This window comes from Xanthomonas sp. F14 (genome assembly GCF_014199865.1).
The window spans coordinates 704,064-761,058 of the sequence record NZ_JACHOM010000001.1; the positions used below are offsets into that span (position 1 = coordinate 704,064).

Annotated in this window: 50 protein-coding genes, 1 tRNA gene and 2 pseudogenes; 30 read left to right on the plus strand and 23 right to left on the minus strand. The window is 65.0% G+C overall.

Annotation, left to right across the window (positions count from 1 at the left end; genetic code table 11):
* The first annotated feature begins 292 nt into the window (after positions 1-292).
* From rpsF to GGR73_RS03145, 6 genes are all read left to right on the plus strand, one after another.
* Entirely contained in the window at positions 293-727 is a 435-nt protein-coding gene (gene rpsF / locus GGR73_RS03120; protein ID WP_006451585.1) for a 30S ribosomal protein S6, read from the plus strand.
* 11 nt (positions 728-738) lie between these two features.
* On the plus strand, positions 739-969 hold the full coding sequence (gene rpsR / locus GGR73_RS03125) for a 30S ribosomal protein S18 (protein ID WP_005991243.1): 231 nt from the start codon (positions 739-741) through the stop codon (positions 967-969).
* A 234-nt stretch (positions 970-1,203) separates the two neighbouring features.
* Positions 1,204-1,653, plus strand: coding sequence for a 50S ribosomal protein L9 (gene rplI, locus GGR73_RS03130; RefSeq protein ID WP_016904199.1), 450 nt, complete (start codon positions 1,204-1,206; stop codon positions 1,651-1,653).
* 208 nt (positions 1,654-1,861) lie between these two features.
* Positions 1,862-5,365, plus strand: a complete 3,504-nt coding sequence (gene smc, locus GGR73_RS03135; protein WP_054592266.1) for a chromosome segregation protein SMC — start codon at positions 1,862-1,864, stop codon at positions 5,363-5,365.
* A 56-nt stretch (positions 5,366-5,421) separates the two neighbouring features.
* Entirely contained in the window at positions 5,422-6,153 is a 732-nt protein-coding gene (gene zipA, locus GGR73_RS03140; protein WP_065032401.1) for a cell division protein ZipA, read from the plus strand.
* Between the two features lie 188 nt (positions 6,154-6,341).
* Entirely contained in the window at positions 6,342-6,746 is a 405-nt protein-coding gene (locus GGR73_RS03145) for a hypothetical protein (RefSeq protein ID WP_184455581.1), read from the plus strand.
* A gap of 207 nt (positions 6,747-6,953) precedes the next feature.
* On the opposite strand, the gene GGR73_RS03150 is transcribed toward GGR73_RS03145, so the two are convergent.
* Positions 6,954-8,078, minus strand: a complete 1,125-nt coding sequence (locus GGR73_RS03150; RefSeq protein ID WP_184455583.1) for a pyridoxal phosphate-dependent aminotransferase — start codon at positions 8,076-8,078, stop codon at positions 6,954-6,956.
* 176 nt (positions 8,079-8,254) lie between these two features.
* Between GGR73_RS03150 and ligA the strand changes: the two genes are divergently transcribed.
* From ligA to GGR73_RS03165, 3 genes are all read left to right on the plus strand, one after another.
* Positions 8,255-10,756, plus strand: coding sequence for an NAD-dependent DNA ligase LigA (ligA, locus tag GGR73_RS03155; protein ID WP_184455585.1), 2,502 nt, complete (start codon positions 8,255-8,257; stop codon positions 10,754-10,756).
* On the plus strand, positions 10,753-11,715 hold the full coding sequence (epmA, locus tag GGR73_RS03160) for an EF-P lysine aminoacylase EpmA (RefSeq protein WP_184455587.1): 963 nt from the start codon (positions 10,753-10,755) through the stop codon (positions 11,713-11,715). The genes ligA and epmA overlap by 4 nt, the downstream gene beginning before the upstream one ends.
* Positions 11,716-11,871: 156 nt before the next feature.
* Positions 11,872-12,558, plus strand: coding sequence for a DUF3011 domain-containing protein (locus GGR73_RS03165; protein ID WP_184455589.1), 687 nt, complete (start codon positions 11,872-11,874; stop codon positions 12,556-12,558).
* Between the two features lie 277 nt (positions 12,559-12,835).
* On the opposite strand, the gene GGR73_RS03170 is transcribed toward GGR73_RS03165, so the two are convergent.
* On the minus strand, positions 12,836-13,159 hold the full coding sequence (locus GGR73_RS03170; RefSeq protein WP_184456545.1) for a hypothetical protein: 324 nt from the start codon (positions 13,157-13,159) through the stop codon (positions 12,836-12,838).
* Positions 13,160-13,193: 34 nt separating this feature from the next.
* Between GGR73_RS03170 and mtnA the strand changes: the two genes are divergently transcribed.
* From mtnA to GGR73_RS03185, 3 genes are all read left to right on the plus strand, one after another.
* The gene (gene mtnA, locus GGR73_RS03175) at positions 13,194-14,258 is read left to right on the plus strand and encodes an S-methyl-5-thioribose-1-phosphate isomerase (protein ID WP_039812638.1); all 1,065 of its coding nucleotides are present in this window, start codon (positions 13,194-13,196) and stop codon (positions 14,256-14,258) included.
* 209 nt (positions 14,259-14,467) lie between these two features.
* Positions 14,468-17,179, plus strand: coding sequence for a DNA gyrase subunit A (gene gyrA, locus GGR73_RS03180; RefSeq protein ID WP_184434185.1), 2,712 nt, complete (start codon positions 14,468-14,470; stop codon positions 17,177-17,179).
* A gap of 194 nt (positions 17,180-17,373) precedes the next feature.
* Entirely contained in the window at positions 17,374-19,851 is a 2,478-nt protein-coding gene (locus GGR73_RS03185; RefSeq protein ID WP_184455591.1) for a membrane-bound PQQ-dependent dehydrogenase, glucose/quinate/shikimate family, read from the plus strand.
* Positions 19,852-20,087: 236 nt separating this feature from the next.
* Here GGR73_RS03185 and GGR73_RS03190 read toward each other — a convergent pair whose 3' ends face one another.
* Positions 20,088-20,816 carry a hypothetical protein gene (locus GGR73_RS03190; RefSeq protein WP_039514302.1) on the minus strand — a complete coding sequence of 243 codons (729 nt, stop codon included), beginning with the start codon at positions 20,814-20,816 and terminating at the stop codon, positions 20,088-20,090.
* 198 nt (positions 20,817-21,014) lie between these two features.
* Between GGR73_RS03190 and GGR73_RS03195 the strand changes: the two genes are divergently transcribed.
* Complete coding sequence (locus tag GGR73_RS03195; protein ID WP_184455593.1) at positions 21,015-22,103, plus strand: hypothetical protein; 1,089 nt, start codon at positions 21,015-21,017, stop codon at positions 22,101-22,103.
* Positions 22,104-22,254: 151 nt separating this feature from the next.
* Here GGR73_RS03195 and hutU read toward each other — a convergent pair whose 3' ends face one another.
* Positions 22,255-23,922, minus strand: a complete 1,668-nt coding sequence (gene hutU / locus GGR73_RS03200; protein WP_184455595.1) for a urocanate hydratase — start codon at positions 23,920-23,922, stop codon at positions 22,255-22,257.
* Between the two features lie 16 nt (positions 23,923-23,938).
* On the minus strand, positions 23,939-24,799 hold the full coding sequence (gene hutG / locus GGR73_RS03205; protein WP_054592817.1) for an N-formylglutamate deformylase: 861 nt from the start codon (positions 24,797-24,799) through the stop codon (positions 23,939-23,941).
* A 41-nt stretch (positions 24,800-24,840) separates the two neighbouring features.
* Here hutG and GGR73_RS20260 point away from each other — a divergent pair, with 41 nt between their 5' ends.
* A complete protein-coding gene (locus GGR73_RS20260) occupies positions 24,841-24,966 on the plus strand; it encodes a hypothetical protein (RefSeq protein ID WP_456362909.1) in 126 nt (41 codons plus the stop codon).
* 65 nt (positions 24,967-25,031) lie between these two features.
* Here the strand turns inward: GGR73_RS20260 and hutH are convergent, their stop codons facing one another.
* Complete coding sequence (hutH, locus tag GGR73_RS03210) at positions 25,032-26,573, minus strand: histidine ammonia-lyase (RefSeq protein WP_184455597.1); 1,542 nt, start codon at positions 26,571-26,573, stop codon at positions 25,032-25,034.
* 13 nt (positions 26,574-26,586) lie between these two features.
* Entirely contained in the window at positions 26,587-27,792 is a 1,206-nt protein-coding gene (gene hutI / locus GGR73_RS03215) for an imidazolonepropionase (RefSeq protein WP_184455598.1), read from the minus strand.
* Positions 27,793-27,852: 60 nt separating this feature from the next.
* Between hutI and GGR73_RS03220 the strand changes: the two genes are divergently transcribed.
* Positions 27,853-29,223: a formimidoylglutamate deiminase gene (locus GGR73_RS03220; protein ID WP_184455600.1), complete on the plus strand. Its 1,371-nt coding sequence runs from the start codon at positions 27,853-27,855 to the stop codon at positions 29,221-29,223.
* A gap of 4 nt (positions 29,224-29,227) precedes the next feature.
* Positions 29,228-30,001: a histidine utilization repressor gene (hutC, locus tag GGR73_RS03225; RefSeq protein ID WP_456362910.1), complete on the plus strand. Its 774-nt coding sequence runs from the start codon at positions 29,228-29,230 to the stop codon at positions 29,999-30,001.
* A gap of 41 nt (positions 30,002-30,042) precedes the next feature.
* On the opposite strand, the gene GGR73_RS03230 is transcribed toward hutC, so the two are convergent.
* From GGR73_RS03230 to GGR73_RS03240, 3 genes are all read right to left on the minus strand, one after another.
* Positions 30,043-31,041, minus strand: coding sequence for a restriction endonuclease (locus GGR73_RS03230; RefSeq protein WP_456362911.1), 999 nt, complete (start codon positions 31,039-31,041; stop codon positions 30,043-30,045).
* 238 nt (positions 31,042-31,279) lie between these two features.
* On the minus strand, positions 31,280-31,828 hold the full coding sequence (locus GGR73_RS03235) for a phasin family protein (protein ID WP_046342310.1): 549 nt from the start codon (positions 31,826-31,828) through the stop codon (positions 31,280-31,282).
* Between the two features lie 183 nt (positions 31,829-32,011).
* Positions 32,012-32,287 (minus strand): polyhydroxyalkanoic acid system family protein, encoded by a 276-nt coding sequence (locus GGR73_RS03240; RefSeq protein WP_024939833.1) that lies wholly within the window; start codon positions 32,285-32,287, stop codon positions 32,012-32,014.
* Between the two features lie 173 nt (positions 32,288-32,460).
* On the opposite strand from GGR73_RS03240, the gene GGR73_RS03245 reads away from it, so the two are divergent.
* Positions 32,461-33,270, plus strand: coding sequence for an FHA domain-containing protein (locus GGR73_RS03245; protein WP_065032371.1), 810 nt, complete (start codon positions 32,461-32,463; stop codon positions 33,268-33,270).
* On the opposite strand, the gene msrQ is transcribed toward GGR73_RS03245, so the two are convergent.
* Positions 33,212-33,868 carry a protein-methionine-sulfoxide reductase heme-binding subunit MsrQ gene (gene msrQ / locus GGR73_RS03250; RefSeq protein ID WP_065032370.1) on the minus strand — a complete coding sequence of 219 codons (657 nt, stop codon included), beginning with the start codon at positions 33,866-33,868 and terminating at the stop codon, positions 33,212-33,214. The genes GGR73_RS03245 and msrQ overlap by 59 nt on opposite strands.
* Before the next feature lie 130 nt (positions 33,869-33,998).
* Entirely contained in the window at positions 33,999-34,967 is a 969-nt protein-coding gene (gene msrP, locus GGR73_RS03255; RefSeq protein WP_024940184.1) for a protein-methionine-sulfoxide reductase catalytic subunit MsrP, read from the minus strand.
* Between the two features lie 178 nt (positions 34,968-35,145).
* On the opposite strand from msrP, the gene serC reads away from it, so the two are divergent.
* From serC to aroA, 3 genes are all read left to right on the plus strand, one after another.
* Positions 35,146-36,231 (plus strand): phosphoserine transaminase, encoded by a 1,086-nt coding sequence (gene serC / locus GGR73_RS03260; RefSeq protein WP_184455605.1) that lies wholly within the window; start codon positions 35,146-35,148, stop codon positions 36,229-36,231.
* Positions 36,232-36,298: 67 nt separating this feature from the next.
* The gene (gene pheA / locus GGR73_RS03265) at positions 36,299-37,501 is read left to right on the plus strand and encodes a prephenate dehydratase (RefSeq protein ID WP_039520680.1); all 1,203 of its coding nucleotides are present in this window, start codon (positions 36,299-36,301) and stop codon (positions 37,499-37,501) included.
* A gap of 127 nt (positions 37,502-37,628) precedes the next feature.
* Positions 37,629-38,942, plus strand: a complete 1,314-nt coding sequence (gene aroA, locus GGR73_RS03270) for a 3-phosphoshikimate 1-carboxyvinyltransferase (protein WP_167762743.1) — start codon at positions 37,629-37,631, stop codon at positions 38,940-38,942.
* Positions 38,943-39,114: 172 nt separating this feature from the next.
* Here the strand turns inward: aroA and GGR73_RS03275 are convergent, their stop codons facing one another.
* Complete coding sequence (locus GGR73_RS03275) at positions 39,115-39,582, minus strand: energy transducer TonB (protein WP_184456473.1); 468 nt, start codon at positions 39,580-39,582, stop codon at positions 39,115-39,117.
* 349 nt (positions 39,583-39,931) lie between these two features.
* Positions 39,932-40,594 (minus strand): energy transducer TonB, encoded by a 663-nt coding sequence (locus GGR73_RS03280; RefSeq protein WP_053054371.1) that lies wholly within the window; start codon positions 40,592-40,594, stop codon positions 39,932-39,934.
* A 111-nt stretch (positions 40,595-40,705) separates the two neighbouring features.
* Here GGR73_RS03280 and serS point away from each other — a divergent pair, with 111 nt between their 5' ends.
* The 5 genes from serS (at position 40,706) to GGR73_RS03305 (ending at position 46,355) form a co-directional block, all read left to right on the plus strand.
* Entirely contained in the window at positions 40,706-41,986 is a 1,281-nt protein-coding gene (serS, locus tag GGR73_RS03285; RefSeq protein WP_104608083.1) for a serine--tRNA ligase, read from the plus strand.
* Between the two features lie 473 nt (positions 41,987-42,459).
* On the plus strand, positions 42,460-43,476 hold the full coding sequence (locus tag GGR73_RS03290) for a LysR family transcriptional regulator (protein WP_016903391.1): 1,017 nt from the start codon (positions 42,460-42,462) through the stop codon (positions 43,474-43,476).
* A 337-nt stretch (positions 43,477-43,813) separates the two neighbouring features.
* Positions 43,814-43,903: transfer RNA gene (locus tag GGR73_RS03295), tRNA-Ser, on the plus strand.
* A gap of 83 nt (positions 43,904-43,986) precedes the next feature.
* Positions 43,987-45,462: a site-specific integrase gene (locus tag GGR73_RS03300; RefSeq protein ID WP_184455607.1), complete on the plus strand. Its 1,476-nt coding sequence runs from the start codon at positions 43,987-43,989 to the stop codon at positions 45,460-45,462.
* A 32-nt stretch (positions 45,463-45,494) separates the two neighbouring features.
* Positions 45,495-46,355, plus strand: coding sequence for a hypothetical protein (locus tag GGR73_RS03305; protein ID WP_184455608.1), 861 nt, complete (start codon positions 45,495-45,497; stop codon positions 46,353-46,355).
* Positions 46,356-46,835: 480 nt separating this feature from the next.
* Here the strand turns inward: GGR73_RS03305 and GGR73_RS03310 are convergent, their stop codons facing one another.
* The 4 genes and pseudogenes from GGR73_RS03310 to GGR73_RS03325 form a co-directional block, all read right to left on the minus strand.
* A complete protein-coding gene (locus GGR73_RS03310; RefSeq protein WP_184455611.1) occupies positions 46,836-47,177 on the minus strand; it encodes a hypothetical protein in 342 nt (113 codons plus the stop codon).
* Positions 47,174-47,353: pseudogene (locus tag GGR73_RS03315) on the minus strand (hypothetical protein); the annotation flags it as partial. The pseudogene GGR73_RS03315 and the gene GGR73_RS03310, both read right to left, overlap by 4 nt.
* Before the next feature lie 167 nt (positions 47,354-47,520).
* A pseudogene (locus GGR73_RS03320) lies at positions 47,521-48,047 on the minus strand (CPBP family intramembrane glutamic endopeptidase).
* Positions 48,048-48,380: 333 nt separating this feature from the next.
* Positions 48,381-48,749 (minus strand): response regulator, encoded by a 369-nt coding sequence (locus GGR73_RS03325; protein WP_104589025.1) that lies wholly within the window; start codon positions 48,747-48,749, stop codon positions 48,381-48,383.
* An 84-nt stretch (positions 48,750-48,833) separates the two neighbouring features.
* Here GGR73_RS03325 and GGR73_RS03330 point away from each other — a divergent pair, with 84 nt between their 5' ends.
* Entirely contained in the window at positions 48,834-50,099 is a 1,266-nt protein-coding gene (locus tag GGR73_RS03330; protein ID WP_184455613.1) for a PAS domain-containing sensor histidine kinase, read from the plus strand.
* Between the two features lie 68 nt (positions 50,100-50,167).
* Here the strand turns inward: GGR73_RS03330 and GGR73_RS03335 are convergent, their stop codons facing one another.
* Genes GGR73_RS03335 through GGR73_RS03345 form a run of 3 tightly spaced genes read right to left on the minus strand, consistent with a single transcriptional unit; the run spans position 50,168 to position 51,658 of the window.
* Complete coding sequence (locus tag GGR73_RS03335) at positions 50,168-50,548, minus strand: hypothetical protein (RefSeq protein WP_184455615.1); 381 nt, start codon at positions 50,546-50,548, stop codon at positions 50,168-50,170.
* The gene (locus GGR73_RS03340) at positions 50,545-50,859 is read right to left on the minus strand and encodes a hypothetical protein (RefSeq protein WP_184455617.1); all 315 of its coding nucleotides are present in this window, start codon (positions 50,857-50,859) and stop codon (positions 50,545-50,547) included. Before GGR73_RS03340 ends, GGR73_RS03335 begins: the two co-directional genes overlap by 4 nt.
* A gap of 46 nt (positions 50,860-50,905) precedes the next feature.
* Positions 50,906-51,658: a hypothetical protein gene (locus GGR73_RS03345; RefSeq protein ID WP_184455619.1), complete on the minus strand. Its 753-nt coding sequence runs from the start codon at positions 51,656-51,658 to the stop codon at positions 50,906-50,908.
* A 104-nt stretch (positions 51,659-51,762) separates the two neighbouring features.
* Here GGR73_RS03345 and GGR73_RS03350 point away from each other — a divergent pair, with 104 nt between their 5' ends.
* From GGR73_RS03350 to GGR73_RS03365, 4 genes are all read left to right on the plus strand, one after another.
* The gene (locus GGR73_RS03350) at positions 51,763-52,098 is read left to right on the plus strand and encodes a helix-turn-helix domain-containing protein (protein ID WP_184455621.1); all 336 of its coding nucleotides are present in this window, start codon (positions 51,763-51,765) and stop codon (positions 52,096-52,098) included.
* A gap of 180 nt (positions 52,099-52,278) precedes the next feature.
* Positions 52,279-53,199, plus strand: a complete 921-nt coding sequence (locus GGR73_RS03355) for an SIR2 family protein (RefSeq protein WP_221233957.1) — start codon at positions 52,279-52,281, stop codon at positions 53,197-53,199.
* A 53-nt stretch (positions 53,200-53,252) separates the two neighbouring features.
* Positions 53,253-54,185 (plus strand): hypothetical protein, encoded by a 933-nt coding sequence (locus GGR73_RS03360; RefSeq protein ID WP_184455625.1) that lies wholly within the window; start codon positions 53,253-53,255, stop codon positions 54,183-54,185.
* Positions 54,186-54,415: 230 nt separating this feature from the next.
* Positions 54,416-55,003: a DNA N-6-adenine-methyltransferase gene (locus GGR73_RS03365; protein ID WP_184455627.1), complete on the plus strand. Its 588-nt coding sequence runs from the start codon at positions 54,416-54,418 to the stop codon at positions 55,001-55,003.
* A 24-nt stretch (positions 55,004-55,027) separates the two neighbouring features.
* Here the strand turns inward: GGR73_RS03365 and GGR73_RS03370 are convergent, their stop codons facing one another.
* Positions 55,028-55,300 carry a hypothetical protein gene (locus GGR73_RS03370; protein WP_184455629.1) on the minus strand — a complete coding sequence of 91 codons (273 nt, stop codon included), beginning with the start codon at positions 55,298-55,300 and terminating at the stop codon, positions 55,028-55,030.
* Positions 55,301-55,411: 111 nt separating this feature from the next.
* Positions 55,412-56,812: a site-specific integrase gene (locus GGR73_RS03375; protein WP_184455631.1), complete on the minus strand. Its 1,401-nt coding sequence runs from the start codon at positions 56,810-56,812 to the stop codon at positions 55,412-55,414.
* Between the last annotated feature and the right edge of the window lie 183 nt (positions 56,813-56,995).

Here is a 56,995-nt window from a genome sequence, read left to right on the forward strand (position 1 = left end):
CCCGCGCCCCGGCCCGCGCTTGCGGCGCGGGCGTTCCAAGGCACGCGCGCCAGTAGCGCGCAAGCGGTGCCTTATCGCCCCGGCGGGAGAGGGGCTTAAGCAGTCACCACGTAGATGTTACGTTCTTAGGCTCAGCCGCTGGCTCGGCCCAGTTGCGGCTAAGCGCTTGAACTGCCATACTTTCCTGCTTCCTGCCCGGTTCCGGGTGGGAATCCTTGCTCCACCGGCCGCCTTGCGCGGGTCACCGGGGAGCTGTCCGGCCCACGTGGCCACATCCGAAAGGTAATACAACATGAGTCGTCATTACGAAGTCGTGTTCCTGGTCCACCCGGATCAGAGCGAGCAGGTCCCGGCCATGATCGAGCGCTACAAGTCGCTGATCGAGGGCGGTAACGGCACCATCCACCGTCTGGAAGACTGGGGCCGCCGTCAGCTGGCCTACCCGATCCAGAACCTGGTGAAGGCGCACTACGTGCTGCTCAACATTGAAGTCGACCAGGCCGTGCTGAGCGAGCTGGTGGAAAGCTTCCGCTTCAACGATGCGGTGCTGCGTCACCTGGTCGTCAAGCGCGATGGCCCGGACACCGAGCAGTCGCTGATCATGAAGAGCAAGGACGAGAAGGGCGACAAGCCCGAGCGTAGCGAGCGTCGTCGTCGTGATGACGATGAGGGCGATGCTGCACCTGCCGCCACCGATACCGACGGCGACAACGCCGAAGCCGCCTAAGGAGCGCTGTCATGTCCAAGTTCTTCCGTCGTCGCAAGTTCTGCAAGTTCACCGCCGAGGGCGTGAAAGAGATCGATTACAAGGATCTCAACACCCTGCGTCAGTACCTCACCGAGAACGGCAAGATCGTGCCGAGCCGCGTGACCGGTACCAAGTCCAAGTACCAGCGTCAGCTGGCCACGGCCGTCAAGCGCTCGCGTTTCCTGGCGCTGATCCCGTACACGGACAATCACGACGTTTAATCCGAGTCGTTGATGTGAGTTCCTCACAAGAGCCCGCACGGTTGTATGTGAGTCCCTCACAAGAGCCCGCACATCCATGTGCGGGTTATTAAAAATATAGAGGCCGGTCATTCGAGATGCGGTGTTGATCGTGCTCTTGCGATTCCCAAATCCCGATTCCCGAATCCCGTCTTTTCGGACAGCAAACGTTGCGTCGGCCAAAGTGCCGGCGCTAACGAATAACGGAGCACCACCATGGATCTGATTCTTCTGCAGAAAGTGACCAACCTCGGCGGCCTGGGCGACAAGGTCAGCGTCAAGCCGGGTTACGGCCGCAATTTCCTCGTGCCGCAGGGCAAGGCCGTTCCGGCCACCGCTGCCAACGTTGAAGCGTTTGAAGCCAAGCGTGCCGATTACGAAGCCAAGGCCAACACCATCCTGGCCGACGCACAGAGCCGCGCCGGCAAGTTCGAAGGCGCCAGCGTCACCATCGGCGCGCATGCGTCGACCGAAGGCAAGCTGTATGGCTCGGTCGGCCCGCGCGACATCGCCGAGGCGTTCACCGCCGCCGGCCTGCCGCTGGAAAAGAGCGAAGTGATCCTGGGCGAAGGCGCATTCCGCAATGTCGGCGAGTACGACGTTGTGCTGCACCTGCATGCTGATGTGGAAACCTCGGTCAAGGTCATCGTCGAATCCGACGCCTGATCCACGCTGCATGCTGTACCCGAAGGGCGCCTGGTTAGGCGCCCTTCGTCTTTCTGCGGCCACGCCAGCGATGCCAGGGCCGCTATACTCATGCTCCATTGCCGGTTCCACGGCCCATAGATCTTGTGGATCAAGGGCTTAGGGGGCGGCTTCACAGGAAAAAGCGCCTGCCGGCCTCGCCCGTGCGGTGCCCGGAACCTTCAGTCCCATGCGCCTGTCCACGATCAAACTGTCCGGTTTCAAGTCGTTCGTCGACCCGACCACGTTGCACCTGCCCACCAACATGACCGGCATCGTCGGTCCCAACGGCTGCGGCAAGTCCAACATCATCGACGCGGTGCGCTGGGTGATGGGCGAAAGTTCGGCCAGCCGCCTGCGTGGCGACTCGCTGACCGACGTGATCTTCTCCGGCTCCTCGGCGCGCAAGCCGGTGTCGCAGGCGACGGTGGAGCTGATCTTCGACAATTCCGATCACACCATCAGCGGCGAGTTCGCCTCGTTCAACGAGATCTCGGTCAAGCGCCTGGTCAGCCGCGACGGCAACAGCGCCTACTACCTCAACGGCACCAAGTGCCGGCGCCGCGACATCACCGACCTGTTCCTGGGCACCGGCCTGGGGCCGCGCAGCTACTCGATCATCGAGCAGGGCATGATCAGCCAGATCATCGAGGCGCGCCCGGAAGACCTGCGCGTGTACCTGGAAGAAGCCGCCGGCATTTCCAAGTACAAGGAGCGCCGCAAGGAAACCGAAACGCGCATCCGGCATACCCGCGAGAACCTCGATCGCCTGGGCGACCTGCGCGAAGAGATCACCAAGCAGCTGGCGCATCTGCAGCGCCAGGCGCGCCAGGCCGAGCAGTATCAGGCCCTGCAGGAAGAGCGCCGGATCAAGGACGCCGAGTGGAAGGCGCTGGAATACCGCGGCCTGGATGGCCGGTTACAGGGCCTGCGCGAAAAACTGAATCAAGAAGAGACCCGGCTGCAGCAATTGATCGCCGAACAGCGCGATGCCGAGGCGCGGATCGAAACCGGGCGCGCGCGTCGCGAGGAAGCCGCCGAAGCGGTGGCCAAGGCGCAGGCCGATGTCTATCAGGTCGGTGGCGCACTGGCGCGCATCGAGCAGCAGATCCAGCATCAGCGCGAACTCTCGCATCGCCTGCACAAGGCGCGTGACGAGGCGCAGAGCCAGTTGCAGGAGCTGACCCAGCACATCAGCGGCGATTCGGCCAGGCTGGCGGTATTGCGCGAGGCGGTGGACGCTGCCGAACCGCAACTGGAACAGCTGCGCGAAGACCACGAATTCCGCCAGGAGTCGCTACGCGAGGCCGAGGCGCGCCTGGCCGACTGGCAGCAGCGCTGGGAAACCCATAACCGCGACACCGGCGAAGCCTCGCGTGCCGGCGAAGTGGAGCGCACGCGCGTCGATTATCTCGATCGCCAGTCGCTGGAGGCCGAGCGCCGCCGCGAAGCGCTGGTCAACGAGCGCGCCGGGCTGGACCTGGATGCGCTGGCCGAGGCGTTCGAGCAGATCGAGCTGCGCCACGAAACCCAGAAGACCTCGCTGGACGGGCTAACCGAGCAGGTCGAAGCGCGCAAGCACGCGCTCGGCGGGCTGCAGGAACAACAGCGCGCCAGCCAGGGCGAACTGGCCGACGTGCGCAAGCAGGCGCAGGCCGCGCGTGGTCGGCTGTCGTCGCTGGAAACCCTGCAGCAGGCCGCACTCGGCCAGGAGCAGGGCGCCGCAGTGGCGTGGCTGAAGTCGCGCGGGCTGGATTCTGCCGCACGTGTCGGCGAGCGCATCACGGTCGAAAGCGGCTGGGAAAACGCGGTGGAAGGCGCGTTGGGGCAGTTGATCGAAGGCGTGCTGGTGGATGCGCCGGAACAACTGGTCGATGCGCTGGGCGAATTGGGCGAGGGCCGCATCGCGCTGGTGTCCGGTGCCAGCGACAACGCGAGCTTCGCGCCGACCTCGCTGGCGGCCAAGGTGCAGGGGCCGATCGCGATCCGTCGCCTGCTCGCGCGCCTGCACGCGGCCGAGGATCTGGAGGCCGCGCGCACGCTGCAGCGCAGCCTGCCCGAAGGCGATTCGGTCATCACCCGCAGCGGCGAGCGGCTGGGCGAGGGCTGGGTGCGGGTGTCGCGCTCCGGTGCCGCCAAGCAGGGCGCCTTGCTGCGCGAGCGCGAGATTCAGGAGCTGCGTGCGCAGATCGAAACGCTGCAGGAGCGCGAGGCCGAACTCGAGCAGCGCCTGGGCAGCTTCCGCGAGCAACTGCTGGCGGCCGAGCAGCAACGCGAAGATGCGCAGCGCCAGTTGTACATGGCGCACCGCAGCGTGTCCGAGCTGGCCGGCCAGCTGCAGAGTCAGCAGGGCAAGGTCGATGCCGCGCGCACGCGCATCGAACGCATCGAAAACGAATTGTCGCAGCTGCTGGAAACGCTGGACACCAGCCGCGAGCAGGCACGCGAGGCACGCGCCAAGCTCGAAGACGCGGTGACCCTGATGGGCGACCTGCAAGGCACTCGCGAGGCGCTGGAGAACGAACGCCGTCAGCTCACCGATGCGCGCGATCAGGCCCGCGATGCCGCACGTGGCGTGCGCGATGCGATGCATGCATTGGCACTGACGCTGGAATCGCAACGTACCCAGATCACCTCGCTGAGCCAGACGCTGGAACGCATGGACAGCCAGCGCGGCCAGCTCGATACGCGTCTGGAGGACTTGGTCGCCCAGCTCAGCGACGGCGACTCGCCGGTGGAAACGCTGGAGCACGAGCACCAGGCCGCGTTGAGCGAGCGTGTGCGCACCGAGCGCGTGCTGAGCGAAGCGCGCACCATGCTGGAGAGCATCGATGGCGAGCTGCGCAGCTACGAGCAGACCCGCCAGCAGCGCGACGAACAGGCGCTGGCCCAGCGCGAGCGCATCTCCCAGCGCAAGCTCGATCAGCAGGCGTTGGTGCTCAGCGCAGAGCAATTAGAGGCCGCCGTGGTGAAAGCCGGCTTCGTGCTCGAGGACGTCGTCAATGGGTTGCCGGAAGCCGCGAACGTGGCCGAGTGGGAAGCCGCGGTCGGCCAGATCGACGGCCGCATGCGGCGGCTGGAACCGGTCAACCTGGCCGCGATCCAGGAGTACGGCGAAGCGGCGCAGCGTTCGGAATATCTGGACGCACAGAATCTGGATCTCAACACCGCACTGGAGACGCTGGAAGAGGCGATCCGCAAGATCGACCGCGAAACCCGCGGCCGCTTCAAGGACACCTTCGACCGGGTCAATTCCGGCGTCCAGGCGCTGTATCCGCGCCTGTTCGGCGGTGGCCACGCGTATCTGGAGCTTACCGGCGAAGACCTGCTCGACACCGGCGTGACCATCATGGCGCGCCCGCCGGGCAAGCGCGTGTCCAGCATCTCGCTGCTGTCCGGTGGCGAGAAGGCGATGACCGCGGTGGCGCTGGTGTTTGCGATCTTCCAGCTCAATCCCGCGCCGTTCTGCCTGCTCGACGAGGTGGACGCGCCGCTGGACGAAGCCAATGTCGGCCGCCTGGCCAACATGGTGCGAGAAATGAGCGAGAAGGTGCAGTTCCTGTTCGTCAGCCACAACAAGGCCACGATGGAGGCTGCGCGCCAGCTCTCCGGCGTGACCATGCGTGAGCCGGGCGTCAGTCGCCTGGTCAGCGTGGACCTGGAAGAGGCCGCACGTTTGGCGGGTGCGGCATGACGTGCCATGCTTGTCGGAATATCGACACCTGTCACTCTTATGCGGAGGCACGCTGAATGTCCGACATGGCCATGATCCGGATCGGGATCCTGATCGCTGGACTGCTGCTGGTCGCGGCCATCTTCCTGTTTGGTCGCCCGAAAAAATCGCCACAAGGGCGCCGGGTCGACAAGGACGACGGGCAACCGCGCGAGCGCCGCGAGCCGGTGATCTCCAGCGAGCCTGGCGTGGAGGGCGACCCGTTCGAGCGCAATGAAGGCGCCGAGCAAAGCGAACTGAACCTGGACGATGCCGATACGGCCGGCGGCAACGATGTCGGCAAGCGGCCCAACCAGGATTTCGACAAGATCGTCTCGCTGTTCGTGGCCGCCAAGGCCGGCCAGGTGCTGCGCGGCGAAGATGTGGTGGTCGCTGCGGAGAAGACCGGGCTGGTGTTCGGTCACATGAATGTCTTCCACCGTTTGGTGGAGGGGCATCCGGAGCGCGGGCCTATCTTCAGCATGGCCAGCATCCTCAAGCCCGGCAGCTTCGACATGGCCAACATCCGCGAGATGCAGACCCCGGCGATTGCGTTCTTCCTCACCTTGCCGGCGCCGATGACCGCGCTGGATGCCTGGGAAAAGATGCTGCCGACCGTGCAGCGCATGGCTGAACTGCTCGACGGCGTGGTGCTGGACGACAGCCGCAATGCGCTGGGCCGCCAGCGCGTGGCGCATATCCGCGACGAACTGCGCGCCTACGATCGCCAGCACCAGGCACCGCCGCTGACCAAGTCGCCGCGCTGGTGAGTGCGTATTGCTTTCAAGTGTGCGCTGCTGGTGATGTGCGTGGGTGGTGATTGCGCACCGCTGGTGATCGAGCGTCGCTGAGTCAGTGATTGCGAGCCATTGACCGCGAGTCATCCCGACCGTGAGTCGTCCATACGCGGTCTAAGTCGCGACCTGCCGCAGGACGCGTCCTAGCGTAGAGGTGAACGATGTGGAGCTTGCAGGGCGCGCTGGCGGTGCTGATGTTGCTGGCGGTGTGGGCCATCCTGGCCGCACCGCTGCTATGGATGGCGTCGCGGATTGCGCTGCGTTTGCGCAAAGGCGCGTCGACAAGCCCACATCGCGCGCAATGGAGGTCGATCGGGTTTGCCGCTGCAGTGGCGCTGCTGGTTGCGCCAGTGCCAACGCCCATCGTCACTGTCTTCCTGCCGCATGCGATCGCGCTGTTGGATGCCAGCTACTACGCGCGCATCTTTCAGGGCCCGCCGATGCTGCGCCAGCTCCTGGTGTGGATTGCGGTGTCGATGGCGCTGACGTTTGCGCTCAGCTACGTGTGGATCCGGCGCATGTTGCGTCCGAATGCTGCCGCGCCGTTTCCAACTCCCACGCGATAGGAAATCAACGCCCCTCTCCGGCGGGAGAGGGGTTGAGGTGAGGGTACGGAGGCGAAGCAGTGCAGCAGTCGGTGATTCAGGTCTGATGGCGCGTGGCGACGCGTTTGTCATTACAGGTGATGGTAGATCTCTTAGGCGCACCCTCATCCGCCCTTTCGGGGCACCTTCTCCCGAGAGGGGAAGTGATGGCCACTCTGTGCTTGGCGATCAGCGCTTGGCCTTGGTAAACGCCTCGCGAAAGCGCAGCATCTCCGCCTCGGTGCCGACGCTCACGCGCACGCGCTTGGGCCAGATCGGCCAGCTGCGGCCGACGATGACGCCCTGTTTCTGCATCGAATCGGCGAACACGCCAGCGTCGCGCTTGACGTCGAGCAGGAGGCAATTGGCCTGCGTGGGCAGGCAGGTGTAGCCCTTGCTCTTGAGCCAGGCGATGGTGTCGTCGCGCACGCGGGCGTTCTCCGCGCGGCGGGTCTGCACCAGCTGCGGGTCGCGCAGGCTGGCGATGCCGGCGGCCATTGCCGGTACCGACAACGGGTTGCTGCCCAGGCTGGCGAGCTTGGTCTGCAGCCCCGGCGGCGCCAGCGCGGCGCCCAGGCGCAGGCCAGCCATGCCGTAGAGCTTGGAGAAGCTGCGCAGCACGATCAGGTCCTGGCGCTGGCGCACCAGGTCCGCCATGGACGGCTCGTTGCTGTAGTGGATATACGCCTCGTCGACCACCAGCACTGCGCTGGCCGGCTTGTTGGCCAGCAGCCACTCGATGTCGGCGCGCGGGGTGATGGCGCCGCTGGCGTTGCCGGGGTTGCACAGGTAGATCAGGCCGGCGGACGGGTCGGCCTTGGCCATCGCCTTGACGTCGTGCGCGCCATCGGCCCGCAGCGGCACCTTGCGTACCGGCACGCCGCGGGCGGTGGCGCTGTCGATGATCGGGTCGAAGCTCGGGTCGGCTACCACCAGCCCGGCACGTGCCGAGGTGAACAGGCTGCCGGCACGAAGCAGCGCGTCCCTGGAGCCGGGAAAGAACGCCAGATGATCGCCGGGCAGTTGCAGCTCGCCGGTCATCAGGTTGCGCAGGTCCTGCTCCATCTCGAACTGATAGCGGCCCGCACGTGCCAGCGAGCGCGTTGCCGCGTCCACTGCGGCGGGCGAGGGGCCGAGCGGATGCTCGTTGAGATTGAGAAACACCGCGCCCGCTGCCGGCGCCACGCCTGGCTTGGTTGGCGCAGCGGCACGCTTGCGGGCTGCCTCGGCTGCCGGTGCCAGTCCCAGTGCGGAGATCGCCACGCCAACGCTGGCAAGGCTGAGAAACGAACGGCGCGAAACGGGCAACGGCACGGTGAGCTCCAGGCGAGCAGGCAAAGAGGGCGCCACGCTAGCGGGTTTGTGCCTGTCTGCCTATCGGGAAATCGCTGCCGGGCTCGCTGTCGCGCGATTTGGTCGGTGGTCCGGCAGCACTTGCACACCGGCACGGCCCGTTAGAATGGGCGGCCCAGAGCCAGCCCAGCGATCGTATGACTGTCAGCCCGGATCCCGCTCAGCGCATCGACGCCCTGCGTCATCGTATCGAGGACGCCAACTACCGCTATCACGTGCTCGACGAGCCGCAGATGGCCGACGTCGACTACGACGGCCTGATGCGTGAACTGGAAGCCCTGGAGGCTGCGCACCCGGAGCTGGCCAGCGCCGATTCGCCGACCCAGCGCGTCGGCCACCTGGCCGCGTCGCGCTTTGCCGAGGTGCGGCATGCCCTGCCGATGCTGTCGTTGGGCAATGCCTTCAGCGACGAGGAAGTGACCGAGTTCGTACGGCGTATCAGCGAGCGGCTGGAGGTGAAGCAGCCGCTGTTCTCGGCCGAGCCCAAGCTCGATGGCCTGGCGATCAGCCTGCGCTACGAAAACGGCGAGTTCGTGCAGGGCGCAACGCGGGGCGACGGCGCCACCGGTGAGGATGTCAGCGCCAATCTGCGCACCGTCAAGGCGATTCCGCTGCGCCTGCGTGGTGAAGGCTGGCCGCAGGTACTGGAGGTGCGCGGCGAGGTGTACATGCCGCGCGCCGCCTTCGAGACCTACAACGCGCAGATGCGCCTGCAGGGCGGCAAGGTGCTGGCCAATCCGCGCAATGGCGCTGCAGGCTCGCTGCGTCAGCTGGATGCGCGCATCACTGCGCAGCGCCCGTTGAGTTTCTTTGCGTATGGCGTGGGCGAAGTGAGTGAAGGTGCGTTGCCGCAGACGCATTCGGCGATCCTGGCGCAGTTGCGTGCGTGGGGTTTCCCGGTCAGCGCCCTGGTCGAGGTGGTGCAGGGTAGCGACGGCCTGTTGGCGTACTACCAACGCATCGGTGAGGCGCGCGACGGCTTGCCCTTCGATATCGATGGCGTGGTCTACAAACTCGACGATCTGGCCGGGCAGCGCGAGATGGGCTTTGTCTCGCGCGCGCCGCGCTGGGCGATCGCGCACAAGTTCCCGGCGCAGGAGCAGTCCACCACGGTGGAGGCGATCGAGATCCAGATCGGCCGTACCGGTGCGGCCACGCCGGTGGCGCGGCTCAAGCCGGTGCATGTGGCCGGGGTCATCGTCACCAACGCCACGCTGCACAACGCCGACCAGATCGCGCGGCTGGATGTGCGCGTGGGCGATACGGTGATCGTGCGGCGTGCCGGCGATGTGATTCCCGAAGTGGCCGGCGTGGTTGCCGATCAACGGCCGCCCGGCACCCAGCCATGGCAGATGCCCACGCACTGCCCGGTCTGCGGGTCGGAGATCGTGCGCGAGGAAGGCGAGGCGGTGTGGCGCTGCTCCGGCGAGCTGACCTGCCCGGCGCAGCGCAAGGAAGCGTTCCGGCATTTCGTCTCGCGCCGCGCGATGGATGTCGATGGCCTGGGCGAAAAATTCATCGAGGTGCTGGTCGACAGCGGCGTGGTGCAGGGCGTGGCCGATCTGTATCTGCTCAACGTGGACCAGCTGCTGCAATTGCGCATGATCAGCACTGCCGAAAGCCCGCACGCGTTCCTGCGCGAGGCGCGCGAGCATCTGGCCAGCGGTGCGTACGGCCAGCTGGAAAACACCGTGGTCGGCATCGGTGTGGACCTGGCCGGCGAGCGCGAGGCGCCGCACACCTGGCAGGCGGATCTGTTGCGCGCCGGGCTGCCGGCGTTCGACTGGAACCGCAAGAAGATCGCCACCAAATGGGCGGAAAACCTGATCGAGGCGATCGAGCAATCGCGCGATACCACGCTGGAGCGTTTCCTGTTTGCGCTCGGCATCGAGCATGTCGGCGAGAGCACCGCCAAGGCCTTGTCGGCGTGGTTCGGCGATCTGGAGCTGATCCGCCATCTGCCGTGGCCGCTGTTCAAGCGCGTGCCCGACATCGGTGGCGAGGTGGCGCGCTCGCTCGGGCACTTCTTCGACCAGCCCGGCAATCAGCAGGCCATCGACGACCTGCTGCAACGTGGCGTGCGCATCGGCGATGCGCATCCGCCATCACCTAAACTGCGCGAGGCGCTGAGCTTTGCCAGCGTGCTGCAGGACATGGATATCCCCAAGGTGACGCCGGTGCGTGCGCAGCAGCTGGCTGCCGCGGTGGCCTCCTTCGATGCGCTGCGCAGCGCCGGGTCCGATGCCTTGTTGCAGGCCGGCGTTCCCGCGCCGGTGGTGGCGTCGCTGCTGCAATGGCTGGAGCGGCCGGAAAATGCGGCCTTGGCAAGCGCTGCGCAGCAGGCGATGGAAACGGTGCTGTCGCGTCTGCCCGACGCCGACGCGCTGCAAACCGGCCCGCTCGACGGCCAGACCGTGGTGATCACCGGGACCCTGGCCGCGCTCACCCGCGATGCGGCCAAGCAACGGCTGGAAGCGCTGGGTGCCAAGGTCGCCGGCAGCGTCTCCAAGAAAACCGCGTTTCTGGTGGCCGGCGAAGAGGCCGGGTCCAAGCTGGACAAGGCGCAGTCGTTGGGCGTGGAGATCTGGGACGAGGCGCGCTTGCTGGCCTTCCTCGGCGAGCACGGCCAGCAACCATGAGCGCGATGCAGGTCGATCTGGACGCGTTGCGGTTGCGCGCGCGGCTCAACGCGCTGATCCGCGCTTTCTTCGCCGAGCGCGACGTGCTGGAAGTGGAGACGCCGGTGCTGTCGGAGGCCGGCAACACCGAGCCGAATATCGACAGTTTCAGCACGCGCTTCAGCGGCCATGTCGATGCCGGCGCGCCGGTGCGCTGGTTGCGCACCTCGCCGGAATATCCGCTCAAGCGGCTGCTGGCGGCCGGGGTGGGCGATTGCTACGAGCTGGGGCGGGTGTTCCGCAATGGCGAGGCCGGCGGCCGCCACAATCCCGAGTTCAGCATGCTCGAGTGGTACCGGGTGGGCTGGGACGATCGCGCCCTGGCGCAGGAGACCGTTGAGCTGGTGCACCGCGTGCTTGCGCTGGTCGGGCGCCAGGCGCAGGTGCAGGTGCTGAGCTATCGCGCGCTGTTCGTGCAGGCGCTGGGCATCGACCCGTTGCACGATCCGATCGAAACGCTGCGCGCACCGCTACACGACATCGCCATCGATCCGGATGGCCTGACCCGCGACGACTGGCTGGATCTGCTGATGACCCATCGCCTCCAGCCGGGCTTTGCCAGCGACACGCTGACCGTGGTGCACGACTGGCCTGCCAGCCAGTGCGCGTTGGCGCGCATCCGCCCCGGGGAGCCGCCGGTGGCCGAGCGCTTCGAGCTGTATCTGGGCGCTTACGAGGTCGCCAACGGGTACCACGAGCTCAACGATGCGCAGGAGCAGCGGGCGCGTTTCATGCGCGATAACGCGGTGCGTGCGGCGCGCGGATTGCCGCAGCTGCCGGTGGATGAGCGGCTGCTGGCGGTGTTGTCGCAACTGCCCGATTGCGCGGGGGTGGCGGTCGGTGTGGACCGGCTGTTGATGGCCATGCGTGGCACCACGCAGATTGCCGATGTGCTGGCCTTCGCTTTCGCCCGCGCCTGACCCGCGGCGGTGCGCAGTGCCTGCGCGGCACCGGGCGCGCGCCCGGTGCCATCTCGCTGTCATCGCCACCGTATTGCTATCTTCACATCGATGATGCTCTCATCGTGGCGTCCACGGGGGCGCGGCGCAGAGTGTGTTTGGGTGAGAATTGTCGGCATGAAGTGGCTGATCAGCTTATGCGGTTTGTGGTGCTTGCCGCTGCTGATGCTGGCCGATGCGCGTGCGGCGGATCGCGCCGCCGGCGTGGTGCGCTGCGAGTCCAAGGACATGGCGCGCGTGCATTGTGCGATGGATACCGAGCACGGCGTCCAGCTGGTGCGCCAGCTGTCCGAGACCAGTTGCATCCGTGGCAGCGAGTGGGACATCGAGCGCGGTGGCGTCTGGGTCGAACAGGGCTGCCGTGCAGAGTTCGCGGCCGCACGGGCGCTGAGCGCTCCGCAGATGCGCCGCGTGGTGCGCTGCGATTCCAACGGCGGCAAGGTGGTATGCCCGGTGGTGCTGCGTGGTGCGCCGGTGCGCCTGCTGCGCCAGCGCTCGGTGTGGCCGTGCAAGGAAGGCCGCAGCTGGGGTGCGCGCCGTAACGAAATCTGGGTCTCGCGCGGCTGCGATGGCGAATTCGAGGTCGCTGCCGAGGACGGTTCCGGGTTCGTGGCCATGCCACGCATGGTGACCTGCGAATCGAAGAAGGGCGCACGCCGCACCTGCGGGATCTCGGTGGAGCGCCAGGTGCGGGTAGGCCGGCAGATCTCCAAGAAGGAATGCGTGGAAGGCCAGACCTGGGGCTGGAGCCGCGACGGCGTATGGGTCAATGACGGCTGCCGCGCCGAGTTCATCGTCGACTGATGGACTGACGAAACCGCTGCTCTCCATCGCATAGGTGGGCGTAGCCGGCGCCGTGGCCCCCGTCAGCACGCGACCAGGTTGGTGAGGGTGTCTAGCCCTTGACCAGCTCTGCTTGGAACATCCAGACCATGCTGAAGCTCAAGCTTCCAGTTGTCTTGAGATGTGATTGAACGGTTGCGGATGCGTCGGGTGTGGAGCGGGCGATCTGCGGCTTGGCCGCGGGGCCCTTGCCCGCCCACCATCGCGGGACACGCCGCAAGTACGTCCTTGTAGGCGCTTACGCGGCATCCATGCCGCGTAAGGTCCCGCGACGGTGGGCGGGCAAGGACCTGTCGGGATGGTCGGTGTGCATGGTGCAGGCAGGGCATGACGTGCGCTGGTTGGAGCACTGTGCGTCGGCCAGCTTCTCTTTGCCTTGCCATTGCAAGCCCGGCAACTGAAAGGCGTTCAACACGCCACCCGCCAACTTCTCATCCGCCTCGCGCAGGCTGCGCAACGGGCTTCCAAGAAGCGGCAGGCCAACGTTCTGGCGCGGTGCGGGCACCGCGCACTCGACCAGTTCGGTTTGCGGCATCGCCGGCGGGCCGAGCGATGCGGCCACTGACTGGGCTGCCCGCGCGCCTTACAATGTCCGGATGAACGACAGCGCCCATATCGATTACGCCCGCTACGACCATATCCGCCCGCTGCTGTGGACGGGCGATGCCCTGGAACTGCTCGACCAGCGCAAGCTGCCCTTCGTGGTCGAGCATGTACGTTGCGACACCAGCGATGCCGTGGCCGAGGCGATCCATTCGCTGGCCGTGCGCGGCGCGCCGGCGATCGGCATTGCGGCCGGGTGGGGCGTGGTGCTGGCGGCGCGCGACATCGTTGCCGATGACGGCAGTGCGGCCCTGCAGAAGCTCGAACCGGCGCTGTTGCGGCTCAATGCCGCGCGTCCGACCGCGGTCAACCTGGCCTGGGCGCTGATGCGCATGCGTCGCGTGCTGGGCGCTGCCGGCGCCGACTGGCGCGAGGTGATCGCGCGCGAGGCGCAGGCCATCGCCGACGAAGACCTGGCGGCCAACCGGCATATGGGCGCGCTCGGTGCGTCGTTGATCGAGACCGGCAGCGGCGTGTTGACCCATTGCAATACCGGTTCGCTGGCCACCGCCGGCTTCGGTACCGCGCTGGGCGTGATCCGTGCCGGCATGGCGCAGCAGCGCATCGCCAAGGTGTTTGCCGGCGAGACCCGGCCGTGGCTGCAGGGCGCGCGCCTGACCGTGTGGGAGCTGCAGCAGGACGGCATCGACGCGACCCTGATCGCCGATTCGGCCGCCGCGCATCTGATGAAGTCCGGGCTGGTGCAGTGGGTCATCGTCGGCGCCGATCGCATCTGCGCCAACGGCGATACCGCCAACAAAATCGGCACCTATCAGCTGGCGATCGCCGCGCGCCACCACGGCGTCAAGTTCATGGTGGTGGCACCGTCGTCCACGGTGGACATGGACACCGCCAGTGGCGATCAGATCGAGATCGAGCAGCGCGATCCGGGCGAATTGTTCGGGGTCGGCGGCGTGCGCACGGTGGCCGATGGCATCAATGCCTGGAATCCGGTGTTCGATGTCACCCCCGGCAGCCTGATCGATGCGATCGTCACCGAACGCGGGGTGATCGCGCAGCCGGACCTGGCGCGCATGCAGGCGGCGTTCGGCGGCTGAGGCCAGTGCGGCGCACTATCGCCGCATCGTCCCGTCAAAATCCTGCAAGTGCTTGTTTCTGGCCGGTAAACCGGCGGCATCGTGGTGCCCCTTCGTGATACAATCCGGGGCTTGAATCGATCGGCGGGAGCGTGGGGTCGGCAGCCTGTTGTCAGGGCGCCCCCGACGCGGCTTTCCGGCTCGCCCGCCACCTCACTTACGGAACCCGAATGGCAGAAACCGCCAAGGAAATCATCCAGGTCAATCTGGAAGACGAGATGCGCAAGAGCTATCTCGATTACGCGATGAGCGTGATCGTGGGCCGCGCACTCCCCGATGCCCGTGATGGCCTCAAACCCGTGCACCGCCGCGTCCTGTACGCCATGCACGAGCTGGGCGCACACAGCAACAAGGCCTACTTCAAGTCGGCGCGTATCGTCGGCGACGTCATCGGTAAATACCACCCGCACGGCGACCAGTCGGTGTACGACACGCTGGTGCGCATGGCGCAGCCGTTCTCGCTGCGCTACATGATGGTGGACGGCCAGGGTAACTTCGGTTCGGTCGATGGCGACTCCGCCGCGGCGATGCGTTACACCGAGTCGCGCATGTCGCGGCTGGCGCATGAGCTGATGGCCGACATCGACAAGGAAACCGTCGATTTCCAGCCCAATTACGACGAAAAGGAACAGGAACCGACGGTCATGCCGACCCGGTTCCCGAGCCTGCTGGTCAACGGCTCGGCCGGTATCGCGGTGGGCATGGCCACCAATATCCCGCCGCACAATCTGACCGAGGCGATCAACGCCTGCATCGCCTTGATCGACACGCCGGAGCTGGATGTCGAAGGCCTGATGGAATACATCCCCGGCCCGGATTTCCCCACCGCCGGCATCATCAATGGCACCGCCGGCATCGCTGCCGGTTACCGCACCGGCCGTGGCCGCGTGCGCATGCGCGCCAAGGCCGATGTGGAAGTGGCCGACAACGGCCGTGAAGCGATCATCGTCACCGAGATTCCGTATCAGGTGAACAAGGCGCGGCTGATCGAGAAGATCGCCGAGCTGGTCAAGGAAAAGAAGCTCGAAGGCATCAGCGAGCTGCGCGACGAGTCCGACAAGGACGGCATGCGCATCTACATCGAGGTCAAGCGCGGCGAGTCGGCCGAGGTTGTGCTCAACAACCTGTATCAGCAGACCCAGATGGAGTCGGTGTTCGGCATCAACATGGTCGCGCTGATCGACGGCCGCCCGCAGTTGATGAACCTCAAGCAGATGCTGCAGGCGTTCATCCGCCACCGCCGCGAAGTGGTCACCCGCCGCACCATCTTTGAACTGCGCAAGGCGCGTGCGCGTGCGCACGTGCTGGAAGGCCTGACCGTCGCGTTGGCCAACATCGACGAGATGATCGAGCTGATCAAGACCTCGGCCAACCCGCAGGAAGCGCGCGAGCGCATGCTGGCCAAGACCTGGGAACCGGGTCTGGTCGGTGCGCTGCTGGGCGCCGCCGGTGCCGAAGCCTCCAAGCCGGAAGATCTGGCCCCGGGCGTGGGCCTGGCCAACGGCTTCTATCAGCTCAGTGAAGTGCAGGCCTCGCAGATCCTGGAAATGCGCCTGCATCGCCTGACCGGGTTGGAGCAGGAAAAGCTGACCGACGAGTACAAGCAGTTGCTCGAGGTCATCCAGGGCCTGATCCGCATCCTGGAAAACCCGGACGTGCTGCTGCAGGTGATCCGCGACGAGCTGATCAACATCCGCGAGGAGTACGGCGACGAACGCCGCACCGAGATCCGTCACAGCGAAGAAGATCTGGACATCCTGGACCTGATTTCGCCGGAAGACGTGGTGGTGACGCTCTCGCATGCCGGCTATGCCAAGCGCCAGCCGGTGAGCGCGTATCGTGCGCAGCGCCGTGGTGGCCGTGGCCGGTCGGCGGCGGCGACCAAGGAAGAGGATTTCATCGACCAGCTGTGGCTAGTCAATACGCACGACACGCTGCTGACCTTCACCAGCAGCGGCAAGGTGTTCTGGCTGCCGGTGTACCAGTTGCCGGAGGCCGGCTCCAATGCGCGTGGCCGTCCGATCATCAACTGGATTCCGCTGGAACCCGGCGAGCGTGTGCAGGCGGTGCTGCCGGTGCGCGAATACGCCGACAATCGCTATGTGTTCTTTGCCACGCGCAACGGCACGGTCAAGAAGACCCCGCTGAGCGAATTCGCGTTCCGGCTGGCACGCGGCAAGATCGCGATCAACCTCGATGAGGGCGATGCGCTGGTCGGTGTGGCCTTGACCGATGGCGATCGCGACGTGTTGTTGTTCGCCTCCAACGGCAAGACCGTGCGCTTTGGCGAATCCACCGTGCGTTCGATGGGCCGTACCGCCACCGGCGTGCGCGGCATCCGTCTGACCAAGGGCGAAGAGGTGGTCAGCCTGATCGTGGCCGAGCGTGCCGGCGGCATCGAAGGCGATGTCGAGGACGAGGGTGTCGAGGACGTGGTGGAGAGCATGGACGGTGTCGAGGCGGAAGTGATCGACGTCGCCGAGAGCGACGACATGGCCTACATCCTCACCGCCACCGAGAACGGCTACGGCAAGCGCACCCCGCTGACCGAGTACCCGCGCAAGGGCCGCGGTACGCAGGGCGTGATCGGCATCCAGACCACCGAGCGCAACGGCAAGCTGGTGCGTGCGGTGCTGCTGGGCGCCACCGACGAAGTGCTGCTGATTTCCGATGGCGGTACGCTGGTGCGCACCCGCGGTTCGGAGATCTCGCGCGTGGGTCGCAATACCCAGGGCGTGACCTTGATCCGCTTGTCCAAGGGCGAAAAGCTGCAGGCGGTCGAACGCCTGGATGCCTCGCTGGATGAGGCCGAGGACGTGCTGGACGATGCAGCGGTTGCACCGGCAGCAAGTGCAGGCGACCTGCCACCGACCGAAGCGTGATCGCACCTGGCGAGCAACGCAGCTGAAGAAAAACGCCGGCGCACAGCCGGCGTTTTTTATTGCACGCGGTGACATCTGCAACGCAGTGTTTTTCGACGGCGTTCGCAAAGAACGCGGTTTTTTCACCGCGGCGGGTCGAAGGTTGTGGGCGGTGCGGCGGCGTTGCGTCGCCGCAGATCGAAGAGGAACAACTGATGACGACATTGCATCGTCCTTCCCGTCGCGGCCACTGGGCGCTGGCGACGTTGGGAGGCGTGATTGGAGTGCTGGGCGCCGTGCTGCTGGCAGGCGGCGTGAGGCTGGCCGCGCTGGGCGGCTCCTGGTATTACGCGCCTGCGGGCGCGGCCTTGCTGATCGCCGGCGTATTGCTGTTTCGCGGTCGCAATGCGGGCGCGTGGTGGTTTGCCGCAGTGGTGGCGGCAACGTTGCCGTGGACGTGGTGGGAATCGGGCAGCGACTACTGGCGTTGGGTACCGCGGCTGGGCTTGATCGTCGGCTTGGCATTCGTGCTGGCGCTGCTGCTGCCGAAGCTGGAGCGCCCGGTGTCGCGTGCGGTGTCGCGCAGCGTGGCCGGCGTTCTGGCGGCGGTGTTCGTGGTGGCCTTCGCGCTCGCCTTCGTGCCGTTTGGGGTGACCGAGGCCGATGGCGCGCTGGCACACGCCGCCGGCATGGCCGCGGGCCTGGTCAAGCGCAGCGCGTCTGCAGCGCCGGTCGCCGCCGACGGGCAGCCGGGCAATGCGCCTGCCGACGACGACTGGGCCGCGTATGGACGCAGCCAGGCCGGGCAGCGCTATTCGCCGTTGCAGCAGATCAACCGCGACAACGTTGCGCAATTGAAGCAGGCCTGGGTCTTCCACACCGGCGACCTGCCGAGTAAGCGCTGGGGTGCGGAAACCACGCCGCTGAAGGTGGGCGACAGCCTGTATCTGTGTACTGCGCGCAATCAGGTGATCGCGCTGGATGCCGCCAGTGGCAAGGAGCGTTGGCGTTACGATCCCAAGGTCAAGGACGAGGCGATTCCGTATACGGCCGCCTGCCGCGGTGTGTCGTACTACCAGGTGCCGGTGGCAGCCAACGACGCCGCCGCAGCAGTGGCAGCGGAGGGGGCGCCGCTGTGCCGCACGCGCATCATCGAAGGCACGCTGGATGGCCGCCTGATCGCGCTGGATGCGCGTAGCGGCAAGCCGTGCACGGATTTCGGCAACAACGGCCAGGTCGACATCACCGTCGGCATGGGGCAGACGCCGCCGGGCTATGTGTCGATCAATTCGCCGCCCGCCATCGTGCGCGGGGTGGTGGTCACCGGCCATCAGGTGCTGGACGGGCAGAAGCGTTACGAGCCGTCCGGTGTGATCGAGGGCTTCGATGCGGTGACCGGCCAATTGCGCTGGGCCTGGGACATGACCCATCCGGACTGGAACGGCGCACCGCCGCCGGGCCAGACCTGGACGCGTGGCACGCCGAACATGTGGACCACCGCCGCGGCCGACGAACAGCTGGGCTATGTGTATCTGCCGATGGGCAACTCCACCGCCGATTACTGGAGCAGCTCGCGCACGCCGCAGGAGAATCGCTACGCGACCTCGCTGGTGGCGCTGGATGTCACCACCGGCAAGCCGGTGTGGAATTTCCAGACCACGCATATCGATGCGTGGGATTACGACCTGGGCTCGCAGCCGAGCCTGATCGACTTCCCCAAGGGCGGCGTCAACGTGCCGGCAGTGTTGTTGCCGAGCAAGCAGGGCGAGTTGTACGTGCTGGATCGGCGTACCGGCAAGCCGCTGGTGGGCGTGGAAGAACGCGCAGTGCCGGGCGGTGGCGTGGAGCCGCAGATGCGTGCCAAGACGCAGCCATTTTCGCTCTACCACACGCTGCGCAAGCCGGATCTGACCGAGCGCGACATGTGGGGGATGACGCCGATCGATCAGCTGGTGTGCCGTATCCAGTTCCGCAAGGCCAGCTACAAGGGCATCTACACGCCGCCGGAAGCCGACCGTCATTCGATTGAATATCCCGGCTACAACGGCGGTTCGGATTGGGGCAGCGTGTCGGTGGATCCGCAGCGCGGCGTGATCGTGGCCAACTACAACGACATGCCCAACTACAACCTGCTGGTGCCGCGCGCCAAGGCCGACAAACTGGGCTGGGCACCGCGCGATGAAGTGCGCGGCGATGCTGGTGGCGCGGAGGGTGCGGGCGATCCACAGGCCGGCACGCCGTACGCGATCAACGTCAACGCCGGCTGGCGCCTGCCGTTCACCAAGCTGCTGTGCAAGCAGCCGCCGTATGGCGGCATCCGTGCGATCGATCTGGCCAGCGGCAAGACCCTTTGGGACCGTCCGTTCGGCAGCGCACGCGGCAATGGTCCGTTCGGCATCCGCTCAGGTCTGCCGATCGAGATCGGCACGCCCAACAATGGCGGTTCGGTGGTGACGGCCAGTGGCTTGATCTTCATTGCCGCAGCCACCGACGACCTGATCCGCGCCATCGATCTGTCCACCGGCAAGGAGCTGTGGCATGCCAAGCTGCCGGCCGGCGGCCAGGCCAACCCGATGGTCTACGCCTACAACGGCCGCGAGTATCTGGTGATCATGGCCGGCGGCCACCACTTCATGGAAACGCCCGCAGGCGATGCCGTGGTGGCCTACGCGCTGCCGCAGCAGGCACCATGACGCAGGCAGGGACCAAGCCCGCCAACCAAGGCAAGCCGGCCATTCCCGAGGCCTGAAACGAAAAAGCGCACCGCAAGCGGTGCGCTTTTTTCATGGGCAATCGCATCACGGCAGTCGGCAAACAACCTGCATCGGGAAGTGGTCAAACAGCATGCATCTACCTGTTGACCCAACAGAACCCCGCACCGACGCTCTTACGATTCCCGATTCCCGATTCCCGATTCCCGATTCCCCACTCACCCAACATTAGCCGCAACCGCATCCTCCATCACCGCATCGCGCACATCCTGCGCCAGCGTCGCCTTGACGATGATCGAGCGGATGGCATCGGTGGCATCCGACAGCGGCACATCGCTGCTCAGCCGCTGGAAGGTGTCGCGGCTGTTGTAGCCGGACCCGTCCTTCAGATAGTGGTCGTACATTGACAGCAGGTCCTGGCAGGCGGTGATCAGCGCCGCGACGTTGCCGCGCAACAGGGCATAGCCGATCTGGTCGAAGCTGTGCAGGCAATCGGCCAGCCAATGCAGGTCGTAACGGGCGGTGGCCGGTTCCGGCGCGGTGTGGCCGCGGCTGTAGGCGCTGTAGCGGCGCAGGCTGCGTGCCACCCGTGCGACGTGCGCGAACAACGTGCCGATCTCGTTGGCGATATCCAGCCGCTGCACCATCACCATCGGAATCACCTGGCTGTCGGCAGCCGGCGCCTGTTCGGCGGCCGTCTGTTCCTGCTGCTCCAGCGATTGCTTGAGGACGGTGTAGCTGCGCTGCAGCGATTCCAGCTCCAGCACGCTGGCGGCCGCACGCGCCTTCGCCTGCGAGAGCGCGGCCTGGTAGCGGGCAAGGCTGTCCTGGGTGCTGGCGAGCTGGCCGGATTCGGCGCGCAGCTGCCGGCCACGCACGAACGCCAGCACGGTGGCAATCAGCGCCCAGAGCGCGAATGCAGGCACCAGGTAGATCAAGATGCCCATGGAGATCCCTCGAAACGTTGCATACCTTGTCGGCCCGCACGCAGCGGACTTGAGGGCAATCGTCGAGAATGTGATGGGCAACGATTTCCTCGCTTGCAACCCGAAGCAGGAAAGCTCTCGCGCCCCCTGACCAAAGGCACGTGGCGGGCGGTATCCCGGCATGCTCGAATCAGCGCACCCGCCAGCCCGGAGCCTTGCATGCGCAGATGGATCGATCGCTGGCCGCCAACGCTGCGGCGCGTCCGCTCAGCCGGACTGATCTGGGTCGTGATGTGTGCCACCGTGCAGGCCGCGCCGGCCATGCCGTTATCGGCGCCCGTGCAGGTGGATTACAGCGAGGCCACGGACCTGTTCAACCTGTTGGATAACCTGTCGGACTGGTTGCCCAGCTATACGGCGCCCGTCTATCGCAGCTATTTCGAAACCCATGGCGGGCTGGACCCGGCCGATCGTGCAGCGCTTGTGGCCTACGCAGATTTCCGTCGGCGCACCTCGGGGCTGGCAAAGGACGACGATCTGGAGGTACTCGACCGTGTGTTTGCGCCAGATGCCACCCGTGAGGTAGATCCTTTCTCCCGGCATTTCCTCGGGAATGCGGGATTCGAGGCCTCAGCGGACGCCGCCATTGCCGAGCAGTCGGCAGACGACCAGGCGATGTTGCGCGCGTATTTTGCCCGCTTCGTTCCGCGCGCCAGGCACCTGGTCGCCGTTGCACCGCGTTTCGAGCAACAGGCGCGCGAGCTGGGCGAGGAACTGTCCAAGCCCGCCGTCTCGCGGTTGGCAGCGCAGATGCGGGCGTTCTTTGCAGTGCCGGAGCCTGCGGTATTCCAGGCAAGATTCGTCTGGTGGCCGGAGCCGGACACCACCCAGGCCAAGGTGCGCGGACGCACCATGCTGCTGTATTCGCAGCATGATGCGCGTACCGGCACGGCCTCGATGGACTGGGCGCCGATCGTGTTGCATGAATTGAGTCACTACCTGTCTGCGGGGCAGCCATCGGCGCGCAAACGCATGCTCGCTGCCAACTTCGTGCGGCTGTGTCCGGGTGCGGCCACCTTGCGTAACCCGCTCAATGCGCTGGAAGAGCCGTTGGCGATCTACTGGGGACAGTATCGCTTCGAGCAGGCGGTGCGCGGGCGTTCGCTGCCGCCGTCGTCGCAGTGGTATATCCAGGCGGACGCCGATCGCGCGGCGAAGGCGATCGCAGCGGCCTATCCAGCAAGCGGGGCGGCACCGGTGCTCGATGACAACGCATTGCTGGCCGCTGCTGCATCGGCCTGCAAGTAGACCGTGATGGAGCTGGAAGCCGCCGGCAGAACGCGGCGGATCGTCGTCGCCTGCTGCGGACGCTGCGCCCACAACCGGTGATGTCCGCGTGCTGCATGCCGACCGCATACGGCGTGCACGCGGTCGGCGAAACAGCCGGGGCCGAGAATCCTCAGCCGAGAATGCCGGGCAAATCCAGGCCTTTTTGCTTCGCGCAGTCGGTGGCGATGGCGTAGCCGGCATCGGCGTGGCGCATCACGCCGGTGGCCGGGTCGTTCCAGAGCACGCGCTCCAGACGCTTGTCGGCTGCCTCGCTGCCGTCGCAGACGATGACCATGCCGGCGTGCTGCGAGAAGCCCATGCCGACGCCGCCGCCGTGATGCAGCGACACCCAGGTCGCGCCGGACGCGGTGTTGAGCAAGGCGTTGAGCAGCGGCCAGTCGGAGACCGCATCCGAACCGTCGGCCATGGCTTCGGTTTCGCGGTTGGGCGAGGCGACGCTGCCCGAATCCAGATGATCGCGGCCGATCACCACCGGCGCCTTCAATTCACCGCTGCGCACCATCGCATTGAAGGCCAGGCCGAGCCGATGGCGGTCGCCCAGACCGACCCAGCAGATCCGCGCAGGCAGGCCCTGGAAGGCGATCTTTTCGGCAGCCATGTCCAGCCAGCGGTGCAGATGCGCATCGTCGGGAATGAGCTCCTTGACCTTGGCATCGGTCTTGGCGATGTCGTCCGGATCGCCACTGAGCGCGACCCAGCGGAACGGGCCGATGCCACGGCAGAACAGCGGCCGGATATAGGCGGGCACGAAGCCGGGGAAGTCGAACGCGTTGTCGACGCCTGCTTCCAGCGCCATCTGGCGCAGGTTGTTGCCGTAATCGACGGTGGGCACGCCGAGTGCGTGGAAGGTGAGCATGGCGCGGATGTGGTTGGCCATCGAGTCGCGCGCGGCCGCTTCCACCGCCTTCGGCGCGCTCACGCGTTTCGCGTCCCATTCCTCCACCGTCCAGCCCTGCGGCAGGTAGCCGTTGATCGGGTCGTGCGCGGAGGTCTGGTCGGTCAGCAGGTCCGGCTTGACCCCGCGTAGCAGCAATTCGTCCAGCACGTCTGCGACATTGCCGAGCAGGCCGACCGACAGCGGCTTCTTCGCGGTGCACGATTCCTCGATCAGGCGCAGCGCTTCGTCCAGGTCGTCGGTCCAGGTGTCCAGGTAGCCGGTGCGCAGGCGCATGTCGATGCTGGAACGGCGGCATTCCACCGCCAGGCACGAGGCGCCGGCCATTACCGCGGCCAGCGGCTGCGCGCCGCCCATGCCGCCCAGGCCACCGGTGAACAGCCACTTGCCGGCCAGGCTGCCGCCGTAATGCTGGCGGCCCATCTCCACGAAGGTTTCGTAGGTGCCTTGCACGATGCCCTGCGCGCCGATGTAGATCCAGCTGCCGGCGGTCATCTGGCCGTACATCGCCAGACCCTTGCGATCGAGTTCGTTGAAATGCTCCCAGCTGGCCCAGCGCGGCACCAGGTTGGAGTTGGCGATCAGCACGCGCGGCGCATCGGCATGCGTGCGGAACACCCCGACCGGCTTGCCGGACTGCACCAGCAGGGTCTGGTCGTCGTCCAGGCGGGTCAGCGCGGCGACGATCGCATCGAAGGATTCCCAGTCGCGCGCGGCGCGGCCGATCCCGCCATAGACCACCAGTTCCTGCGGGCGCTCGGCCACGTCCGGGTCCAGGTTGTTCATCAGCATGCGCAGCGGCGCTTCGGTGAGCCAGCTTTTTGCGGTGAGCGTGGTGCCGGTGGCGGCGCGGATGACGCGGGTTGCATCGTGACGGGTCATGCCGGTTTCCTTGCAATCAACGGTGCGCCGCAGGCGGCGTGGTGGCGGAGGAGTGAGCGGTGGTATTGGCAAACTGCAGGCAGGCCAGCAGCACGTGGCGCAGCACCGCGCGTAGTGCGACCGCATGCGCGGGGAGCCAGGGCGTGGGCCAGTTCTGCGGGGTGATGGTGTCCGGCTCACGCATATAGCCGCGGCACGCCAGCTCCATCTGCAGCGTATGCACACCATGCCCGGGCTGCGCGTAATGGCGGGTGATCCAGCCGCCCTTGAAGCGCCCGTTGCGCACGGTGCTCGAGCCGCTGCTGCGGCACAGCTGCTCCACGGCATCGGCCAGGGCCGGATCGCAACTGCGGTCGTCGTTGCTGCCGATGTTGAACTGCGGCAGCTCGCCATCGAACAGATGCGGAATATGCGAGCGGATCGAATGCGCGTCGTAGACCACGATGCTGGCGTGCTGCGTGCGCAGGCGCGCGATCTCGGCAGCGAGCGCAGCGTGATAGGGGTCGAACCACTGCGTGCGGCGCCAGGCGATCTGCGCTTGGTCGGGTTCGGCGCCGTCGGCATACAGCGGCTGGTTGTCGAAGGTGGTCAGCGGACACAGGCCGGTGGTGTTCTGGCCCGGGTACAGGGACGCTCCGCTGGGATCGCGGTTGACGTCGATCACCGAGCGCGAGATCGCGGTGCGCACGGTGGTGGCGCCGAGGGATTGCGCGAAGTCGTACAGCTGATGCACCCACCAATCGGCATCGCGGCGTGCCAGCCAGGGCGAGACGAACTGGTCGACCATCTCCTCGGGCAGCTCGGTGCCGGTATGCGGGAAGCTGAGGATCAGCGGCGCATCGCCGCGGTGGATCTCGAGCCAGGGCAGGGCGCTCATCGCGGTGCGCCTTGTGCTGGTGCGATCGTCAGGACGCGACGATGTCGCGCCTGCATCCGGTCGGCACACGGCGCGCAAGCGCGCAGCACGGCCTGACGCGCAAGCAGTCCGCGCGCGCGTATCGCCCGCAGTGCATGGTCGTCGCGCAGATGCGCGCTCGGCAGTGACGCAAGACCTTGCACGCGCGGATACCACGCTGCCGAGATCATTCCAGCGGCTGCGAGGTGGCGCGTCATGCGTGCTGCTCCACGCCTGGCAAGGCGATGGCGACCGCCTGCGCGAGCGCACCCGAACGCACCAACGCACTGGCCGCCAGCATGTCGGGATGGAAATAGCGGTCGTCCTGCAGGGTCGGCACCTGCGCGCGCAGCAGTGCGCGCGCGGCTTCCAGCGCGGCGCTGGAGCGCAGCGGCGCATGGAAGTCGCAGCCTTGCACGGCCGCCAGCAGTTCGATGCCGATCACGTGCGCGGCGTTCTCGGCCATCGCCAGCAGACGCCGCGCGCCATGCGCGGCCATCGACACATGATCTTCCTGATTGGCCGAGGTCGGGATCGAATCGACACTGGCCGGATACGCACGCTGCTTGTTTTCCGACACCAGGGCCGCAGCGGTGACCTGCGGAATCATGAAGCCGGAATTCAGGCCCGGGCGCGGGGTGAGGAACGCCGGCAGGCCCGACAAGGCCGGGTCGACCAGCATCGCGGTGCGGCGTTCGCTGATCGAGCCGATTTCGCAGACCGCCATCGCCAGCATGTCGGCCGCGAAGGCCACCGGCTCGGCATGGAAGTTGCCGCCGGACAAGGCCTCGCCGGTATCGCTGAACACCAGCGGGTTATCCGAGACGCCATTGGCCTCGATCTCCAGCGTGCGTGCGGCCTGACGCATGATGTCCAGCGCCGCGCCCATCACCTGCGGCTGGCAGCGCAGGCAGTACGGATCCTGCACGCGCACATCGCCGAGCCGATGCGATTCGCGGATGCTCGAATCGGCCATCAGCGCGCGCAGTGCGGCAGCGGTGGCGATCTGCCCCGGCTGGCCGCGCAAGGCATGGATGCGCGCATCGAACGGCGTGTCCGAGCCCTTGGCCGCTTCCACCGACAGCGCGCCGGTGACCAACGCGGCCTGCAACACGGTTTCGATCTCGAACAGCCCGGCCAAGGCGCAGGCGGTGGAGAACTGGGTGCCGTTGAGCAGCGCCAGGCCTTCCTTGGCGCCCAGCACGCGCGGCTGCAGCTGCGCCTGCGCCAGCGCGTCGGCGGCAGGCAGGCGTTGCCTGCCGACGAAGGCTTCGCCGACGCCGATCATCACCGCGGCCAGGTGCGACAGCGGTGCCAGATCCCCGGAGGCACCGACCGAGCCCTGGCAGGGCACCACCGGCGTGATGCCCAGGCGCAGCATCGCGTCCAGCAATGCCAGCGTCTGCGGCTGCACCCCGGAAGCACCCTGGGCCAGGCTGGTGAGCTTGAGCGCCATCATCAGCCGCACCACCGGCACCGGGGTGGGCTCGCCGACCCCGGCGGCGTGCGAGAGCACGATATTGCGCTGCAGGGTCTGCAGGTCCTCGCGCTCGATGCGCACGCTGGCCAGCTTGCCGAAGCCGGTATTGACGCCATACACCGGCTCGCCGCGCGCCACGATGGCCTCCACCGTCTGCGCACTGCGCAGCACCGCGGCCGCGCAAGCGTCGTCCAGCACGACGTCGGCGCCGCGATACAGCGCACGCCACTGCGCCAGCGTGACCTGGCCGGGCTGCAAGACAAGAGAAGCACTCATGATGACTCCGGATTCAGCAGGAATGCCCGCGCCAGACGCGGGCATGAAGAGGGTTGAAGCCCATGCGATAGACCAGGTCGGCCGGCGCATCGATGTCCCAGATCGCCAGGTCGCAGTGCAGGCCGGCGCACAGCCGGCCCAGTCGCTCGCCGCGCCCGAGTGCGCGTGCGGCTTCGCGGGTGAACCCGGCGATGCACTCGTCCACGGTCATGCGGAACAGCGTGGCGGCCATGTTCATCGCCAGCAGTGGGCTGGTCAGCGGCGAGGTGCCCGGGTTGCAGTCGGTGGCCAGGGCCAGCGGCACGCCGGCGGCGCGCAACGCCGCGATCGGCGGCAGCTGGGTGTCGCGGGTGAAATAGAACGCGCCCGGCAACAGCACCGCGACGGTGCCGGCGCCGGCCATTGCGGCAATGCCGGCGTCATCCAGGTATTCGATGTGATCGGCCGACAACGCGCCATGGCGTGCGGCCAGTTGCGCGCCATGCTGATTGCTCAGTTGCTCGGCATGGATCTTGATGTCCAGGCCATGTGCCTGCGCGGCACGGAAGACCTGTTCGGCCTGCGCGGGCGAGAACGCCAGATGCTCGCAGAACACGTCCACCGCCTCGGCAAGCCCTTGCGCGGCGATCGCCGGAATCATCTGCGTGCAGACGGCGTCGATATAAGTTTGCGCATCGCCGCCCGGCGGCACCGCATGCGCACCGAGGAAGGTCGGCACCACTTCGACCTTGCGCAGTGCCGCGAGCTGGCGTGCCACGCGCAGCTGCTTGGTTTCGTCCTCCAGCGTCAGCCCGTAGCCGGATTTGATTTCCAGCGTGGTCACGCCTTCGGCGAGCATGGCGTCCAGGCGCGGCAAGCTGGCGGCCAGCAGCGCTGCGTCGTCGGCGGCGCGGGTGGCGCGCACCGTGGCCACGATGCCGCCGCCGGCTGCGGCAATCTCGGCATAACTGGCACCGCGCAGGCGTTGCTCGAATTCGTTGGCGCGATTGCCTGCATACACCAGATGGGTATGGCAATCGATCAGGCCGGGGCTGATCCAGCGGCGCCGGCAATCGTGCGCAACGTCCGGCGTCAGCGCCGGGGCCTGCGCGGCCGGGCCGGCGTAGGTGATGCGGCCGTCCTGGCAGGCCAGTACGCCATCGTCCACGATGCCCAGGCCACCATCGGCTGCGTCCAGGGTCATCAGCTGTGCGTTGTGCCAGAGGACGTCGCAATGCATGGCGCAGGCTCGTGGTGTCTGATATGTATATACAATAGAACCGGCAATTGAGGGTGTCCAGTGGCAGACCAACAGGTGCAGGCGTTGTGGGCGGCGCGGGCTCTCCTGCCCGATGGCTGGGCGGGCGACGTGCGGATCACGCTGGCGCAGGGGCGCATCGCCTCGGTGCAGCCCGGCGCCACGCCCGCTGCCGACGACAGCCGGGTCGAGCGGCTGCTGCCCGGGCTGGGCAACCTGCATAGCCACGCATTCCAGCGCGGCATGGCCGGGCTGACCGAAGTGGGCGGGCGCAGCGGCGACAGTTTCTGGAGCTGGCGCGAGTTGATGTACCGCTTCGTCGACCGGCTCGATCCGGACAGCCTGCAGGCGATTGCCGAACAGGCCTATGTGGAAATGCTCGAAAGCGGCTTCACCCGCGTCGGCGAATTCCATTACCTGCACCACAGCCCCGGCGGCGCGGCGTATGCGCAGGCCGGCGAAATGTCCGGGCGCATCGCCGCTGCCGCCGCCAACACCGGCATCGGGCTGACGCTGTTGCCGGTGTTCTATGCGCATGCGGATTTCGGTGGCGTCGCGCCCAGCGCAGCGCAGCGTCGTTTGATCCACGACCTCGACGGTTTCGCGCGGTTGCTGGACGACTGCAAGGGCAGCCTGAAGACATTGCCGGATGCCGTGCTCGGGCTGGCGCCACACAGCCTGCGCGCGGTCACGCCGGAGCAGTTGGCGGCGTTGGTGCCGCTCACCGATGGCCCGATCCATATCCATATCGCCGAGCAGCAGCGCGAGGTCCAGGCCTGCCTGGACTGGTCCGGCCAGCGCCCGCTGCAGTGGCTGCTGGCCAACACGCCGGTGGATGCGCGCTGGTGCCTGGTGCATGCCACGCATGTGGACGCGAGCGAGCTGCAGGGTATTGTCGACAGCGGCGCGGTGGTCGGGCTGTGCCCGATCACCGAGGCGAATCTGGGCGACGGCCTGTTCCCGATGCAGGCATTTGCCGCCGCGGGCGGGCGCTTTGGTGTCGGCTCGGATTCGAATGTGTTGATTGACGCGGCCGAAGAACTGCGCCTGCTCGAATACGGCCAGCGTCTGCAGCTGCAGGCACGCAATGTGCTGGCGCAGGCGGGTGCCTCCAGCGGGCGTTGGTTGTTCGAGCAGGCGGGCGAGGGTGCCGCGCAGGCCCTGGGCATTGCGCGCAGCGGCATCCGGGTCGGCGCATCGGCCGATCTGCTCGAACTGGACCCGACCCATCCGGCGCTGCTGGCCCGCAACGACGATGCGTTGCTGGACAGTTGGCTGTTCGCCGCGCGCGGCGGTGCGGTGCGCACCGTCTGGCGCGCCGGGCAACCGGTGGTGCGCGACGGGCGCCATGTGGATCGCGCGCGGATTGCCGCGCGTTTTGCCGGGGTTCTGCGATCGCTGCTGAGCAAATGAGCGGATGCGCGCACAATGCGGGTCTGACCGGAGACCCGTTTTGACCGCCACCCCCATCGCCGCGCCCGGCACCCTGCATCAACGCATCCGGCAGGATCTGGAACGCCGCATCCACAGTGGCGACTGGCCGCCCGGGCACCGGGTGCCGCCCGAGCACGAGCTGATGGCGCAATACGGCTGTTCGCGCATGACTGTGAACAAGGTACTCGGCCTGCTCGCCGATGCCGGCATGATCGAACGCCGGCGCCGCACCGGCTCGTTCGTGGCGCGCCCGCATCCGCATCTGGAGCAGGTCGCGTTGTCGATCCCCGACATCGAAGTGGAGATGACCGCGCGCGGCCACCTCTACCGGTTCGCGCTGTTGTCGCGCCGACTGCGCAGCCCGCGCCTGCGCGTGCCGCAGGAGCGGACCCTGGGCAGCAGCGGCAAGGTGCTGGCGCTGGAAAGCGTGCACCTGGCAGACGGCAGTCCGTTCGCGCTGGAGCAGCGGGTGATCGACATCACCACCGTGCCCGAGGCATTGCTGCAGCCGTTCACCGACGTGGCGCCGGGCAGTTGGTTGTTGCGCAACGTGCCGTGGACGCGCGCCGAACACCGCATCAGTGCCGTCAGTGCGGACGCCGCGCAAGCCGAACGCCTGCAGGTGGACGATGGCGCGGCCTGTCTGGTCATCGATCGCCACACCTGGCGCGGCGACCAGCCGGTCACCTATGTGCGTCAGCTGTTCCTGGGCGGATCCTACGACCTGGTAGCGCGGTTCGCACCGGGAATGCGCTGAGCCTCAAGCCTCGCGCGCAGGCGCATGGGGCGATGCATGAATCAGATCGTCGTGCACTGCCGCCAGCGCACCGCTTCGTCCACGCCGGGGCGCGGATTGAGTTGCACGCGCACGGTGCGCAGGTAGGGGTAGCGCTGCAGTTCGCGGCAGATCAACGGCCACGCCGCCGCATCGTCAACCGAGCGATCCACCGCCAGCGTTGCCTGGGTGATCCAGATGCCGCGCACCAGGCCGGGCGTCTGTGCCAGCGCCTTGGACACCTCGCGCTGATAGCCCTGCATGGTTGCCGCATCCGGTTCGGCATCGCCTGCCAGTGGCGTCGATGCAGGCGGTGCCGCTGATGGCGGCGCGGCCTGCGGCGAGCTTGTGCCCTGCGGTGGAGGTGTTGCAGCGACCGCTGCGGTAGTGCGTGGGGCGGCCACCACCGTTGCCTGCTGCGTGGGCGCAGGCGGCGCCACCGGTTGCAAGGCCAGCACCGCGACCAGCGCCAGGGTCGCCAGCGCTGCACCGGCAATAAGGCTGTGACGGATCGCGCGACGGCGCGCCATGCCGACCACGCCGGTCTCCACATCGCCCGGCAGATACGGTTTGAGCAAGGGCCACAGGCGCACGCCATCCAGCACTTCGATGGACTGCTTCTCGGCGGCCGCCAGGCCTTCGCGTTCCATGCGGCCCTCGGTCACCATCACGCCGCCGCCCGCGCCGGCCAGCCGCGCCATCGCCCCCAGCTCGTTCACCGCTGCCACGCCGATGCGGTAGCCGCGCCCGTGCTTGCAGGCCACCAGGCGCGTGCCGTGCTCGGTCTGCATCATGAAGTCGGCCGTCGGCAGGCCGTCCTGCGGCACCTGGGTGGGTTGCCAGCCGCGTTGCTCCTGCAGCACGCGCTGCACCACTGCGGAAAAGTCGCGCCAGTGCATCGCCGCCAAGGCACGCACGCCCTCGCTGGTTTCGTTGGCACGGCGGCGCACCAGCCACACATACGCACACACTCCCAGCCAGAGCAGCAGGGAAGCCACAAGCGCCACAATCCAGGAAGACATGAGCATCAAGCGAAGGTATGGAACGTATGACGAAGCGGTACGCCTAGAAGAATCTTTCGCCGCAGATTCGTCAATGCATCGCGGGCGGCGATACCACGCACCGTGATCCAGATAGCGAAAGACCCGCCAGTCCGAAGCCGTGAGGGGAGGGGAGCAAACGGACTTCGTATTACAGGACTGGCGGGTCCTTCCCGATTGTCTAAAAAATCATGCTGCTTTGCAACATCATCGGGCCGGCTTATTCACCATCGAACGCAGCGCTGCCAGGACTGGAGTTGCCGCTGGTCGAGCCGGTGGTGTCGCTGCTGGCGGCCTGTGCTGCCTGATTGGCGGTGCGGTTGGCGCGCTTGGTCGCGGCGGTATTGGCGCGCACCTGGGCCTTGAGCGATTCCACCTCGCGGCGCAGGTTTTCCAGTTCGTCCTGCTCGGGGATGTTGAGCGTGCGCAGCACGCCCTTGACGCGTTCGTCGAAGGCCTTGCCCAGCTTGTCCCAGCCGCGCACGGCAGTGTCGCGTGCCTGTTCGAACTGGGTTTCCACCTCTTCGCGCAGCTCATCGACGCTTTCGGCCGCCTTGCGCTGGCCGCTGCGCTCGTAGGCTGCGCCTTCGCGCACAAGCGAATCGAACAACTTGCCACCCTCGCTCTGTACCCGTCCCAGCGCACCGAGCCCGGCCAGCCACACCGTCTGCGCAGATTCGCCGAGCCGGCGCGAAATCTGTTCTGCCTGCGCCTGGAAGCCGTGCGCGGCATCGTCGCGCTTGCCGTTCTGATCGTATCCGGTCGTCATGGAATGCTCCTGTGGGTTGCCAAAGTGACGTTGCCTTCACCCTAGTCCCGGCACTGCATCGAGCAGGTGAAGCACGTTCAGAGCATCCGCCTGCCACGGGCCGCGCGGGTGACTTGTCGCTGAAGCACCGGTGCGGTCAGGCTCTGGCCAAGCGATCAGGCCCGGACCAGCGACACGGCATGCTCAGGCGAGTTTTTCGGCCAGCAGGCGCCGGATCTCCGACTCCACCATCGGCTGCATCGCCGACAACAGGAAGCCGAGCTCGGCGGTGACATGTACCTGCTGCGGCAGCAGGGTGATTGCTCCATCCACGCCGGCCCGCGCGATGCGCAAGGTGTCGCCTTCCCAATGCGAGGCGACGCCATAGCGATCGGTCAACTTGCGCGCCGCCGCGTCGATCGCTGCGCGGGCCTGGGCCGGCGGCAAGGCATGGTCGTGGCGGATATCGATGCTGGACATGGGTTCCATGGGGAAGACGAAAGAAGCGTGCATTGTGCGCATGCGCGGGCCAGGCTCCAAGTGCGGCGCGCGTGTGGCCGAGCAGCGACACACCTCGGTGCGGTACCTGCGTCGGCCGGACGCCGGTCACATTGTTGGCCGCGGCGCGGGGCAAACCTGCTAGGCTGCGGCGGGTGCGCGATCTGCAAGTTCATTTCACCCACCGGCAGCAGCCGGATCATTCCCTCAAGCCCGGCGTCCACCGGATCGTCCGCCATGCCTCTGGCAGTGTGCGGGTGGTTGCCGATGCGCAGGGGGCGTTGCTGTTGGCGCAGTTCTGCCTGGACCAGCGTGGGCTGTGGCTGCAGGTGGCCAACGGGATCCGCGGCATCCACGTCAACGGACGTCCGGTGCGGCGCATGGCGCTGTTGCGCCCCGGCGATGCGATCTACGCCGACGGCGTGGAGATGCTGCTGCGCAGTGCGCCGTCAAGCGCGCCGGCCAACGACGTTGCAGACGACGATGCCGGCCTGAGCGAGGTCTGCCTGTTGTTACGCGGGCTGGGCGGACGCCATCACGGGCGCAGCTTCACCCTGGACCGCTCACGCCTGGTCGGCAGCGACCCGGCGGCGGACATCGTCATCGACGACCCGGCCTTCGCCGCGCAGCACGCGCGCCTGGAACGCCACGGCGACCGCGTGCTGATCCGCGACCTGGGTTCGGAAGAAGGCAGCTGGATCAACGGCGTGCAGGTGCGCGACGGCTGGCTGCAGGCCGGCGACCAGGTCGTGTTCGATGCCCGCCATCGCTTTGTCGTGGAGGTGCCGCGCACCCATCACGGCACCACCTGGGACCTTCCCGAGTCGGAGCCGTTGCCACCACCACGCGCGCCCGGCGAACCGGCGCGTGCGCCGGTCAAGGTGGCGCGCTGGCCGTGGCTGCTGCTCAGCGCGGTGTTGCTGGCGGCGGCGTTGAGCGCCTTGCTGTGGTTCGGCGCGCGCTGAGTTTCTTCCAGATCCGCCAGCCCAACAGCACCGCCAGAATGCCGGCATACAGCGCCGGTTCGCGGATGTCGGATTTCACCAGCCACCAGAAATGCAGTACCGCCAGCAAGCCGATCGGGTAGATCAGCATGTGCAGGCGGCCCCAGTTGCGCTTGAGCCGCCGCATCCAGCCCTGGGTGGAGGTGATCGCCAGCGGCACCAGCAGCAGCCATGCCGCAAAGCCGACCGTGATGTAGGGGCGCTTGAGGATCTCCTCGAAGATCTGCGTCCAGAAGCCGCGCAGATCCAGGCTCAGGTAGGCCGCCAGATGCACGCTGGCGTAGAAGAATGCGTACAGCCCGAGCATGCGCCGGAATCGGATCAGCGTCGCCTGGCCGGTGAGCTGGCGCAGCGGCGTGATCGCCAGGGTGATCAACAGGAAGCGCAGCGCCCACAGCCCGGTGCGGTGCTCGATTTCGGCCACCGGATCGGCGCCCAGCGCATCGCTGCCGGTTTGCCATACCTGCCAGAACTGCCAGCCGAGCAAGGCGATTGGGGTCAGCGCGGCGACATGCACCAGGGTCTTGGCGGCGATCAGGGATGCGGAGGTCTTGGCCATGCGATCTCGAAGAAGGGAGCGATGCCGCGCGGGCATCAACATGCATCGTAGGAGCGCACCCGGGCGCGACGGGCATTCCTGGTAACGCCCGTCGCGCCCGGGTGCGCTCCTACGCGGGGGACATCACTGCCTAGAACCACTTCTTCAGGTCCATCCCGGCGTATAGCGAGGCGACCTGGTCCGCGTAGCCGTTGAACGGCTTGGTCGCGATGCGCTCGGCGAACAACTTGCTCGCGGTGCCGGCGATACGGCGCTCGGTCTTCTGGCTCCAGCGTGGGTGATCCACCGCCGGATTGACGTTGGAAAAGAAGCCGTACTCGGACGGCTGCAGATCGTGCCACGCGGTCTCGGGCATCTTTTCGACAAAGCGGATTTCCACGATCGACTTGATGCTCTTGAAGCCGTACTTCCACGGCACCACCAGCCGCAGCGGCGCGCCGTTCTGCTGCGGCAGCGGCTTGCCATACAGGCCGGTGGCCAGCAGGGTCAGTGGATGCATCGCTTCGTCGATGCGCAGGCCCTCGCGGTACGGCCAGTTGATCGAGCGGTAGCGCACGCCCGGCATCTGCTGCGGATCGGCCAGTGTGGTGAATGCCACGTACTTGGCCTTGGAGGTCGGCGCGAAGCGCTTGAGCACCTCGCCGAGCGGCACGCCCGTCCACGGAATCACCATCGACCAGCCTTCCACGCAGCGCAGCCGGTAGATGCGTTCCTCCGCGCTGATGCCCTTGAGCAACTCGTCCAGCGACAGACTGCCGGGCTTTTCGCATTCGCCGCTGACCTTCACCGACCACGGCGACAGCTTCAGGGTCTTGGCGGCCTTGGACGGGTCGGTCTTGTCGGTGCCGAACTCGTAGAAGTTGTTGTAGCTGGTGACGTCTTCCAGCCGGGTCAGTTCCTCGGCGGTACGGAAGCCGCTGCGCGCCTGCGCCGGGGTCACCACGGTCTTGGGCGGAGGCGGCGGATCGGCCTCGGCGCAGCCGGCCACGCCCAGCGCCGGGGTCAGCGCAAACAGCTGCAGCAGCCGGCGTCGGTCGCGGTAGACGGCCTCATCGGTGATCTCGCTGGACGGCGTCTTCAAGACATCGCGAAGGGACATGGCTCGCTCCTGACAGTGGCTGCTGATGAGAATACCGGACCATGGTGATGACGCTGCCGATGGCCTACGCAAACCATACGTCGCCATGGGTGAGAAGGATGCACATGCAACTTTTCTGCAACGCTGCCAAGGCCGGTGCGCTGCGGCATACTAGAAGGCTAGCTCGCCAAGGTGTGCCATGACACGCGCGTTCAATTTCAGTGCCGGCCCTGCGACATTGCCGGAATCGGTCCTGCGCCAGGCGCAGGAAGAGATGGTCGAGTGGAACGGCGTCGGCGCCTCGATCGTGGAGATCAGCCACCGCAGCGCCGATTTCATGGCCGTGGCGGCCGCGGCCGAAGCCGATCTGCGCACCCTGTTGTCGATTCCCGACGATTACGCGGTGCTGTTCACTGCCGGTGGCGCCACCACCATCCAGGCGCTGCTGCCGCTGAATTTCGCCGCACCCGGCCAGGCCGCCGACTACGTGATCACCGGCCACTGGGGCAAGACCGCGATCAAGCAGGCGGCCACCTATGTGGATGCGCGCATTGCCGCAGACGGCCAGGCGGGCGGCTTCACCGACATTCCGCCGGTGGCCAGCTGGACCTTGTCGCCGCACTCGGCCTACGTGCACATCACCGCCAACGAAACCATCCACGGCGTCGAGTTCCGCGACACGCCGACGGTGGGTACCCTGCCGCTGTTTGCCGATTTCAGTTCGTCGATCGCCTCCGAGCCGCTGGATGTGTCGCGCTACGGGCTGATCTATGCCGGCGCGCAGAAGAATCTGGGCCCGGTCGGCATCTCGGTGCTGATCGTGCGGCGCGAGTTGCTCGAACGCGCCGGCCAGCCGCGCGCGGACATCTTCAACTACGCCTCGCATGCCGCCCGCGATTCGATGCTCAACACGCCGCCGACCTGGAACTGGTATCTGCTCGGACTCACCGTGAAGTGGATGCTGGAGCAGGGAGGGGTGGACGAGTTCGCCCGCCGCAACGCCGAAAAGGCCGCGCTGGTGTATGGCGCGATCGATGGTTCCGGCGGGTTTTATCGCAACCTGGTCAAGCCGGCGGTGCGTTCGCGCATGAACATCCCGTTCTTCCTGGCCGACGAGCAGCTGGATGCGTTGTTCGTCAGCGAATCCAAGGCAGCCGGTCTGCTGGCGCTGAGGGGGCACAAGGCGGTCGGCGGCATTCGCGCGTCCTTGTACAACGCGATGCCGGTGGCGGGCGCGCAGGCGCTGGCGAGCTTCATGCACGACTTCCAGCAGCGTCACGGCTGAGTCTTTCATTCGACCGCGGCGCATGCCGCGCAGGCGCATGCGCCGCAAATTCAAGGAATGCCGAGCGATGGCTCCCAAGTCCAGCAAGCCCAGTGCCGCCACCGGCGGCAAGACCAAACCGGCAGGCAAGTCCGCCGCCAAGTCCGCGGCCAACGCCTCAGACAAGCGCGCGATCAAGCCGGCCACCGCTGCGCCGGTGCTGGCCGACGTGCGCGCCAAGATCGACGAGATCGACCGCACCATCCAGGCGTTGATCGCCGAACGCGCCAACTTCGCCCATCAGGTCGGCAAGGCCAAGGGCAAGCTCGCCGCAGCGGTGGATTACTACCGGCCCGAGCGCGAGGCGCAGGTACTGCGCATGGTGGTGGACCGCAACGAAGGCCCGCTCAGCGATGAAGTGCTGGTGCACGTGTACCGCGAAATCATGTCCGCGTGCCTGGCCCAGCAGGAGCCGTTGAAGATCGGCTATCTCGGCCCGGAAGGCACCTTCAGCCAGCAGGCGGTGCTCAAGCACTTCGGCCGTTCGGCAGTCGGCCTGCCGATGGCAACCATCGAGGAAGTGTTCCAGGAAGTGGAAGCCGGCAATGCCGATTTCGGCGTGGTGCCGGTGGAAAATTCCGGCCAGGGCACCATCCAGGTCACCCTGGACATGTTCCTGACCTCCAACCTGAAAATCTGCGGCGAAGTCGAGTTGCGCGTGCACCAGTACCTGCTCTCGCGCAACGGCCGGCTGGAAGACATCGAGCGCATCTACGCGCATTCGCAGTCGTTTGCGCAGACCGCCGGTTGGCTGCGTTCGCACCTGCCCAAGGTCGAGAAGATCGCCGTCTCCAGCAATGCCGAAGGCGCGCGCCGCGCCCGCAATGCCGAGGACGCCGCGGCGATCGGCGGCGAGAGCGCCGCGCATGTGTATGGCTTGAAGAAAGTCATCATGAAGTCGATCGAAGACGACGACGACAACACCACGCGTTTTCTGGTGATCGGCCGGCAGATCTTCCCCACCTCCGGGCATGACCGCACCTCGGTGCTGGTGTTCATCCACGACAAGCCAGGTGCGTTGTTCGACGTGCTCAGCCCGTTCGCGCGGCATGGCATCAGCATGAACCGCATCGAGTCGCGTCCCTCGCACCAGGCCAAGTGGGAATACGGCTTCTTCATCGACCTGGCCGGCCACGTGGAAGACGAGGCGATGAAGCAGGCGCTGGCCGAACTGGAAGCGCACTCGGCGCAGATCAAGGTGCTGGGCTCGTACCCGGTCGCCATTCCCTGAGCGCCGGGCGTCACGCCAGCGCCGTCCTGACGGGCGCGCCGTCACCGGCCGAGGTGACGGCAGCGCCACGATACTTTTCAACGCGCATCACCGCACAGGGCGATGCCGCAGCAATCGGATCACACGCATGAGCAGCAGCACGCACCACTGGATCGCCCGGCAGGGCAGCGCATTGCAGGGCAGCCTGGCCATTCCCGGCGACAAGTCGGTCTCGCACCGCGCGGTGATGTTCGCCGCGCTGGCCGATGGCGTCTCGCAGATCGACGGCTTTCTCGAAGGCGAAGACACGCGCTCTACCGCGGCCATTTTCGCCCAGCTCGGTGTGCGCATCGACACGCCGTCGGCGTCGCAGCGCATCGTGCACGGCGTCGGCGTGGATGGCCTGCAGCCGCCCAGCCAGGCGCTGGACTGTGGCAACGCCGGCACCGGCATGCGTCTGCTTGCCGGCCTGCTGGCCGCGCAGCGTTTCGATAGCGAGTTGGTCGGCGATGCGTCGCTGTCCAAGCGCCCGATGCGGCGCGTGACCGGCCCGCTGGCACAGATGGGCGCGCGCATCGACACCGAGGACGACGGCACCCCGCCGCTGCGTGTGCACGGCGGCCAGGCCTTGCATGGCATCGACTTCGTCTCGCCGGTGGCCAGTGCGCAGGTCAAATCCGCGGTGTTGCTGGCGGGCCTCTATGCGCAGGGAGAGACGTCGGTCAGCGAGCCGCATCCCACCCGCGATTACACCGAGCGCATGTTGTCTGCGTTTGGTGTGGAAATCGATTTCTCGCCCGGCAAGGCGCGGTTGCGCGGTGGTCAGCGTCTGCGCGCCACCGATATCGCGGTGCCTGCCGATTTCTCGTCGGCGGCGTTCTTCATCGTCGCAGCCAGCATCATTCCCGGTTCGGAGGTGCTGCTGCGTGCGGTGGGCCTGAATCCACGTCGCACCGGGTTGCTGGCGGCACTGCGGCTGATGGGCGCGAATATCGCCGAAGAACGTCATGCCGAACATGGCGGCGAGCCGGTGGCGGATCTGCGCGTGCGCTATGCACCGTTGCGGGGCGTGCAGATTCCCGAAGCGCTGGTGCCGGACATGATCGACGAATTCCCGGCGCTGTTTGTGGCCGCCGCTGCCGCAACCGGGCAGACGGTGGTCACCGGCGCTGCCGAACTGCGGGTCAAGGAGTCCGACCGCCTTGCAGCCATGGCCACCGGGCTGCGCGCGCTGGGCGTGCGAGTGGACGAAACCCCGGATGGTGCCACCATTCACGGCGGCAGCATCGGCAGCGGCGTGATCGAAAGCCACGGCGACCACCGCATCGCGATGGCGTTTGCCATTGCCGGGCAGCTGTCCACCGGCAGCGTGCGGGTCAATGACGTGGCCAATGTCGCAACCTCGTTCCCGGGCTTCGACAGCCTGGCGCGGGGCGCCGGTTTCGGGCTTGAAACGGCCTGAGTAGTGAAACGGCTTCAGTAGGAAAGGCGGGCAGTTGTCTTGCTGGTTGAGGACTGCTCTTCGGATGAGGAGCGGTCGACCAAAGGCGTCGTAACGCCTGTCAGTCAACGCTTGGATACCGCATTGCAGCCAGCACGGCGCCACTGCGATCCGACTTGGTTGATGATCCCGCTCAGTGCTCGGCGGTGAACTCCACCGGCACCTGCACGCTGCTGACGACGGCGTGGCCATCGCGGGTGGCTGGCTCGAAACGCCACTGACGCAAGCTGTCGATCACCGCTGCATCCAGGCGCGGGTCATTGCTGCCGCTGCGGTCGACGATGCTCACATCGCTCACCCGGCCTTGCACGTCCAGCTGCAGTCGCGCGGTGCGGCTGCCTGCGATCCCGGCCTGCGCGATGTCCGACGGGTAGCGCGGCACCGCATTGCCCGGCAGCGGAATCGCTTCTTGGGTGCTGATCGCCGCGCGCGCGGGTTGGTGCGCGATCATGGTCATCGCACGCGGACCCTCCGAGGTCGGCAGGATCTGGCGACTGGCCGCAGGCGCGGGGCGCGTGTCGGTCGCAAACGATTCATCGCTATGGCGGGCCCACCACCAGGTCGGCACCACCACCAGCAACGCCAGCAGGGTCGCCCACAGCCATGGCGAGGCGCCGTCGGCCGTGTCGTCGCCCACGCGGTCTTCCGCATGCACGGGGCGCTGCGGCAGTGCCTGGGTAGGGTGTGACGAAGGATTGGAGATGAAGGACATGGCCGGCCTCCTGGCGCATCTTTGGGATGACGTGGCCAGTCTGGTCGGCCTTGCCTGAGGGCCAGCTAAGGCAGGGCGCTCGGGAAGGTTTAAACGGCGGTAGACATTCAGCTTGGTCAAGCCGAGTCGGGGCCTGGTTCGCCCCGCCTTGTCCGGTTAACGCGCAGTGGTGTTCGTCGATTGCGGCAGTCCGGCCGTCATCGGTTTTGCGGTGTATGCGACGCAGCTATCGGTGGACTTACTGCGCCGGCTTGAACTCGAACGGGATATCCAGACTGCCGGCAATCGGCTGGCCGTTGCGCTGCGCCGGATGGAAGCGCCAGTGACGCACCGCTTCCATCGCGGCGCGGTCCAGATCGCGCGAGCCGCTGCGTTGCACCAGCGTCACCCCGCCCGGATTGCCCGCCGCGTCCACGTCCACCCGCACCACCACATCGCCGGCATCCCCGCGACGCAGGGCAGCCGCGGGGTAGCGCGGCGGCGGCATCTGGCCCTGCATCGGCACCGGGCGATCTCCGCCTGCAGCCGCCGCGGCGTTTGCCGGTGCTGCGCCCGGCGCGCCGGGAACCGCGTCCTCCGGCAACGGCGTCGGCGCGGGCGGGGCTGGTGGCGCAGTTTCCACCAGTGTCGGGGTTTCTTCCGGTGGCTTGGCCTGCGGCATGTCGCTGGCGCCGTCCTGGGCCGGCAGCGGCGCGGGCAGCGGCTGGATGTTGTCGTCGGCCTGCGCACCTGCAGCCGGTTGCGCCGGCGAGGCCTTGTAGAAGTCGTCCTTGCGGCCGGTGGCCCACACCAGCAGGAACAGCAGCAGGCCGGCAACGAAGGCGATACCGGCAATTTTCAGGGTGTGGCGGGGCAGTCGCAGGACAATCTGCCGATCGGACGCAGGGCGGGGCGCGGGCATAGGGCTCACCTGAAGGATCGGGCCAATTCTGGCATAGCGGCGGTGAATCGATCGCAGCAGGTGACGGAACAGGCGATAATCTCGCGCTTCCTACCGACACACAGACTCCCGATGCTAGATCCGGCCCTGCTTCGCCAACATCCCGCCGACCTTGCCGAGCGCCTGCGCAGCACGCGCAGTTTCTCCCTGGACACCGCGGAACTGGAGTCGCTGGAAAGCGAGCGCAAGCGCATCCAGGTGCGCACGCAGGAGCTGCAGAGTCAGCGCAACTCCAAGTCCAAGGCGATCGGGCAGGCCAAGGCCAAGGGAGAGGATGTCACTGCGCTGATGGCCGAAGTGGCCGGTTTCGGCGATGAGCTCAAGGCCTCCGAAGACGCGTTGGAGGTGATTCGCGCCAAGCTGGAGACCATCGCGCTGGGCCTGCCCAATCTGCCGGCCGACGACGTGCCGCAGGGCAAGGACGAGAGCGAGAATGTCGAGCAGTCGCGCTGGGGCACGCCGCGCCAGTTCGACTTCCCGGTCAAAGACCATGTGGAACTCGGTGCACCGCACGGCTGGCTGGACGGCGAGACTGCCGCCAAGCTGTCGGGTGCGCGTTTCACCGTGCTGCGCGGGCCGGTCGCGCGGCTGCACCGCGCGCTGGCGCAATTCATGCTCGACCTGCATGTCGGCGAGCATGGCTATGAAGAAACCAACGTGCCGCTGCTGGTCAATGCCGAGTCGATGCGCGGCACCGGACAACTGCCCAAATTCGAGGACGACCTGTTTCAGACCGAAGTGGGCGAGTCGTGCCGCTATCTGATTCCCACCTCGGAAGTGCCGCTGACCAATATCGTGCGCGACGAAATCGTCGATGCCGAGCGTCTGCCGTTGCGCATGACCGCGCACTCGATGTGCTTCCGCGCCGAAGCCGGCAGCGGCGGCCGCGACACGCGCGGCATGATCCGCCAGCACCAGTTCGAAAAAGTCGAGCTGGTCACCGCCTGCGCGCCGGAACACAGCGATGCCGAGCATCAGCGCATGACCCGCTGCGCCGAAGTGGTGCTGGAAAAACTCGGCCTGCCGTATCGCAAGGTGCTGCTGTGCACCGGCGACATGGGCTTCTCGGCGATCAAGACCTACGATCTGGAGGTGTGGCTGCCGTCGCAGGACACCTATCGCGAGATTTCGTCGTGCTCGAACTGCGGCGATTTCCAGGCGCGGCGCATGCAGGCGCGCTGGCGTAACCCGGCCAGCGGCAAACCGGAGCTGCTGCACACGCTCAACGGCTCCGGCACTGCCGTGGGACGCGCGATGATCGCGGTGATGGAGAACTACCAAAACGCCGACGGCTCGATCGATGTGCCCGAGGCGCTGCGTCCGTATATGGGCGGGCTCGAGCGGATCGGATAAGAGCGGCCGAGGCACCGGCTGCGCGGTGTCCAGACGGGCGCGGCCGATGCCTGGAATGGGCGTGCATCTTCATGCTCGATGTCGGGCGGGCAGGCAGCCTCGACTGGCGGCTGGCGACTGCCAGCTGCGGCTCGCTCGTCAGCCTTGTTGAGCGTGTTGCTCGCGCGGCCGCTCAGCCGCCCAGGTTGCGATGGCGGAGTTGTTAAACATATTGATCAAAAACGGGGCCATCACTGGCCCCGTTTGCATTTTCATGGCGCAAGGCCTGCTGCGGCGCCTGGAAGACCCCGGCGGATCTAGCGAGCGCTACCTGCCGACATCTGTGCCGGGTGCTGGGGCGTTGCCTTGGTAAAAAAGATGAAGCTCCTTGCGCAAGAGTCCGATGGTCTGGATGCAAGGAACTACATTTCTGATGTATCAGGTCGTTGCTCTGCTGGAATAAAGGTGATTAAATGTCACTTATCGTTCTATCCATGGATGCCTGCGCCATGCACGACCTGAATGACCTGTACTACTTCGCGATGGTGGTGGACCACGGCGGCTTCGCCGCGGCCGAGCGTGCGCTCGGGATCCCCAAGTCGCGCCTGAGCCGCCGTATCAGCCAGCTTGAAACCGACCTGGGCGTGCGCCTGCTGCAGCGCTCCACTCGCCGCTTTGCGGTCACCGACGTCGGCACCAGCGTGCATCGGCACGCGCAGACCATGCTGGCCGAAGCCCAGGCCGCGCGCGAGGTGGTGGATCGTCTCAGTGCCGAGCCGCGCGGTCTTGTACGTGTGAGCGTTCCGGTCTCGCTGGCGCAGATCCAGCTGCCCAAGCTGTTGCCGGAATTCCTGGCCAAGTATCCCAAGGTGCGGCTGCAGCTCAACATCAGCAATCGCCGCGTCGACGTCATCAACGAAGGCTACGACATCGCGCTGCGTGTGCGTTCGCGCCTGGACGACGACGGCAGCCTGGTGATGCGCAGCTTCGGCCAGGTGCAGGAGTTGCTGGTGGCCAGCCCCAAATACCTGGACCGCGCCGGGCGTCCCAAGGACCCGAGCGAGCTGGCCAACCACACCACCATGAGCACCAGCGAAGACGAAGCGCACCAGCGCTGGGAACTGCACGGCCCCAACGGCGAGATGCGCCGCGTGGACCTGCAGCCGCGTCTGGCCGGCTTCGATTTCCCGTTGCTGCAGTCGATGGCGCGCGATGGCTTCGGCATCACCATGCTGCCGGAAACCGTGTGCGCCCAGGCAGTGCGCAGCGGCGAGCTGGAAGTGGTGCTGCCGCACTGGTCGCTGCCGCAAGGCATCTGCCACGCGGTGTTCGCCTCGCGCCGCGGCCTGCTGCCGGCGGTGCGGGTGTTCATCGACTTCCTGGCCGAGCACCTGCCGCAGGAAATCGAACGTTCGCGCCTGGATTGCGGGGGTAACTGCGCCGAGCTGGCCGAAAAGCTCAAGCGTGCGGCCGCGACCGCACCGCGCCTGGCCGTGGCGGAAGCCGGCTGAGCGCCGTGCCTGTTCGTGGCTGAAGCCGGCCAAGCGCTGCGCCTGGTTGTCGACGTCCTGGTTGTCGACGTCGGCACATCAGCGCTGCGCCGCCTGGCAAGGCCGCGTCGTCGGGAACGCTGCGTACCTGGCAAGCGGAACCGCTTTGCAAAGCCTAGCAGCTCGGCAAAACGCAGCGCTTAGCAAAGCGCGTCCGGGCATGCGAGAATGCGCGCCCGGGAGCAATCCCGGGTCGATGGCAGCGCGCAATGCGGCGTCCATCGACATGCGTCACCCGCATCGCGCGTGGCGCAAGTGTGATCACCCGACGTCTTCGGCGGTCACGCAAGGCAGCATCGGAGAGATGGCCGAGCGGTTTAAGGCACCGGTCTTGAAAACCGGCGAAGGGTCAAACCTTCCGTGGGTTCGAATCCCACTCTCTCCGCCAGTCACGTCTAAGTTATTGATTTTAATCACTAATTTTTTAGGCGGATTGATTGGAGGCAGGAAGCATGTAGAGGAAAAACTCGCATGCGCATCCCTCATCATTTGAGCCGGTCGTCTACCGGCCGCTGGTCGTTCGTCCAACGTGTGCCCATCGATTTGCAAACCGTGATGGGCTGCCGGCTTATCAAACGCACCCTGCAAACGAAGGACTTGGCGCAGGCTCACGTGCGTGCGGTCGTGCTTGGGGCGGGCTATGCTCGGCTCTTCGCTCAGTTGAAGGATCAACGCGTGACCAAGCTCAGTAAGTCGGACGCTGACCTCCTGATCGCTCGCCTGACGAGCGCCGAGAACCTCCAGGAGCTGACGCTCAACCGCACCCGCCAGCCGGATGGGACGTTGACGGAGCAGTGGCAGATTGACAGCCCAAAAGACCTGAAGTTGTATCGGCAGTTGATGGAGCTGGAAGCAAGGGGTGGGGCAACCGCCCAACCGTCCTGGCTCCCAGCTGCCGCGTTCAACACATTCGGAGCGTCGCGCCAGACCACCCCAGCTCGGCAATCATCTGCGCCGGCCATCGAGACGATGACGCTGGGAAAAGCTCGGGACGCGTTCTTGGCGACCCTGAAGGGCTCGACTTTGCCCAAGACATACACCATCAAGAAGACCGCTATTGAGGCTTTGGTGAGCTTCCTCGGCGAGAGGGCCAAGGTCCATGCCATCACTCGCTCAGATTTGGCGCGGTGGTATCAGGACATGCGGGAGAAGGGAGCGTCTACACCGACGCTCACGAATAAGCAGAGCTACATCGGCGGCAAGGGTGGCTTCTTCGAATGGGCCATGGCGTCGGGTCACTATCCTCGTGGCGACAATCCTGCCTCCGGTCATGTGAGCTACTCGCAGCGCGAGAAGCGGGCCCGGAAGAAGCTCGGGTTCAAGGCCTACGACAGGGCCCAGATCCAAGCCCTGTTCGCGCCCGAGGCGCTCGGCAGGCTGTCCGAGTCGGCCCGCTGGGCCTCGCTCCTTGGACTCTATACGGGGGCGAGGGCGTCAGAGGTCGGCCAGTTGCTGATCCGAGACGTGTTCGAAGAGGACGGCATCCCGTGCATCCGCATCTCAGACGAAGGCGACCACCAGAAAGTGAAAACCGAGGTCAGCCTTAGGACGGTGCCGCTCCACCCTGAGCTCCTCAAGATGGGCTTCCTGGAGTGGGTCGATGGCAAGCGTAAGGCCGGTGAAACGAGGTTGTTCCCGGCGGCCAAGGCCACCGCGGTGAACGGGCAGGGTAACTGGATCACCAAAGCGTTTAGTAGACACCTGGCTGACGTGGGAAAGGGCTGGGAGCCAGCGAAACGAGGCTTCCACTCACTCCGAAAATCGTTTATCCAAGAGTTGCAGGGGGCGGGGGTGGTATCCGAGTTGCGTGCGCAGATCGTCGGGCATGAAATCGACGACGAGCACCACTCAACCTATAGTCGAGAATTCAATGTTCGGGAAAAGCTTAATGGTCTTGGGCACCACTCGCCTGGATTGGGCTCTGTTAAATACCGGCTTATGAAATAGGCCGAGACTTGCTGAGTAAGAAAGGAGATTCCATGCTGGATGCAGTGAAGTCGATCATCGAGAAGATTTTTTCGTTGTTGCGAGGTGATACTCGAGCGGATCGAATTGCGCATTTGGAAGTGAACGAAAGTTTAGAAGGAGGGGCGGCTTCTGTAGCGGAACTCCGCATGGCCCGAGAACATGTTAAGCAAATCGAGGGGCGGGTGGACGCCTTGGAGCGCACCAGTGTAAAATTCGAGCGCTCAAATAGGGATGTGCGCAGAATTAAGGCTTATTTCGTTTTAAGTGCGCGCGCGAGCTTGTCGTTCAGGCCTGATTTATTCAGTGCAATACTATTGTTTTTTCTTGTCGCATCCATCGCAGTTATGGGGTTGGGGGCCCATGCTCGCGACGTAAAAATTTTTTGTGAGTATTTGGCCTACATATTTCCACTATATGCAGGCTTGGTCGCCGCCGGAGGCTTGTATCTAAATAAGCCGCTGATGAGGCAAGTAGTGCGTTTCGATAAACGCGAAGCTAAAGAGGCTTGGAAGCGGGAAGGGTTTTTCAGGAAATATTCCCCGGAAGTTGCTTGCTTTCAGGCATCTGCTCTTCTTGTGCTCTTGTCGCTCATGTTCTTCGTGGGCTCTAAAGGTGCTTTTGCTGAATTTTATTTCGCTATATTTGGTCTTTTGGGGTCTTTCATTTCGACATTCTCTGTAGCGATTAACTATAGGAATACCAGGTCGAATCCTACACGGGGTGATATTATTTTTAAGCCTATCGCCATGGGAATTATGCTGGCAAATATTGCGGCTTCAGTAGCTTGGTTGTCGATAATTATTGCGGGATGGATAGTATGGCCACAATGGTTAAAGCAATCAATGCAATGGCTGCAAGAGAGTATGCGATGAGGCAAATAATAAGCGCTGATCTTTCATCTTTTGTTAGATTATTCAGCTTGCGCATGTGAAGGTGTGATTGACTTGGAGTGACCTTTTTAGGTGATTATTGGCTTTTGTCAAGTGTCGCCTCCGGGTTGAGGGATATGGTTAAAGGTTGTATTGCGAAAAGCCCTGAAGATTAATGGCTTCATCTTTTGGCGGTTCAGGTCCTCTCATCAATTTTGGATGCTGATTAATCTCGGAGGCCGAATTCCGAAGCGGGATCCAAGGTGACGCTTTCTACGAAAGGCATTTGGCGCGATTATGCGCGTCTAAAGCGCCATCTACTCACGTCTCATAAGTGACGCAGCTGGCTCTAAGTCAGCGCCTGTTCCAGAGAAATGCTTCCTATCGTGGCAAGGTGTTGGGTTGGCGCCACTTGGCCCCCGCGATTTATGCGCCCCTTGCTGTAATCTCTAACTAGGGGCCTTCCTTATTTCGCGAACGCTTTTAGGCTTGGGTCAGCTGCGCATAAAGCACAAGCAGGAACATGGGCAGCCCGCTCAGGATCGCGAAGGCCCCGACAGCGCCCATCAGGGTGAGGATGGTCATGACCCACCACTGCCACCAAGCGGACCCCTTGTCCCTAGCCTGAGCCAGTCGAGCTTCGGCCGGGTAGAAGCGTCCTACCTTCCGTGTTCCTCGCCGGGCCATTAGCGGCCCGACAAGGAACCCAAAAGGTCCTAGGAAGAGCAGGGAAAGCGTATACCACCAGAAAAATCGGTCCCGTGGCGTCTTGAGCTTGCGCCGGGCGGGCACCGGCGGGTCATGCAGAGGTGGAGGCACGCTCATTTGGCGTAAGCCCTCCACGTGCCGTCGGCCTTCGCATAGCGGAGATTTTTGCTGACGGGGACGGGAACCTGCCTGCCGGCGATTTCCAGGGTCACCAGGCCGCGGGTATCGCAGCGATAGCCGTCGGCGTCCTCGGCCTTGGTGCAGCCGGTCAGTTCGAAGTTCTGGACGTCGGTGGGTCTGCGGTGCCGCAGGCTAGAGCACCAACGCCGCAGGCTAAAGCACCAACACGAATAGGTCTCGACGCCCCCAACGCCGATTGCCCTGGCGATGCCGCCGTTTCTTGCGAGGTGGGCATAGGCCCCTAGCGGGCAACTAGCCCTTCAGAGCGAGTGTGGAGCGTTCAATACCACCCAAGGTAGAGCGTTGTGACGCCCCATGTATCCACCAACCCGTGCGCCAAGATGAGCGCCCACAAGTTTCGGTTTGAGCGCAGGTATGCATAGCCAAAAACTGCCCCAACAAGGCCCGTCAGTAGAACTCCCGAAACGCCTTGACTCGCGTGCATGGCGGCGACACAACTCCGCCCGCGACAGCCGCTCCGATGCGGCCTAGGCCAACGCGGTCGAACAACGCTTCAAGCTGGTGGATCAGAAACGCTCGGAACACCAGCTCCTCCCCGATGACGGCGCTGATCCATGCATACCCAATCAGCTGCATGGCTGCTGGTGCGTTATTGCGAAGCGCGCCGTAGGCGCTGTAATCCGTCTTGGTGCCAGTGAGGTAGTCGATCAGCGGCTGGAAAAACGGTGTGATGATCGCGGTGACGAAGAGCACCAGCAGCGCTGTCCACCCGAGCGTGGGGCCTAGTCCTCGCCATGTCAGGCCGCACGCCCGCCAATCGTGGGTTTCTAGCCAAACCAACGCAATAAGGCAGGGGCACGGTGGATGCTCTTGACGTGCTCCCACTCGCCAAGACCTATCGGTAAGCGCCGAAGCTCTATTACCGGCTAGTCAAAAAGTGCTGGCGAGAAATCCAAATCTTGTGGACGCTCGTGACTCGGCCACCGCCACTTTTTACCAAGGCGTAGGACGTTTCTGACAGAGAATGGCGCTATGCTGTGGAACCTCCACTGCGGAACGATGGGCCATCTCGCGCTGACGGAGGGGGCCACTGAGTCGCAAGGCGCTCAGCGCCCGTCTTGCCATGGTCCAGCCCTTGTTGCAAGACAGATGCGACGGATAATCGCGTCCAGGGTCCAATCAGGCCGCCAGCGATTCCTGGATGCGGTTGACCAAATGAGCGCGTTTGTAGGGCTTGCTTAGAAATTTTGTTCGACTGGGCAAGTCGCCAGGAATGTAGCCAATGCCCGAGGTGAGAATGGCAGGAAGGTTGCATCCGTCCAATCGGAGGTGGTGGAGCATCTCCTTCCCGTCCATGGCACCCGGCATTTGCAAGTCCGTGAAGATCAAGCCTATCTCAGGATGATCGGCAAGCCGGTCCAGTGCCTGGCTTGCATCCCCTGCGGTTACCACGCAATAGCCGTGTTCGGTCAGCAGTATTTCCGCCAGCTCACGAGTAAGTTCATCGTCATCGACAATTAGGATGACGCATTCAGCAAGAGAAGCCATGGGGGTCGTCTGGTCGCGGATCTAGCTATCGACACTGGCCCCTACAGTGCAAAATGCGCGTGATTGCCGAACTGCCCCCACTGAATGATCCAGATGCTTCCCTCTCAAGACCGCTACCGACAGATCGTTGAGCTGTCTCCGGACTCCATCAAAGAAATTGCTCTCGACGGCAAGGTGCGTTTTGTGAACTCCCACGGAGTCGCGCGGATCGCTGTGGAGAATGCGGAGCGTGTGCTGGGGCAACAGTGGTCGTCTCTATGGCCTGAAGAGGTCCGCGACACCGTCGAAGAGGCAATCTCCGCAGCTTCTCGTGGGGAACGGCGGCAGTTCGATGCGGCCTGCACAACACCCAGCGGTGAGCGCCGGTTCTGGCTGGTTTCTACCAGTCCGCTGACCAATGCCGACGGGGAAATCGAAGCCGTCCTGGCCGTCAATCGAGACGTAACCGAGCGCCGCCAGGCTGAAGTGGCGCTGCGCACGCTCAATGAGAGCTTGAGCAGTCAGCCTGAACTAGCCTTGGCCCACGCCGAGCTGGCCGATGCCATTGATGAGAAGTTGGGCCATGCCAACCAGCGGGCACAGCAGCTAGAGGGGGAGCTCAATATTGCAAAGGCCGCCCAGCGTATGGCCGAGGCAATCGCAGAGCAGGCCCAGAAAGGGGACGCGATTGGTCAGCTGTTGGCCGGCATGGTGCACGACTTCAACAACGTGCTGCAGGCGGCCTCCGGCGCGGTGGAGATGGTGCTTCTAAGCCAGGGTATCGACGATAAGAATCGCAAGCTTTTGGGCATGGCAGAAAGCGCGTTGCAGCAAGGGGCGACCATGTCGCAGCGGCTGCTCGGCTTTGCCCGGCAGCACCCTTATCTGCCAGAGAACGTTGACGTCGGCCGGGTCGTGCAGGGGATGCTGCCGCTACTGAACCAAGCCGTGGGTCTCGGCATCACGATCGACTTCCGAGCGGAATCCAACCTCCCCCTGGCTATGGTGGATCTGCACAGCCTGGAACGGGCCATCATGAACCTGGTGGTGAACGCCCGGGATGCGTGCGGCGATGCAGGCACCATCACCATTTCTACGGAGAGTTGTTCCATCGGGCGTGTGCCCGACGGCGCATCCCATTCGCCTGGCCGCTATGTGCTTGTGAAGGTTCACGATACGGGGCAAGGCATCGCGCCAGAGGTGCTGGGACGGCTGTTTGAAGCCTACTTCACCACCAAGCCACCCGGGAAAGGGACGGGTCTGGGCCTGTCTCAGGTCTACGGCACGATGCGTCGGGCCAACGGCTTCGTCGATGTGGAGTCGCAGCCAGGACAGGGTGCTTGCTTCACTTTGGGCGTGCCTTGTCCTTGATGGAAGCTGATTGCGGAGGCTGGGGCGCCGCATCAGGCCGCCGTCGCATTCTCGAGTAGTCCTGCTGTCTAGCGCGTCAGTTGCGCATAGAGCACAAACAGAACCATCGGGAGGCCGCTCAGCACCGAAGTGACCCAAAAGGCGCCCATGACGGTCAGCGGGGTCATGACCCACCACTGCCACCAGCTAAAGCCCCGATCGCGCTGCCTCGCCGCGTAGGCTTCTTGAGGGTAGAGCCGCTCCGCCTTCCGCAGACCCCGCCGAGCCATTAACGGCCCCACGATGAAGCCGAGTGGGCCCAGGAAGAGCAGGCTGAGCGAGAACCACCGGAAGAACCGCGTGTGAGGCGTCAGGACCTTCTTGGGAGCGGCGAGCAGCGCGCCGTCCCCACGAAAGCCACCCATAGCGCTGACCGACGTGCCGTCCATCGAATTCGATTCGGTCTTCATTTGGCGTAGGCCCTCCAGGAGCCGTCGCTCTTGGCGTAGCGCAAGTTCTTGCTCAGCGGGATGGACACCTGCCGACCCTCGATGTTGAGCACGACCTGGCCGCGCGTGTCGCAGCGGTAGCCCTCCACGCCTTCCGCTTCCACGCAGCCGGTAAGTTCGAAGTTCTGGATGTCGGTGACCTGGCCGGCGCCACTCTGTTGAAGCAGCCTGACTAACGCTTCCTTGGCGTTGTCAGACGAAGGCTTGCCGCCGCAGGCGGTCAGGCCCAGGGCCATGGTCAACGCGACCAGGCCGATCCTTGCGTGTTTCATGTCTGTCCTTTGATAGAGAGAGGGATTGAGAAGTTAGGAGGCAGGGTTACTTGTCGCGGTTCCCGTCGGGCTTGAACCCCGCGATCCACATCCGTGTGTCCTTGAAGGGCGTCAGCATTCCGGAGGGGCCGGGGTGCAAGTCGGCGGTCTGGATAAACCCGGAGACCCAAGCGATGCGCAACGACACCTCCACGGCACGGTCAGCGACGCCAGGGCGGCTCACGTTGACGACGAAGGGCTGAGTCGGAGGGTTGGGACCGGCGGAGCGCTGGGCGCCGGTGTTGGGCTTGCTGGGCGGCACCCGGACGCCGTTGAGCGAGTCCCGGCCTTTCCACAGGGCCGCGCTGTTGAGCTCCGCTGTCTCGCCCAGGTCGTCCGCTTCCGTCACGGCAGCAGCGAAGCAGGTGCGGAAGGTCTCGACGCTCGACGCGGTCGGGCTGGTCCAGATGCGCGCCTCAGCCGTCCAACAGGGCAGGGAGGCGCCCCACTCGGTGAACGTGAGCGCCACGCGAGGCCAATCCAACTTCCCGCCCTGCGCCGCTTGGTGGTTGTCGCCCTTGAAGAGCCCGGGCAGCTTCCCGGCACCGCTGAGGGGTTCGTAGATCGAGCCGGCGCCTTGGCTGCCGGCCTTGGTGCTGGCGCTCGGCGGGATGCCGACCATTTGCTTGCCCGAGTCGGTCAGGCTTTTTCCGAGCTGGCGGAAGAAGCCGGGCTTCTGTTCTTGTGCGTCCTGGGCCTGGGCGACGCCGGCCACGGTCAATGCGAGCAGGGCAATGCCTGCAGTTTTTGCGGTCTTCATGAAATCCCCGTCTGTTGGTGAAGGGTGCTACATTTCATGAAGAGTCTGCCATGCAGTGGAGGAGCAAGTCATGCTGTCCGGCCAACTTTTAAACATTCGTTCACGTGCTGAAGGCTTCCCCCCGAGCTCTCTTTGCTGCCCGCCTCAAACAGGCCCGGGAGCTGCGCGGCATCGCCAGCCAGCGAGCGCTGGGAGTTCTGATGGGGCTCGATAAGAAGCTGGCAAGCAGCCGGGTCAATCGCTACGAGAACGAAACCAGCGGCATTGACCTGGACGCCTTGGGAAAACTGGCCGACACACTAGGGGTTCCGATGGCCTACTTGGTGGCTCAGGACGGAGCTACTGCTGAGGTCATCTTGTCTCTGTCGAGAATGACGGCCGCTGAGCGAAATGCTTTGGCCAAGCAGCTGACGAAGGCGGCCCTCAAGCCAAAGGAATGAGCAGCAAGGTGATCCATCTGGCGATGGATTCTCGCTGAGGAGCGAGCAGTCACACATTCGCATCACGGCACTCAAGAAGTAGGCAACACTGCCGACAAGGGTGGTGACTGCGGCATGCCTCACCGGCATCTATGAGCGATGGTGACAAGAAAGACGTTGATTTTTGGGAACGGGTTGGGCATGGCCCTGGCCCCAGATTTTTTCTCGCTGGACAACGCTATTGGGCGGATCTGGGAAGAAAGCCCGGCCTTGGACGAGCAGACCAAGGATCTGGTGCGCTGCTGTTTGGGCGACGAAGCCGACCGTCCTCATGGTGAAGAGGACCTAGATGAGCTCCAGCTTGTCGTTTCCGCTTGCGATTTTCTGTCTCGCACCGGCGGCGGTGAGATTCATTGGCTGAGCGAGCACGGAAAGCTTTTCCCCGCCGCAGTTAGGAAGTTCCTCTACCAAACCTCGCTCCGCTTTCATCAGGGGGATTTTGGACTGCCCTTGGAGTTCACAAGGCCACTGGCGGCTTTCCTTCACGAAACACAGTCCCATGTCGCGACGCTGAACTACGACAACCTTCTTTACCAGCCGATGATCGAGGCTTACGTCCTCAACGGCTACGGCGGAGCATTGGTTGACGGGTTTCATGGCGCTGGCTTCGCCGAAGAGAACCTTGAAAGGAAATACGGCAGGACCTTCGGGTATTACATGCATCTGCATGGATCGCCTCTTTTCGTTGACCGCGATGAAAGTGTCATCAAGCTCAAGCAAGCAAACTTGGGGAAGAACGAGGACACCATCGGCTCCCACATTGTTCTTACTCACGTCAAGCACAAGCAGACGGTGATCTCTGCGTCGCCACTCCTGAGCTACTATTGGGAGCTCTTGGCAAAGGCGTTCGCGGAGTCCCCCTGCGTTGTTCTCGTGGGCTATTCCGGGTGCGACAAGCATCTCAACTCGCTTCTTCGTTCGCGTGGGCCTGCGGCGATTCGCGTGGTGGAATGGGACGGTGCAGGCGGCGAAGAGGACAGGAGCGACTTCTGGAAAGAGTTGCTTGATCGCCCTGTCGAGCTGGTTCGCCGAGCGAACATTCTCGAGTTCACTGATTGGTAGCAGCAAGAAACGGCCATCGATACCATCGGGGGCAACCATTTGGCCGTATCTCTATGTCCACTGACTCGCTCAAAAAGGTTGAAGCCGCGCTTGTGAAGCGCTATGGCGAGACCTACGGAAGGAACGATGAGACGTTCCGGGCTGGGTTAGGGGTGTCGTGGGCCAAGCTCAAGGACGCCCTTGCTCGGGAGGCCGCAGCCGAGCGAGCTGAGATGGCAGCGAAGCAGCTGGGTAAGAAGGTTCGCAGCGTTGCCATCCCGTATACCGCGGAGCAATGTGCGGGCCTTCTGAGGCTTTCCTACAAAACGTTCAATGAGCTTGCCCGGGCTGACGGGCCCACGGGGCGCTTGGTCCCCGAGCAAGAGCCGGGCAAGTCCCGCGTGGTGGCCTCGATCAGCTTGGTTCGTCTACTGGAGTGGGCCGAGGGCGTGCCCAAGGCGCGGGATTGGCGTGCGTCACGAGAAGATGGCGAGATCCTTGGTGCTACGCGAACCCCATCCGAGATAAGAGCCAAGTTCCAGGAGCTCAAGGGCCACAAGGTGAGGGTGGTGCTGAGCGGCCAAGACGGCGCCGAGGTTGTGGCCTGGATCGATCTGGAGCAACACACTCCGGCTGCCAAGGCCATGCTAAAAGCGTTTCTGCGGGAGCAGGCGAGGGTGGTTGAGGTCGACGAACGAGGTTTCGCTGCGCTTGCCAGGCAAGAGCTGCCGCTTCAGGAGGTCTTCAATCTGCCTTGGGCAGAGCCGGAACTCCGGAAAGCCTTGGTCTTCCTTTACGTTCAGTTCCTTGCGCACCTTGAAGCATTGCTTGCGCAGCACGAGCGCGAAGCGCTGCGGGAGATAGGGGAGTTGAAGGCACGGCTGGCTCTCATTGAGGACACCGCGAGGACCGTCACCCTGGTCAGGGCAGAGCTCAGGACGGCTGCTATGGAGGCGGGATTGCCTGCGGCGGCTCCAGCGCGAAAGCCGGTGCCATTTCGCTTCTAGGGCGTGGTGGCTTCCCCGCACGTGGTGCATGAATCGCGATTCAGCTCTGAGGGGCACGCGCCCCTCAGAGGCAGCAGGCCGGATCCACAATTCGGATCATGTCCCCACGCCGACAGCGGCCCGGGATCATAGCCGGAGCTCGCATTCGGTGTCCTCCGTCGACTCGTTTTTTGAGCGCGTCAATCCTGGCGCGGTAGCGGAGCCATGCACACTTAGCTCCGGAGATACCCATGCCCGCCGCCCAGAAATCTGTTCGTGTTCCCGCGTCTCTGAAGGTCGGCTACGACCGTTGCAGTGTGACGACCAAGACCTGGCTGACGCCCCCGGCCTTGCTGAAAGCGCTTGGTCCCTTTGACTTGGACCCTGCAACGCCGGAACAGGGGATGCCTTGGCGCACAGCCAGGAAAATGCTCAAGCCGAGCGACGATGGGTTGAAAGCACTCTGGCCCCGGAAGTCATTTGTGTGGCTCAATCCGCCGTATGGACGGGGCATGGACGCCTGGCTTTCCAAAGCGGCCGAGCACGGAAACGGGGTGGCGTTGATTTTTGCCCGAATGGAGACCGGATGCATGCACTCGTCGGTCTTGACCCATCCCAACGCTTCGGCGGTGGTGTTCACCAAGGGGCGCCTGTCCTTCTGCCGTGAGGATGGAAATCCAGGCAAGGCGTGCCCGATGGGATCACTTTTTGTGGGCTATGGGGAGCGCGCAGCGCAGCGTCTTCATGCTGCGGTTAAGGGGGGCATCGTCCGGGGACATTATTTGGACTTGGCCAAAGTCCGTATGTCGGAGGAAGCCGATGTGCCGGCAGGCCAGTAGCGGTCTGCCGGCTGCTTCAGATGTCTATGAGAACGTCACAAGGTAAGTCGGGTCTTGAGCTCCCTCAATTTTGCTAATCTCAAAACCACGTCCAGAGAGCTGCGTAACCGCGTAGGTGATTCCCTCCGGTGTAAAAGCATCCTTTGGCAGGCTCACCTTAGCCTCTGTTTTGCGTTGATTCTTGGCGGCGAACCCGATCACCTCTTCAAAATACTTAAGCGCAGCTTCGCCATTGCCTGCGGGGGTCAAAGCAAACTTCCGAGCCGTTTCCGCATCCAGTCCAGAAAATTCTGACATGTGAAACTCCTTTTTCCTTGTGATCGTTTTGAAATGAGCACGCTGGCCTTTGGCCGATCCGTGGCTCGATTCGATGCTATGCGCTGGTAGTAAGCACCACAAGTCTTTGGACTAGGGATAGAACTTGCTGGCATCGGATAGCAGAGATGTGAACTGGCCCCGCTGGTAGCGCGGCAAGTCCACGTCGGGCTGATACAGCTCCAAAGCGCTAATCTGCTTGCTTCGCGTCACCTGCGGCTTCTTGTGGAGGTAGTGCCTGCGTAGGACTTGAACCCGGTCCCGTGGATCGGTGCTGTGGCCGGTGACCAGGGCAATCTCCTTCTCCGGCACGTCCTGGACATCGAGCTCGGTGGCCAGCGTGTGGCGGAACGCGTGGAATCCGACGCCTTTGGGAAAGCCCAGGCTTTTCAGGTAGCGGCCAAAGTCCACCACGAACTGTTGGCTGTAACGCGCATTGGTCTCGCCTGTCGTGCGGTTTACGCCAGCGGAGAGCAGCGGGAACAGCCGAGGATGGCCCGTGTCCTTCATGTCCTCCACGAACTCCAAGAAGCCTGCCTCCAGGAGCGGCTTGGCGATGGGGATGATGCGCATACAGCCCGCGCCTTTCATGCTTTGCCGGCTGCGCCGCCGTCGCTTCGGGTCTGCGGCCAAGTCTTGGTCCAACGTCTTCTGGAAAGCGATGCACCACACCCCGCGCTCCTCAATGATGTCGCTCAACTTCAGCTGGCAGACTTCGTTGACCCTGGCACCGGTATACAAGCCGATCATCGGTGCCCACCAATACTGCGGTTTTTTTGCCCAGGGGATGAAGGTTGCGGGGTCAAAAATGGCTTGCAAGTCTGCGTCCTCGAACAAGCGGATCGCCTTGTCGGGGTTGATGGTGTGATCTTCCTTGGGCTTCCGAAACGCCTTCATCGGTGACAAGTCGATGGCTTGTCCGTTGACCAAGTGGTTGAAGAAGGCAACAAGGAATCGGCGGTGACGTTCTTCCGTGGCAGGTGACAGCGGCGGCACGTCTTGCTGTTTGCCCATGGCGATGGCTTCGTCGAAAGTAAGGTCCTTCAGCAGCGGATCCGACACCAGGTTCCTTGGGGCCCAGCGCAGCAGTTTCCAGAGCGCCTGGATGTGGTAATAGTCCACTCGAGCCGCCGAGATGTTGCCGCAGGTGAGAAGCAGTAGCTTCAACGTGCGCTCGGTGGACTGGATGGTTTTGGGCTCCAGTTGCCGGCGACGCATGTCCTCCAGATGATCCTCGATCTCCTTGGCCAGAGGACGCGACGGAGTGCCCATGGGCAGCTGAGCGGGATAGCGCGTGCTGTTCTTCAGACCGCTCTTCCGTCCGGTTTCGTCGAGCGCAGCGAGGATGCATTCTTGCAGGTTGATGGCGGCTTCCCGACCTCGGATGATGGCGCGGTCAATGCGGAACCGTCCGATGTGGATGCCTTCCAAATGCAGGAGACCGAACGGCGAGGCGATGTAATCGTTGAGTGCTGCGGAGGGGTTGTTGGTCATGGGTCACTTCCATCGAGAGATGGAAGTAGGGATATGACAGGACGAAAATTCGTCAACGGGGGCGATACAAAAATCTGCGGTGTCGGCGCAGTCCTTAGGCGTCAGGGTGTCCCCTCTGGGATGCCCTCCAGATTCGCTAATCCGTTACCTGGCGGAAACCTTTATAAACCAAGGGTTGCGAGG

Coding starts and splice junctions, on each gene's coding strand:
- rpsF (WP_006451585.1), top strand. CDS start 293: ATGAGTCGTCATTACGAAGTCGTGTTCCTGGTCCACCCGGATCAGAGC.
- rpsR (WP_005991243.1), top strand. CDS start 739: ATGTCCAAGTTCTTCCGTCGTCGCAAGTTCTGCAAGTTCACCGCCGAG.
- rplI (WP_016904199.1), top strand. CDS start 1,204: ATGGATCTGATTCTTCTGCAGAAAGTGACCAACCTCGGCGGCCTGGGC.
- smc (WP_054592266.1), top strand. CDS start 1,862: ATGCGCCTGTCCACGATCAAACTGTCCGGTTTCAAGTCGTTCGTCGAC.
- zipA (WP_065032401.1), top strand. CDS start 5,422: ATGTCCGACATGGCCATGATCCGGATCGGGATCCTGATCGCTGGACTG.
- GGR73_RS03145 (WP_184455581.1), top strand. CDS start 6,342: ATGTGGAGCTTGCAGGGCGCGCTGGCGGTGCTGATGTTGCTGGCGGTG.
- ligA (WP_184455585.1), top strand. CDS start 8,255: ATGACTGTCAGCCCGGATCCCGCTCAGCGCATCGACGCCCTGCGTCAT.
- epmA (WP_184455587.1), top strand. CDS start 10,753: ATGAGCGCGATGCAGGTCGATCTGGACGCGTTGCGGTTGCGCGCGCGG.
- GGR73_RS03165 (WP_184455589.1), top strand. CDS start 11,872: ATGAAGTGGCTGATCAGCTTATGCGGTTTGTGGTGCTTGCCGCTGCTG.
- mtnA (WP_039812638.1), top strand. CDS start 13,194: ATGAACGACAGCGCCCATATCGATTACGCCCGCTACGACCATATCCGC.
- gyrA (WP_184434185.1), top strand. CDS start 14,468: ATGGCAGAAACCGCCAAGGAAATCATCCAGGTCAATCTGGAAGACGAG.
- GGR73_RS03185 (WP_184455591.1), top strand. CDS start 17,374: ATGACGACATTGCATCGTCCTTCCCGTCGCGGCCACTGGGCGCTGGCG.
- GGR73_RS03190 (WP_039514302.1), bottom strand. CDS start 20,816: ATGGGCATCTTGATCTACCTGGTGCCTGCATTCGCGCTCTGGGCGCTG.
- GGR73_RS03195 (WP_184455593.1), top strand. CDS start 21,015: ATGCGCAGATGGATCGATCGCTGGCCGCCAACGCTGCGGCGCGTCCGC.
- hutU (WP_184455595.1), bottom strand. CDS start 23,922: ATGACCCGTCACGATGCAACCCGCGTCATCCGCGCCGCCACCGGCACC.
- hutG (WP_054592817.1), bottom strand. CDS start 24,799: ATGAGCGCCCTGCCCTGGCTCGAGATCCACCGCGGCGATGCGCCGCTG.
- GGR73_RS20260 (WP_456362909.1), top strand. CDS start 24,841: ATGTCGCGCCTGCATCCGGTCGGCACACGGCGCGCAAGCGCGCAGCAC.
- hutH (WP_184455597.1), bottom strand. CDS start 26,573: ATGAGTGCTTCTCTTGTCTTGCAGCCCGGCCAGGTCACGCTGGCGCAG.
- hutI (WP_184455598.1), bottom strand. CDS start 27,792: ATGCATTGCGACGTCCTCTGGCACAACGCACAGCTGATGACCCTGGAC.
- hutC (WP_456362910.1), top strand. CDS start 29,228: ATGCGCGCACAATGCGGGTCTGACCGGAGACCCGTTTTGACCGCCACC.
- GGR73_RS03230 (WP_456362911.1), bottom strand. CDS start 31,041: ATGTCTTCCTGGATTGTGGCGCTTGTGGCTTCCCTGCTGCTCTGGCTG.
- GGR73_RS03235 (WP_046342310.1), bottom strand. CDS start 31,828: ATGACGACCGGATACGATCAGAACGGCAAGCGCGACGATGCCGCGCAC.
- GGR73_RS03240 (WP_024939833.1), bottom strand. CDS start 32,287: ATGTCCAGCATCGATATCCGCCACGACCATGCCTTGCCGCCGGCCCAG.
- msrQ (WP_065032370.1), bottom strand. CDS start 33,868: ATGGCCAAGACCTCCGCATCCCTGATCGCCGCCAAGACCCTGGTGCAT.
- msrP (WP_024940184.1), bottom strand. CDS start 34,967: ATGTCCCTTCGCGATGTCTTGAAGACGCCGTCCAGCGAGATCACCGAT.
- serC (WP_184455605.1), top strand. CDS start 35,146: ATGACACGCGCGTTCAATTTCAGTGCCGGCCCTGCGACATTGCCGGAA.
- pheA (WP_039520680.1), top strand. CDS start 36,299: ATGGCTCCCAAGTCCAGCAAGCCCAGTGCCGCCACCGGCGGCAAGACC.
- aroA (WP_167762743.1), top strand. CDS start 37,629: ATGAGCAGCAGCACGCACCACTGGATCGCCCGGCAGGGCAGCGCATTG.
- GGR73_RS03280 (WP_053054371.1), bottom strand. CDS start 40,594: ATGCCCGCGCCCCGCCCTGCGTCCGATCGGCAGATTGTCCTGCGACTG.
- serS (WP_104608083.1), top strand. CDS start 40,706: ATGCTAGATCCGGCCCTGCTTCGCCAACATCCCGCCGACCTTGCCGAG.
- GGR73_RS03290 (WP_016903391.1), top strand. CDS start 42,460: ATGGATGCCTGCGCCATGCACGACCTGAATGACCTGTACTACTTCGCG.
- GGR73_RS03300 (WP_184455607.1), top strand. CDS start 43,987: ATGCGCATCCCTCATCATTTGAGCCGGTCGTCTACCGGCCGCTGGTCG.
- GGR73_RS03305 (WP_184455608.1), top strand. CDS start 45,495: ATGCTGGATGCAGTGAAGTCGATCATCGAGAAGATTTTTTCGTTGTTG.
- GGR73_RS03310 (WP_184455611.1), bottom strand. CDS start 47,177: ATGAGCGTGCCTCCACCTCTGCATGACCCGCCGGTGCCCGCCCGGCGC.
- GGR73_RS03325 (WP_104589025.1), bottom strand. CDS start 48,749: ATGGCTTCTCTTGCTGAATGCGTCATCCTAATTGTCGATGACGATGAA.
- GGR73_RS03330 (WP_184455613.1), top strand. CDS start 48,834: ATGATCCAGATGCTTCCCTCTCAAGACCGCTACCGACAGATCGTTGAG.
- GGR73_RS03335 (WP_184455615.1), bottom strand. CDS start 50,548: ATGAAGACCGAATCGAATTCGATGGACGGCACGTCGGTCAGCGCTATG.
- GGR73_RS03340 (WP_184455617.1), bottom strand. CDS start 50,859: ATGAAACACGCAAGGATCGGCCTGGTCGCGTTGACCATGGCCCTGGGC.
- GGR73_RS03345 (WP_184455619.1), bottom strand. CDS start 51,658: ATGAAGACCGCAAAAACTGCAGGCATTGCCCTGCTCGCATTGACCGTG.
- GGR73_RS03355 (WP_221233957.1), top strand. CDS start 52,279: ATGGCCCTGGCCCCAGATTTTTTCTCGCTGGACAACGCTATTGGGCGG.
- GGR73_RS03360 (WP_184455625.1), top strand. CDS start 53,253: ATGTCCACTGACTCGCTCAAAAAGGTTGAAGCCGCGCTTGTGAAGCGC.
- GGR73_RS03365 (WP_184455627.1), top strand. CDS start 54,416: ATGCCCGCCGCCCAGAAATCTGTTCGTGTTCCCGCGTCTCTGAAGGTC.
- GGR73_RS03370 (WP_184455629.1), bottom strand. CDS start 55,300: ATGTCAGAATTTTCTGGACTGGATGCGGAAACGGCTCGGAAGTTTGCT.
- GGR73_RS03375 (WP_184455631.1), bottom strand. CDS start 56,812: ATGACCAACAACCCCTCCGCAGCACTCAACGATTACATCGCCTCGCCG.